This window comes from candidate division KSB1 bacterium, assembly GCA_022562085.1.
Lineage (GTDB): Bacteria > Zhuqueibacterota > Zhuqueibacteria > Oceanimicrobiales > Oceanimicrobiaceae > Oceanimicrobium.
The window spans coordinates 1-44,620 of sequence record JADFPY010000006.1 but is presented as its reverse complement, the minus strand read 5'-3'; the positions used below and the strand labels follow the sequence as shown (position 1 = coordinate 44,620).

37 protein-coding genes and 1 pseudogene are annotated in these 44,620 nt (G+C 43.8%); 7 read left to right on the top strand and 31 right to left on the bottom strand.

Translation table 11 applies throughout. The features are described from left to right. The 21 genes and pseudogenes from IH879_01290 to IH879_01190 all read right to left on the bottom strand — a co-directional run. Positions 1 to 337: hypothetical protein (locus IH879_01290; GenBank protein MCH7673569.1), on the bottom strand; the 337-nt coding region annotated here is incomplete at its 3' end. Positions 338 to 351: 14 nt separating this feature from the next. Continuing rightward, positions 352 to 594 carry a hypothetical protein gene (locus tag IH879_01285; protein ID MCH7673568.1) on the bottom strand — a complete coding sequence of 81 codons (243 nt, stop codon included), beginning with the start codon at positions 592 to 594 and terminating at the stop codon, positions 352 to 354. A 62-nt stretch (positions 595 to 656) separates the two neighbouring features. Further along, positions 657 to 1,874 carry a CDP-alcohol phosphatidyltransferase family protein gene (locus tag IH879_01280; protein MCH7673567.1) on the bottom strand — a complete coding sequence of 406 codons (1,218 nt, stop codon included), beginning with the start codon at positions 1,872 to 1,874 and terminating at the stop codon, positions 657 to 659. Between the two features lie 250 nt (positions 1,875 to 2,124). Then, positions 2,125 to 3,015, bottom strand: a complete 891-nt coding sequence (locus IH879_01275) for a radical SAM protein (protein ID MCH7673566.1) — start codon at positions 3,013 to 3,015, stop codon at positions 2,125 to 2,127. Positions 3,016 to 3,141: 126 nt separating this feature from the next. Continuing rightward, positions 3,142 to 4,740: an NTP transferase domain-containing protein gene (locus tag IH879_01270; protein MCH7673565.1), complete on the bottom strand. Its 1,599-nt coding sequence runs from the start codon at positions 4,738 to 4,740 to the stop codon at positions 3,142 to 3,144. Positions 4,741 to 5,001: 261 nt separating this feature from the next. Further along, a complete protein-coding gene (locus IH879_01265) occupies positions 5,002 to 6,606 on the bottom strand; it encodes an aldehyde dehydrogenase family protein (protein ID MCH7673564.1) in 1,605 nt (534 codons plus the stop codon). Positions 6,607 to 6,634: 28 nt separating this feature from the next. After that, complete coding sequence (locus tag IH879_01260) at positions 6,635 to 6,865, bottom strand: oxidative damage protection protein (protein MCH7673563.1); 231 nt, start codon at positions 6,863 to 6,865, stop codon at positions 6,635 to 6,637. A 641-nt stretch (positions 6,866 to 7,506) separates the two neighbouring features. Next, entirely contained in the window at positions 7,507 to 8,289 is a 783-nt protein-coding gene (locus IH879_01255) for a DUF4097 family beta strand repeat protein (protein ID MCH7673562.1), read from the bottom strand. A gap of 24 nt (positions 8,290 to 8,313) precedes the next feature. Further along, positions 8,314 to 9,294, bottom strand: coding sequence for a DUF4097 family beta strand repeat protein (locus IH879_01250; GenBank protein MCH7673561.1), 981 nt, complete (start codon positions 9,292 to 9,294; stop codon positions 8,314 to 8,316). 28 nt (positions 9,295 to 9,322) lie between these two features. Then, complete coding sequence (locus tag IH879_01245) at positions 9,323 to 10,189, bottom strand: hypothetical protein (protein MCH7673560.1); 867 nt, start codon at positions 10,187 to 10,189, stop codon at positions 9,323 to 9,325. 25 nt (positions 10,190 to 10,214) lie between these two features. Then, positions 10,215 to 11,813 carry a BamA/TamA family outer membrane protein gene (locus IH879_01240; protein ID MCH7673559.1) on the bottom strand — a complete coding sequence of 533 codons (1,599 nt, stop codon included), beginning with the start codon at positions 11,811 to 11,813 and terminating at the stop codon, positions 10,215 to 10,217. Between the two features lie 167 nt (positions 11,814 to 11,980). Beyond that, complete coding sequence (locus IH879_01235) at positions 11,981 to 12,955, bottom strand: RluA family pseudouridine synthase (GenBank protein MCH7673558.1); 975 nt, start codon at positions 12,953 to 12,955, stop codon at positions 11,981 to 11,983. A 37-nt stretch (positions 12,956 to 12,992) separates the two neighbouring features. Next, positions 12,993 to 13,487 carry a signal peptidase II gene (gene lspA, locus IH879_01230; protein MCH7673557.1) on the bottom strand — a complete coding sequence of 165 codons (495 nt, stop codon included), beginning with the start codon at positions 13,485 to 13,487 and terminating at the stop codon, positions 12,993 to 12,995. Positions 13,488 to 13,521: 34 nt separating this feature from the next. Further along, complete coding sequence (locus tag IH879_01225) at positions 13,522 to 13,890, bottom strand: TraR/DksA C4-type zinc finger protein (GenBank protein ID MCH7673556.1); 369 nt, start codon at positions 13,888 to 13,890, stop codon at positions 13,522 to 13,524. A gap of 33 nt (positions 13,891 to 13,923) precedes the next feature. Further along, positions 13,924 to 17,057 (bottom strand): annotated as a pseudogene (locus IH879_01220) (isoleucine--tRNA ligase). Positions 17,058 to 17,064: 7 nt separating this feature from the next. Continuing rightward, positions 17,065 to 17,886, bottom strand: coding sequence for a purine-nucleoside phosphorylase (locus tag IH879_01215; protein ID MCH7673555.1), 822 nt, complete (start codon positions 17,884 to 17,886; stop codon positions 17,065 to 17,067). Between the two features lie 29 nt (positions 17,887 to 17,915). Next, the gene (locus IH879_01210; protein MCH7673554.1) at positions 17,916 to 18,650 is read right to left on the bottom strand and encodes a DivIVA domain-containing protein; all 735 of its coding nucleotides are present in this window, start codon (positions 18,648 to 18,650) and stop codon (positions 17,916 to 17,918) included. A 58-nt stretch (positions 18,651 to 18,708) separates the two neighbouring features. Beyond that, complete coding sequence (locus IH879_01205) at positions 18,709 to 18,945, bottom strand: YggT family protein (protein MCH7673553.1); 237 nt, start codon at positions 18,943 to 18,945, stop codon at positions 18,709 to 18,711. Positions 18,946 to 18,953: 8 nt separating this feature from the next. Further along, entirely contained in the window at positions 18,954 to 19,640 is a 687-nt protein-coding gene (locus IH879_01200; GenBank protein ID MCH7673552.1) for a YggS family pyridoxal phosphate-dependent enzyme, read from the bottom strand. Between the two features lie 122 nt (positions 19,641 to 19,762). Next, a complete protein-coding gene (locus IH879_01195; GenBank protein ID MCH7673551.1) occupies positions 19,763 to 21,487 on the bottom strand; it encodes a lamin tail domain-containing protein in 1,725 nt (574 codons plus the stop codon). Positions 21,488 to 21,581: 94 nt separating this feature from the next. Then, on the bottom strand, positions 21,582 to 22,418 hold the full coding sequence (locus IH879_01190; GenBank protein MCH7673550.1) for a M23 family metallopeptidase: 837 nt from the start codon (positions 22,416 to 22,418) through the stop codon (positions 21,582 to 21,584). A gap of 860 nt (positions 22,419 to 23,278) precedes the next feature. Between IH879_01190 and IH879_01185 the strand changes: the two genes are divergently transcribed. Continuing rightward, positions 23,279 to 24,169 carry a hypothetical protein gene (locus IH879_01185; protein ID MCH7673549.1) on the top strand — a complete coding sequence of 297 codons (891 nt, stop codon included), beginning with the start codon at positions 23,279 to 23,281 and terminating at the stop codon, positions 24,167 to 24,169. Here IH879_01185 and rlmN read toward each other — a convergent pair. Beyond that, positions 24,166 to 25,188, bottom strand: coding sequence for a 23S rRNA (adenine(2503)-C(2))-methyltransferase RlmN (gene rlmN / locus IH879_01180; GenBank protein MCH7673548.1), 1,023 nt, complete (start codon positions 25,186 to 25,188; stop codon positions 24,166 to 24,168). The genes IH879_01185 and rlmN overlap by 4 nt on opposite strands. A gap of 370 nt (positions 25,189 to 25,558) precedes the next feature. Between rlmN and IH879_01175 the strand changes: the two genes are divergently transcribed. Together IH879_01175 and IH879_01170 are read left to right on the top strand one after the other, a co-directional pair. Next, entirely contained in the window at positions 25,559 to 26,560 is a 1,002-nt protein-coding gene (locus IH879_01175) for a MoxR family ATPase (GenBank protein ID MCH7673547.1), read from the top strand. Positions 26,561 to 26,563: 3 nt separating this feature from the next. Further along, a complete protein-coding gene (locus tag IH879_01170) occupies positions 26,564 to 27,475 on the top strand; it encodes a DUF58 domain-containing protein (protein ID MCH7673546.1) in 912 nt (303 codons plus the stop codon). Positions 27,476 to 27,529: 54 nt separating this feature from the next. On the opposite strand, the gene IH879_01165 is transcribed toward IH879_01170, so the two are convergent. After that, positions 27,530 to 28,186 (bottom strand): lytic transglycosylase domain-containing protein, encoded by a 657-nt coding sequence (locus tag IH879_01165; protein ID MCH7673545.1) that lies wholly within the window; start codon positions 28,184 to 28,186, stop codon positions 27,530 to 27,532. Positions 28,187 to 28,655: 469 nt separating this feature from the next. Here IH879_01165 and ggt point away from each other — a divergent pair, with 469 nt between their 5' ends. Together ggt and solA are read left to right on the top strand one after the other, a co-directional pair. Next, a complete protein-coding gene (ggt, locus tag IH879_01160) occupies positions 28,656 to 30,353 on the top strand; it encodes a gamma-glutamyltransferase (protein MCH7673544.1) in 1,698 nt (565 codons plus the stop codon). 90 nt (positions 30,354 to 30,443) lie between these two features. Continuing rightward, positions 30,444 to 31,607 carry an N-methyl-L-tryptophan oxidase gene (gene solA / locus IH879_01155; GenBank protein MCH7673543.1) on the top strand — a complete coding sequence of 388 codons (1,164 nt, stop codon included), beginning with the start codon at positions 30,444 to 30,446 and terminating at the stop codon, positions 31,605 to 31,607. Between the two features lie 209 nt (positions 31,608 to 31,816). Here solA and IH879_01150 read toward each other — a convergent pair whose 3' ends face one another. Together IH879_01150 and IH879_01145 are read right to left on the bottom strand one after the other, a co-directional pair. Next, complete coding sequence (locus IH879_01150; GenBank protein ID MCH7673542.1) at positions 31,817 to 32,761, bottom strand: hypothetical protein; 945 nt, start codon at positions 32,759 to 32,761, stop codon at positions 31,817 to 31,819. Between the two features lie 85 nt (positions 32,762 to 32,846). Beyond that, a complete protein-coding gene (locus tag IH879_01145) occupies positions 32,847 to 34,169 on the bottom strand; it encodes an aminotransferase class I/II-fold pyridoxal phosphate-dependent enzyme (protein ID MCH7673541.1) in 1,323 nt (440 codons plus the stop codon). Positions 34,170 to 34,436: 267 nt separating this feature from the next. Between IH879_01145 and IH879_01140 the strand changes: the two genes are divergently transcribed. Next, entirely contained in the window at positions 34,437 to 34,601 is a 165-nt protein-coding gene (locus tag IH879_01140) for a hypothetical protein (protein MCH7673540.1), read from the top strand. Positions 34,602 to 34,715: 114 nt separating this feature from the next. Here IH879_01140 and IH879_01135 read toward each other — a convergent pair whose 3' ends face one another. Both IH879_01135 and IH879_01130 read right to left on the bottom strand, forming a co-directional pair. Then, the gene (locus IH879_01135; GenBank protein MCH7673539.1) at positions 34,716 to 36,344 is read right to left on the bottom strand and encodes a D-aminoacylase; all 1,629 of its coding nucleotides are present in this window, start codon (positions 36,342 to 36,344) and stop codon (positions 34,716 to 34,718) included. Positions 36,345 to 36,379: 35 nt separating this feature from the next. Continuing rightward, positions 36,380 to 37,246, bottom strand: coding sequence for a hypothetical protein (locus IH879_01130; GenBank protein MCH7673538.1), 867 nt, complete (start codon positions 37,244 to 37,246; stop codon positions 36,380 to 36,382). Positions 37,247 to 37,450: 204 nt separating this feature from the next. Between IH879_01130 and IH879_01125 the strand changes: the two genes are divergently transcribed. Next, a complete protein-coding gene (locus IH879_01125) occupies positions 37,451 to 38,374 on the top strand; it encodes a hypothetical protein (GenBank protein ID MCH7673537.1) in 924 nt (307 codons plus the stop codon). 339 nt (positions 38,375 to 38,713) lie between these two features. On the opposite strand, the gene IH879_01120 is transcribed toward IH879_01125, so the two are convergent. The 4 genes from IH879_01120 to IH879_01105 all read right to left on the bottom strand — a co-directional run. Next, complete coding sequence (locus IH879_01120; protein MCH7673536.1) at positions 38,714 to 39,001, bottom strand: DUF3179 domain-containing protein; 288 nt, start codon at positions 38,999 to 39,001, stop codon at positions 38,714 to 38,716. A gap of 12 nt (positions 39,002 to 39,013) precedes the next feature. Next, positions 39,014 to 39,457, bottom strand: coding sequence for a hypothetical protein (locus tag IH879_01115; GenBank protein MCH7673535.1), 444 nt, complete (start codon positions 39,455 to 39,457; stop codon positions 39,014 to 39,016). Between the two features lie 123 nt (positions 39,458 to 39,580). Continuing rightward, positions 39,581 to 42,265, bottom strand: coding sequence for a peptidase M14 (locus IH879_01110; GenBank protein MCH7673534.1), 2,685 nt, complete (start codon positions 42,263 to 42,265; stop codon positions 39,581 to 39,583). Between the two features lie 74 nt (positions 42,266 to 42,339). Next, positions 42,340 to 44,620 (bottom strand): hypothetical protein (locus tag IH879_01105; GenBank protein MCH7673533.1); only part of this gene is annotated, 2,281 nt, incomplete at its 5' end.

The window sequence follows — 44,620 nt, the reverse complement described above, 5'->3', positions numbered from 1 at the left end:
TTTCGTGCTTGGCCACTGAATATAATGCAGCAAGTATGCCGTGTGAGATCTTGTCGATTTTGAAGGGTGAGAAAGGGAGATGAAAAATTCCTGAAACAGTAAAGCCGTTTTGAATATCGTAATAATCAAGGAGCTTTTGCTTAAATTGCTTTTTTGATCTACCAAGAGTGCGCCATTTGCGCGGAATGAAAAGCTTAATATTAACTCCTTCACTAGCTAAAGAGGATATTGTATTCATCACTTGCTCGGTATTCGCTTTTTGAGCTGGCAGTTGCTGATCCAAAATATAAGCTACCCTGTGTTGAAAAATGCCATTCTGCGGGGTAGTAATTACCATACTTCTAAATTTCCCTACTCTAATTCGTTAAGGCCGGCTTTCCGAGTCGTGATTTCACAAAGTGACTTGAAAACAGACGAAATGTATGCCAAGCGGCCGTAAACGCCATCCAGACACTGATTAAAGCACAATGTCTCTCTCCTCGCCCCAGCCGAACAGTGTTTCCTGCCAGCAAAAGCCAGATATTGTTGTTCATCCGGCTGCATGAATCTTTCAAGATCGTTATAATCGTAGATTTCGAATCTGTGAAATTTCAAGGACTGTTCTTTCCACACCGTATGAAATAAACAATGGCAGCGCCAAAGCTTCAGCTCAATCCTTATTTTTTGAGTTTTAGACAGAGATTAATGAATGAATTATATCGTGATAGCAATCTTAAAGTATGCCAGCTTGCCGTAACCAGCATCCAAAGGCTTATGAAATAAAATCCTTCTTTCGGCCAACCCAATATCGTAGCTATCAAAAGCAGCCAGATGTTGTTATTTATGCGGCTGCCAATGAGGCGTATGAATCGGTCTATCTTAGCATAATCGTAGATTTCGCGCCCGTGTAATTTTTTGAAGATACCGGGCACAATTCTTTCAACACAATAAGAAATAAGTAATATATAAGTAAATATAGCAGTACTAGAGGAAAAATCACCGTGGGCAAAATGCCACCCCAGTGCCAGATACCAGATGGCATCAAATATGGTATCTGTTCCATGATCAAGAAGATCGCCAATTTTACTGAATTTCAGAGTCAGGCGCGCTAGCTTCCCATCCACGCCATCTAGTATGCCTTTTATTGCCGCCACAAGACCACCAGCAAGAAGGCTTCCGGTTGCAAAGAGATAAGCTGCCAATATGGACAAAAGTAAATTTAGAAAGGAAACCATGTTGGGTGTAATAAACGTCTGGGCCAAATATCGCGCTATTCCAAATTCAAAAGGCGGATGAATGTATTTAGCCACGAAATCATTTGTGCCTTTGTGAACGGTTTGGCGGAGAAAATCATCGGCATTTTTAAGATGGGACGAACTCTCTATCAGAATCATGAAAGGTACAATATCCCTTCTCAAATTGCTGACATATGTGTTGAAGCTCGAAAGTTCGAGTTTCCGAAGTTTCGCGTTTTGTAAATTTTCTTCTATTGCAGCCGTGAGATTTTCTGTGGATTCGCCATTAAATAATTCCACTTCTCCTGATGATAAAACAGCAGCCCCCGCTTTGTTAAGCCCGTTTGGTGAAAGCAGCCCGCAACTTGATTTTGTTTCCGTTAGCTTTTTTAGAATTCGCCGGTCATTGAGCGCATTGGCTTCCAAGGCCAGTACATTTTGTCCGTTTTCTTCGACTGACTTTCTTAGTGACTCAAACGGATTTGAATTCTTGGCGTTTACAAACGAAATGGTTAGCGATTTTGGCTGCGGATGGTGGAAGTATTCCGCGGGATCGCTTTCAGGACGAGTTACAACTACCGCTTCATGAATCCCGAGGCTAACTAATTCTCTCAGATTTCTCTCTAACAATGTGAGACCCCACAATCTTTGCTTAGCCATTGGGTGTCTCGCGTCTATCCAGGCTTTTCTTACCAAAATAATCTTCTCTTCTCATTTAGAAATTCGGCAGCCTGATCTGACTTTTTGGGCATTTGAATCTACCTTAAATTGCTTTATTCTTTGTTTTCTGATCCATGAGTGTAGAGTGTATTTAATAGCGGCTAATAAATCTCTGCAAACTAAAAGACGGAATGTACGAGCAAGAATCGGGGAAAGCGAAATTGAGAAATGTTATGGGATTACGTTCTGATTAGGTACCCTGGCAATTTTCACAAATCGTGCCGGCTAAATCTCGATCCATCATTCTTTGCCGGTACTTCCTGTAGCCCTCGCCATTCCAAATTTCTTTTATAGATTTCTCGTGGATATTACCGAAAACTTGAGTGCGCTCCCAATCCACACAGCAAAGCACCATATCCCCATTCCAGAGAATCCAAGCGCGCCAAAAAGGAATGGTGCAATAATGAGCGAATTTCCAGTCAACATCTTCGGAAGCCATGTCAGAAGTATCTATAATATCAGGATTGGCGCGGTTGTCCAGTTGTCTGGCTTTGAACCGAATTCCTCGAGCCTTCCAGAACACCTTTGTTGCATCTAATTGAGCTTCTACTTCTTTGGTCAAAACTGCCCAAATTTCTATTTGGGGGTTTTTAGCCTTTAATTCATCCTTGATTTTTAAAAGAGTTTCAATGTTTTTTACAACCGTTTCAAATTTCGGGCCTTGCATTATATTGTCATAAATGGCTTTATCGACGCCATGTACACTAAAAACTATGTACTCCAAACCAGCATTAATTAAGTTATAAGCTCTTTCTTCGGTTAACAAACCGCCATTTGTAATAATTTTGGTTTTCGGGAATGGCTTTTTACCCCGAATCGCACGAATGACTTCAATTCTTTCATGCATCTTTCGATCAACAAGCGGATCATTTTGCAAGTAAGGACTCAGAACCTTGACGCCATTACTGACCGCTTCGGTGACTATTTTTTCAAAGGTTGCATCTTCCATATGACCGATGATCTGATTGTCCTCTCTCCCCATTGGACAGAAAACGCAACGGGCATTGCAGCCATATTGAGTTTGTACCTGGATAATTTGAGGAAATGTTGGTGTGAATTTTGTAAAGTAGTGGTACTTCAAATACTCCATAAAAGGTACAGATGCAGCAGAAGGCCCTGAAGGCATAAATTTTCTTTTTATTCGCCCAAGATGTTTTCTCAAAGAAAACGTCGAGGAAGTATCAACTAACATAGTCGTCAAACCTCTCTACTCTGAAATTTTGTTTTCAGGTTGCAATTCAATTTCAGGACTGCTAAACCAACGGCTAAATTGGTTATACAGTCTTTTTATAGGGCTAAAAGCATTCACACCATGACGTTGTGAAAGTAAAGTCCCGGCAGTTATGATGATACCGACACCCAACATATTCAAAACCGCCATCAACCCCCAAAAAAAGACGGTGATACTTCCCCCAAGCATGATTAAAAAGCCTGCAAATGACCAGGCATCTCTTCTTCCTAATTGGTGAATAATCCCAAAAAACTTCAAGTACCAGACTTGCTGGTTTGGATATTTAAAAGAGCCAATATCCTGATCAAAATCTTTTAAGCTGGTAGAACCTTTTTTCTTGATATAGAGCAGACTAAACCTGAGAGCTACTGCAATTAAAGCCAGGCTAAATCCGGCTACCCAGAAAACAACTGTATCGTTAGACGCATTATAAGCACCAACTGTTGCGCCTACAATGAATACAATATAAGAAAGCTGATCCGTTAAAGTATCTACCAATGCACCAGTTTTTGAATCTTTTAACTTTACTTGAGCAACTTCGCCGTCACAGCCATCCAAAATCGAAGTTAGTTGAAAAACGATTCCCCCGATAATAGTATTTAACGGTTTGCCAAATGAAATAAACCAGGCACCGAAGATCATCAAAATTAGGTTAAATAGGGAAATTTGATTGGGTGTAATCGGAGTTTTAATCAGCCACTTACTAACTCGAGTTGAAATTGCTCTATTCAATCGTTTGGCAACGATACCGTCCCTAGAAGAGCGAGTTGCTCGTAACAATAAAGATTCTGCGTACTGAATATCAGGTACTGTGTCTACATCCTGCCAAAACGAGTCCCCTATATTGAACGAGCACATTCTGCCTTCTTCCGCCAATACTCGAACACCACCGGACAATGAATAGTCTCCTTGCTCCTGGCTTCGTCTTAGTGCATCAAATATAAGTGGCGTATGGATGAATATACCAACATCAATCGCGTTAAAATCTGTCAGACTTTTCCCTAAATCTAGTAACTGATTGTCAACTGTCCTAACTTTAGTTGCGTCATCAAGATTATGAACTGTATTGAGAGCGTAATCCACGCACAACAGGCCACATTCTTTGCCCAGCTGAACACTTTTGAGTTTTTCAAGAATATTGACATTAAAGACATGATCGGACATAAACAGCAGAAATCTGCCATCTACAAATTTTTCAGCTTTCAGAACTGAAACACCATTCGGTTTACGCCAATCAAGGTTGCGGACCCAGGTAATTTTCACCCCTAATTTCTTTGAGTTTATTGTCTTCCGAATCCGTGCTGCCTGGTACCCCAAAATAATGACGAATTCAGTAATTCCAATCCTCTTTGCCGACAAAATGACTCTTTGAAGCAGGGGCATCCCGCCAACTTTTACAAGAGGCTTGGGACAACCATTTTGATAACCCTCCAGCCGACTTCCATTGCCAGCAGCTATAATGACTGCTTTGGTTATCTTCTGGTTGTCATTGAAAGAGGATCCTGAATTGAGGGATGAGGTATGTGTAGAAGGCGTACAAATAGAATAAGAATCTTCGTGCAGATTCAAGCCCATTTCTTTCTCCACTCCGGTATGTGTAAAGCGGCTAGAGACTCAGATCAATTTATTGTACAGCTTAAGAGTCTTCTAATCCTAATTATGTTAAAACTTAATTAATTTGAAGTTACAGACAAATTTAAGGTCGTGAATATACAAAATCTTTTTCTGTATGTCAAGAAATCTCTTGAATAAATTAAAACTGAATGTGGCTCAGATCGAGTGTAGCAAATTATTGTTTTTATAGTCTTTGGGTTGAACGATTTCTCGCTTTGTCATTCAAATATAATTCTTTCTAAACAAAGCTTTAATTGTTGCCGGAATTGCCTTTATTTTTCGCCAAATGGAGTCACCATGTAAAAAATCATTAAAAACTCTTAAATCATTCACTAATTTTTCGCTGTATTTGTACCACCAAATATTATTGTTCACAAAATCTTTAGAAAAAAGTTTCAAAACTGACCTTGCGATTAAACGGTCTGTATTGATATATTTTGGCCGCACAACTTCCATAACTCCCCAAGGTCCGTGACTAACACCTATACCACTGGTCTTGAAGCCTGTATATGGCGCCTCCATTTGAGCAATATGGATCTGTAAATCATTGACGATCACACTGCCAGCGTGAATTTGGTTCGCAATTTTGACTCCTCTTTTTAAGTCTTGTGTCCAAACACTGGCCGAAAGTCCAAATGAAGAATCGTTTGCCAGAAAGATTGCCTCATCTTCAGTAATAAACGGCGTCGCTGTAATTACAGGCCCGAAAATCTCGTTCTTAACAACATCCATATGCGAATTTACATTTGTTAAAACGGTAGGCTCAAAGTAAAGGTCACCTAAATCCTTGAGCGGTTTTCCGCCGAAAAGTACCGTGGCCCCTTTATCAGATGCATCTTCAATGTAAGAGCAAATTTTTTCAAATTGCCTGTCATTAATGAGGCACGATAGATCAATATCAGTTTCACAATCTGGCTTTGCCATAAGCTCACGCGTCTTCTCACCGAGTTTCTCACAGAACACTTCAAGAATCGATTCATGGACAAAGAGCCGTTCGACAGAAAGACAGGCTTGTCCGGCATTAGAAAAAGCGCCCCATACAGTTGCGTTAACTGCTCGTTCAATGTTGGCGTCTTCGAGAACAATCATTGGGTCGCTACCACCTAATTCCATATTGACCGGAACCAAATTATCAGCCGCAGCCTGATATACTTTTTTGCCAATTTCCGTACTTCCGGTGAACATGATTTTGTCAAATTTCGATTTAACTAAAGCCTGTCCAACGTCAGATAATCCAGTTACAATATTTAAAACATTTTTCGGCAGATAAGCTCGATCAAATATTTCGAGAATTTTCAGACCTGTTAGCGATGTAAGCTCTGAAGGCTTGTGGATAACAGCGTTGCCAGCTAAAATCGCCGGTATGATGTGCTGCATCGCCAAAAGAAAAGGGAAATTCCATGGCGAAATAACTGCGATAACGCCAAGTGGTTCATATTTCACCAATCCCCTTCTCAATTTAAACAATGGATTTAAAGAACCGGTTCGGTGGCTTTTCAAAAACTTCGGAATATTCTTCAAATAGTATTTGAAGCAATCTAAAATCGGTAAAATTTCGCTTGAGTACGCTTCAGCGAGAGGTTTACCGGTTTCTTGTGAGATTAGTTGAGCAACTTCATCTTGATAAAGATAAAATTGGCGATAAGCCTTTCTGAAAAGTTCAAGACGAGTCTTAAGCGTTAAATCGGACCAGGTCTTAAAAGCGGATTTTGCCCTTTCGAAAATTTCAGGAATATCTTCCGGATTGGTTGCTGAAAACTCTGAGATAGTGTCCCCGGTTCTCGGGTCAGTAGAATATAACGTATTTGATACAACTTTTAAGGCCATATTTTGCGATTCCTTAAACCGAGAGTTTTCAGCTCAGAGCGAGGAATTTAACCATTTCGTCGTCCAAGAACTTGCTGTGCTCGTCGTTAAGTGGATCCAGCCGGTACTCGTTCATCAGCATTAACTGCTGACCAACCCATGCTTTCCAGCACTCATCACACGTTTGCTCAAGAACTTTTTGGCCTAATTCGTTATTAAAGGGCGCTTCTGATAAACCTTCTTTCTCTTGTTGGCATCTCGAACATTTAACCTTTGCCATGTAAACCTCCAATCAGTCTGACTGAAAGTGTATAGCAAATTTGCCAAAAAGTCAAGCGAAATTAAGGACCCATGCCATGCAACAATTGTCAATGAACAAGTTGAACAAATCACTCGCTCAAGCCGAAACCTGAAACGTTGGCTATTCTTTTGCAAGTGATATGCCATAAATAAATTCAAACAAACAAACAAACCCAAGTCATTTAAAATCATGAAATTAAAACAGAAACAGTTGCAAGGGAAAAGAAAAAAAACGTGAAGTTCGTTTACGTTCTGGCTGTGAAACGAGAACAATATTTACAGTGATTTTCTAAAAGTGACAGAGGAAAAAAATGGCTACTCGGCTAAAAAAAAATCCATGTTTCAGCGTGAGACAGTGTAATAAGCTATAACGCCATTATTTGCGAATTTCAACAGCACTATTCAAGGTGTCAGAAATCTAATTCTGGTTTTAACTCCCAATATTTTATTACGTTTAACTAGGCCGTCAAACTATAAATACAGGTTGGCACAATAGTTGATTAATTTACGGATGCATATAAAAAAAGCAAGGTGAACACCTTGCTCAAAATTGAATCCAAAGTTCTCCATCCACCCCTCCTTTCCCTAAACGGCGGAGCACAAAGTTCCGCCGTTTGGTTTTTACTGCTCTAAAATTTTTATCCCGCCATTGGTTGTGTGCAAAACGATTCTTCCGCCACCACCATTTATTTTACCCTTGAGTCTTCTCTTGCTGAATTTGCCCCGGACCTCAATGGGAAAATCAGTTCGAATCGAACCGTTCGTCGTTCTCGCGTCAATATCAGCTCGGAGATTTTCCGGAAAATACACTCTGATACTACCGTTGGTCGTTCGGAAATTCATATCTTCGTCTTCTTCAAATTCTAATAATTCCACATCGATACCACCATTCGTGGTTTTCGCTTGAACACTTCCTTTGCCCTCGCGGACTTCGATGCCGCCATTGGTTGTCTTCACTCGAATATTTCCGGCAACGTCCGTGATCCCAACTTTGCCATTGACTGTGGAGATGTCCATGTTGGTTTCATTTGGTACTAAAATTCGATATTTTACACTTATACTGACTCCATTGCCAAATACTGAATCCCAAAAGCCACCCCTACGTTTAGGATATTTGGTTCTAATTTCAAGGTAGTTTCGACCCTGCTTAACTTCAATTCGAACCCGCTCCATGATTTCCTCAGCCTGCCGGCGGCTGCGAGCTTTAACTATCTTTTCCGCCTCGACCCGCACTTCATTTCTGTCCCAGGACTCGACATATACGCTGCCATTCGTATTATCAACAATCAACTCACTTCCTTTTTCGAATGAGTAGGTTTCTTGAAACTTTTCCCGATGAGTTCCCGCAATTAAAGAAGTGGCGAGAAAAAAACTACAGAAAATATGAAAGATTTTGATTCGCATAGGATTCACTCCAAATTTATATGATCAATTCTTCTTGAATGTTATATTTCCTTCCTCAGTGTAAACACTTAATCGAGCCAGGCCTTCACCTAAAACGTCATCTAATTTTTCGCCTTCATCTCCCCACCTTCTTACCGAAACCGGGAAGTCAGTTCGGATCCTGCCTTCGCGCGCCTGAAATCTAAGTTGAGCATTAAAATCTTCCGGCACGCGAATGAAAATATCGCCTTCATCGGTGCGTATCTTACACCTGCCATTGGCCAAAAGGGAAAAATCTGCTTCAATATCCCCTTCGTCTGATTGAAGATCGCCATCTTTGATCACCAGTCCGTTTAAAATAAAATCACCTTCGTCGCTTTCCAGATCAATGACTGCAAATTCGCAATTGCTTAATCGAACCGAGCCCTCGTCAATGTTCACAAACAGCGTTGAGGAAGCTCCCCGGGCATTTTTACAAACCAAATCACCCTCGTCAAGAGCGACATCGATTTTTGAGGATTCCAAGTTATTCAAAATAACATCGCCTTCATCAAGCCGGAGTCTCAAACTGCCGGTGATTCCTGTAATCTCCACGTTGCCTTCATCATTTTCTATCTTAAGATTAATTTCCCTGGGTACCGTCAAATCATAATCCACTTGATGCTCGGAGTGCCGGCGCCATTTGTCAGAGTGGAAGATATTCGAGAACCTAAAATGCTTGTCAACATCAATCTCCCGAATGTAGAGACGGTTGTCTGAGTGTTCAATCTCAACTTCAAGATTTTCCATTATTTCTTCAGCTCGTCGACTATTTCGATCCCAAACTCGTTTGGTTATTTTTAAATAAACTTCTTGTTTATCCCAAGATTGGATCCTAATGCTTCCCTCATCGCCAATGATTGTGATTGAGCCGCCTGACTTCATTTTAAATGTTTTTTCTTCTTCAGATTTTAGTTCACCGCCTAAAAGGCTTTGGCAGAAAAAGAGGGTACAGGTAAATAAGCAGAAGACATTTTTTGTTTTCATAAAATTAGTCCTTAATAAACCATGGCTTTTAATTAATATTAAGCGCTCCAAGTCCGGGACTCACATGTAAACTAAGCGCATATTTCGCGTCGTCATAATTTTTGCTGTAATAGTATCTTCCGGACTTTCTAAAATTGCGAGGGATTTCAACGTCGGACAAAAATAAAAATTTTGAAACGGAAAGCTTTACGCCAACATCATCATCCGGTAAATAGATAGTTGTCTCACCAATGTCCAAATCAACATCCGCCATCGCCTCATTTAACATTCGGCCGCGAAAGTCAACGCGCATCTCCCCGATTCCGCCGTTTATCTCAGCTTCTCTGAATCGGGCATTTCCAAGTCTGACGATTTTCGTTTCACCGACTTTTGTGTTGATTTTGAGGTAGTCCATCTCACTCTGGTTTGGTTCCGAAAACTCAACCTGTACTTCACCGGCCCATGTGGTCAACTCCATACCGACTAAAGAAAGACCGCCTAAATCAATTTCAATTACTCCCGCTTTTATTCTCGCTTCTAAATAGATCTCAACATCTGGGGGCAACTCCAGGACAAACTCCGCTTTTAAATCTTTGCTATCGTTGTTTGTCCAACCTTTTTTGTCAAATTCAATATCCAATCGAGAACGCTTCCGGTCATAATCTTCATATATTTTGAATTCATCCCTGCTGAAATAAATCGAAAGCCGAACTTCTTTACTTCGAGAAGATTTACTAATTCTCACTTCTGCTGCGTCAATATCAATGTTTACATACAGGACTTTGTCAGAATTGATTTCGTATTTTTGCTTAAACCTTTCGGTTCCATAGCGTTGAGCTAAAAGTGTATGAGAGGAGCCCAAAAGCAAAAAACACACAAAAGAAAAAATTAAAAGTCTGAAAGGTTTTGCTGACATGATAAAATCCTCAAACAAAATGAATTTAAAAATTTCGATGAATTCTAAATGAAACATTGAGGCCACCGCCATCCAGGCGATGGGCAAAATTAACCCTCATATCGCCGTCTCGGTTGGCAATGGCAATCCCAACGTCGGTTTTAAGATCGGAGAATTCAAAATTATCGAAATTAAGGGGCGAAGAGGTGTCTTGAGCAAACCAGGCAAGCCCGGTATTTGCGAACAAAATATAGTGAAAAAGGTTCAGAAACCAAATATCATCAAAAAGGAATTCGCCGTCTGTTCTGTATTCAGAATTAAACATCACCATCCGGTCGCCGGTGAATTCTTTGAAATGATAGCCGGGCAAAGTAGAAATACCTCCTAAATCAAAAAGGAATTGTTCAGGAACATTTCCCCGACCTGATCCAACTCGAAGCCTAAAATCGAGACTTTCGAAGTAACTCAACGTCTGATATCTACGCAAGTCGATAATATAGCGATCGAAGTTAAAATCACCATTTAATTCCTGACCGGCAACCTGGCCGGCAAATTCGGCGGTGCCGTTTAAATACCAGCCACTTTCCGGAACTCTGGCGTCGTAGCGGGTATCCAAATTAACACTGAAAATCAAACTGCGCATATTTCCTTCATTAATCAGGGGATTCAATCTGAAGTCATGCCCTCCTCTGAACAATGACCAGTTCGACGTATTGAGCATATTCGAGTAATCATCATTTCTGTATTCCACTTTGACTTTAAAATCGCGAGTGAATTCCTGAACAGCGAAAAAACTAAACCCTTTTCTTCGATAGTAATCTAAAAAGTCTTTTTTTACGAAAAGTGCGTTTGCGCTGTTTTCACTTTCCGAAACCAACCACGCATCCTGGGTATCCGTGAAGTCGTGATATTCGCCGCCTAAGAATAAATTGAGCGAACTTAAAGTAGAGAGCTGCCCACCAATTTGGTAGCGCAAATCCTTATTCTCAAACCCATAACCTATTTCCCCGAAAGGGTTTAAGTGTCCCATCCTCCAATTATGGTAATGATCCCGGGGTTCGCGGAAGCCAATAAAACCGCCCTCCACTCTATTATACCTGAGAATAAAATTGTCGAGCTCGTTCACCGACCAGTAATTTTGAAACGAAATGCCATGTCTGTAGCGGCTGTCTCGCCGAAATGATCTTCTGGAATAGCTCCTCGTTCTACGGATCTCACGGTTGGAATATCCGGTGTGGTGGCGCTTCAAACTTCTCGAAGATATCTCCAAAGCGTCACCTTTGACCCAAGCATTTCCGGATTGATCTATCCAACCGTCAACGCTAATCACATCGCCATCGACACACCCGCTCGATTTCACTCTGACATCGCCAAAAAGAGCGACTGCGCTTCCTTCTATTTCGCCCCGGATTGTCAAATCGCCCCGGACTACAACAACGTGATAAGGCAGCCTTTCCTTTTTTTTGATAACCTTGTTACCCGAAAAGTACTTAATTTCCATCCGACCGCGATCATCCAGATACTTTTCCTTGACCCGGTCGAGAGTCTCTTGATCGCTTCTGTCAAGGTCTAATTGTGAAAAAAGATTGGTGGTAAAAAGCGTGGCAAAAAGAATCACAGTCATCAAGCCCGTTATTACTTTCATCATGCACCTCAATAATTTAAGGGTTTAATAAAAAAACTGATAACTTGCAACAAACTGCTGATTATTCATTCGAGGTATATTATATCAGACAGTTTCTTTTGTGAAATGTTGCCAACAAAAATTTAGAGTTTGAATAAAAAGGGAAGAAATTTTAAATCTAAAAAAAATCACTTTCTTTGATTACGGATACTTTCCAGCAAAAGTTTCATATCTTCAGGCAGGTCCGAATCAAATCGCATGAATTCATTTTTGGAGGGGTGAATAAACCCAAGCACTTTTGCGTGCAAAGCTTGCCGGTCCATCTTTAGAAGAAGCTTGCTGGCAAACTCCCGTTCATCGTTGGGTAAATTTCCCAATTGCCTGTTGCGACCGCCATATTCTGCATCGCCGAAAACCGGGTAACCGAGATATGAAAGATGCACCCTGATTTGATGGGTTCGCCCGGTTTTCAAATTTAGCTTGACGAGGGAATGTACCCAATGCGTCTCCAGAACTTGATAATTCGTAATCGCTAACTTACCGGACAACTGCACAGTCATTCGCTTTCGATCTTTAGGGCTTCGCGCAATAAACGTTTCTATCTTGCCCTTCCTCTTTTTAAATCTCCCCCAGCAGATGGCTTGATATTCCCGTTCCGTTTCCTTCTGCTTAAATTGACTGGAAAGACTTTGGTGGGCAGCATCGTTTTTTGCAACCACCATTAATCCGGATGTGTCTTTATCAAGCCGGTGGACGATTCCGGGTCGTTGCCGACCTCCGATTGACGAGAGATCGCCGCAATGATAAAGCAGAGCATTCACAAGTGTACCCGTATAGTTGCCAAACGCCGGGTGGACGACCATTCCAGAGATTTTATTTAAAACCAACAGGTGCTCATCTTCATAAATAATATTTAACGGAATATCTTCCGAGAGGATATCAACCGGAGTGGGTTTGGGAACGCAGACCTCAACCTTTTCGCCGGGCGAAACAAGATGGCTGGCTTTGGCAGGCTGGCCATTCACCTTAACCAAATCTTCCCGAATTAATTTTTGCAAACGCGCCCGGGAAACCGAAGCGATTTGCTGAGTTAGGAATTTATCAAGGCGTTGTTTTCCCTGTTGAGACGGGATAACTACTTCAAAGTAATTTTCCTCTTGCATAAAAATTGGTGGGTGAACGTAATATAAAACGAGGGATTTATGCTCTTTTTTCGGCGGCTACTTCTGTGGTTTCGTCCGTCTGTTTGGAACTTTTATCAAACACGACAAATACGATTAGTATCATCATCCCGATTGTTACGGCACTATCCGCCACATTAAAAATCGGCCAACGGGCATTTCCAAAACCAACATCGACAAAATCGACTACTTTACCATAAAGAAACCGATCAATCAAATTACCGATAGCACCGCCTAAAATCATTGCGAGTGCAAAATTCAGAGACATTTTTTCGTTACGGGCCTTCAGAATGTAAATGAAAATTATGACCGTAGCGATTACTGCAAAAATGGTAAAAAAGGGCTGGCCACCGACTTGAATGCCGAAAGCCATTCCGGGATTTTCAATATATGTCAGGCGTACCCAGTCGCCAATTATATTATGGGGGATACCGTATTCAAATGAATATCGCACTGATAGCTTGGTAATTTGATCGAGAATAACAACAATTATAGAAATCAAAAAAACTTTCACACGCAACTCTCGTGTTAATTAAAAATACATTGAATTATCCGTCTGCCTTTCCCTTACAGGGAACGCATCTTGTCGCAGTCGGCACCGCCACTAATCTTTCCTGAGGAATAGGCCTCTCGCAATCAATACAATTGCCATAATCACCGCTTTCAACTCGTTGCAGGGCTTCCTCAATGTGGTTGAGAAATTTCCCCTCTCGAGTCGCAAAAAAGAAAGCCTTTTCACGTTCCATATTATCGGTTCCCACATCCGCCATATGAAAGGAGTAGGCAGAATTCTCCCCGGAAGCGTCTTTTAAAGTCGATGCCATTTCTCTGTCTTTTAATTGCCCTAAATCCTTGAGCATTTCGTCCCTCTTTTCGAGAAGCAGTTTCTTGAATTTTTTCAGGTCCTTCTTTGTCATTTATACCTCCGTTAATCTGAGTTTCAATTTCACTTATACAACTTTTTCGATTCCGATTGCCGCTTTAGAACCGTTGATCTCCCAATTTTCCGTGAACGAGGCTTTCTGAAAATTCGGAGATAGGGATTCTGCCAAAGTCTCATTGCAAATATACTCCGAACGCTGTGCGATTGCTTTTAAGAGTTCATCCGAGGTCTCATAGTAAATTTTAATACGATCTATTACATCAAACCCGGCATTTTTGCGCATATTTTGAACGCGATTGACAAATTCTCTCGCTAAACCTTCAATCCTGAGATCGTCCGTGATTCGAGTATCTAAGGCAGCGGTCAATACATCATCGGCCTGTACAACAAGACCTTCAGCGCTCTGTGAGACAATTTCGAGATCGGTTATTTTAATTACTTTTTTCTGCTTTTCGATATCGATCGTAAATTCACCTTTCTGTTCTAATTCAGTGATTTCTTTTTCACCAAAGTCGCGGATCATGTTTGCTGCCATCTTGGCATTTTTTCCCAAGCGCGGGCCTAATTGCTTAAAAAGAGGCTTTGCTTTTTTTATAGTCAACCCTGCTGTGTCGGAAACAAACTCAATATTCTTAATATTAAGCTCTTCCGTAATCAAACTTGCCATACTTAGGATATGATTCTGCGCGTTTTGATCTTTAGCTACTACGACAATTCTCGACAACGGTTGCCTAACTTTAATTGCTGATTCATTTCTCAGCGCTCGGCCAAGAAACACAACACGCCGGACCAAATCCATTCTCTCCTCTAATTCAGTATCTCGATACGTATGTTCGCGGGTATTCTTTTTGGGTAAAATGCCAAATGCACGCTCTCAACATTAGCATCGCCGTTTTGGGTCAGATTTTTGTGAATTTCCTCCGAAATAAATGGGGTGTAAGGCGCTAATAATTTAGTTACAGCGATCAAAACTTCGTACAAAGTTTCGTAAGCAGCAAGCTTGTCATCCCCCATTTCGGATTTCCAGAACCGACGCCGGCACCGGCGTACATACCAGTTGGAAAGATCATCGATGACAAATTCGGAAATCAAGCGTGCAGCTTTGGTCAGATCATAACGTGACAAATGATTTTCAATTTTCTCGACAAGTCTGTTTAAGGAACTTAAAAGCCAGCGGTCAATTTCCGCGCGTTTTTCGACTACGATTTTAGATTTTTCATATTTAAACTTATCGATATTCGCATAAGTTGTAAAGAATGAGTAAACGTTAACCAAAGTGCCAAAGAACTTTCGAACGACCTCATTTACCCCTTCGACATCAAATTTGGTTGGAACCCAGGGTGGACTCACTGTAAGCAGATACCATCTAACCGCATCGGCGCCGTATTCATCGATAATGTTTTTAGGATCGACCGTATTCCCTTTCGATTTGGACATCTTCTGGCCAAATTTGTCTAAAATCAAATCATTGGAAACACACACCTTGTAGCATGGCTGATCGAATAGCATTGTGGCAATCGCATGCAGCGAGTAGAACCATCCTCGAGTCTGGTCTACCCCCTCGGCGATAAAGTCCGCCGGAAAACTTCGCTCAAAAACATCTTTATTTTCAAAAGGATAGTGCCATTGCGCGATCGGCATGCTTCCGGAATCAAACCAGCAGTCGATCACTTCGGGTGTACGGGTCATCTTTTCACTGCATTGTGAGCACTTAATTTCAACTTCATCGATGTAAGGTTTATGCAAGTCATCGAATTCCGCTAAACCGGAAAGCTCTTTGAGCTCCTCGACGCCGCCGATGCAGTGTTCATGATTGCAAGCTTCACAGACCCAAATGGGCAGCGGTGTCCCCCAATAACGATCGCGGGACAGCGACCAATCGATATTGTTTTTAAGCCATTCACCAAACCGGCCTTCACCAACCTCCTTCGGATACCAGTCTACTTCATCGTTATTTTTAATCAAGCGCTCTTTCATGGCAGTCGTACGAACAAACCAGGATTTTTTCGCGAAGTAAAGAAGCGGCGATGTACAGCGCCAGCAATGCGGATAACTGTGCAAATAGGCCTCGGACTTGTAAAGCAACCCCCGGCTTTCCAGATCCTTGATAATTTCCGGATCGGCATCTTTCACAAACTTGGATTTGAATTTTGTGACTTCTTCAGTAAATTTTCCACTTTCGTCTACCGGCTGCAGGACAGGCAAATCGTATTTTAAACCAATCTGATAATCATCTTCACCAAAAGCCGGCGCCATATGAACGATCCCTGTACCGTCTTCAGTTGACACAAAATCAGCGAGTACAGTGTAATAAGCCTTTTTATCCGTTTCGTAAAAATAAGGCGGTTCGTACTCTTTGTCAGTCAACTTTTTGCCGGTATATGTTTCAACAATTTTGTAATCGCCTTCCAGAACCTCTAACCGCGTCTTTGCAAGAATCAAGTGTTCGTCAGCAAGCTTAACTTTTACATATTCAATTTCAGGATTGAGTACTAAAGCTACGTTGGAGATCAGCGTCCATGGAGTCGTCGTCCAAACGAGAAATGAAGTGTTCTCCTCTCCTTTGATGCGCATGCGTACAAACACCGAGGGGTCTTCAACGTCTTTGTAGCCCTGAGCAACTTCATGACTCGAAAGCGGTGTTTCACAGCGTGGACAGTAGGGAACGATTTTGTGCCCACGATAAATCAGCTCTTTTTTCCACAGCTCGCTTAGAATCCACCAGACTGATTCAATATAGTTATTTTCATAGGTGATATACGGATTTTCAAGATCAACCCAAAACGCGATTCGACGAGTAAGTTCGTCCCATTCACTCTTGTATTTCCAAACACTTTCCCGGCATTTCCTATTAAATTTATCGATACCGTACTTTTCGATATCTTCTTTGCTTGAGAAACCCAGCTCTTTTTCAACCTGAATTTCCACCGGCAGACCGTGTGTATCCCAGCCAGCTTTCCGTTCGACGCGATACCCTTCCATGGTTTTAAGACGACAAACAAAATCTTTTATGGTTCGCCCTAGGACGTGATGAATGCCGGGCGGGCCATTAGCAGTCGGAGGCCCTTCATAGAAAACAAACGACTTCTTTACATCCCGGTTTTCGATGCTTTTCTCGAAGATCTTGTTTTTATCCCAATATTCGAGAATTTCCTTCTCTAATTCAGGAAAATTTAATTTTGTTGAAAGTTCTTTGTACATACTTTTACTACACCCTCTCGATCACTCGCTTCATCATCAATGTTAATTTGGGTTCAGCCTCCGCTGCTACTTTTAAGATCTTTTGGATATCAACGGGTTCTAATGCATCCGGAAAACAAGCGTCGGTTACAACTGAAAGGCCGAGGACACGCATCGAACTGTGGACGGCAACAATAACTTCCGGGATTGTGGACATGCCCACCACGTCTGCGCCAATTGCGCGCAAGAACCGATATTCAGCACGAGTTTCCAGACATGGACCGCTAACGGCAACATAAACGCCCTTTTGAATTTTAATCTTCTCCTCTAAAGCGATCTGCTCGGTCAGTGCAATCAACTCGTTTGTGTAAGGCTCTGACATATCGGGAAATCTCGGACCAAACGAATCGTCATTGACGCCAATCAGCGGGTTATCGCCAAAGAGGTTGATGTGATCTTCGATGATCATAATGTCGCCCGGAGTGTATAAGGGATTCATGCCACCACAGGCATTGGAAACGAGCAATGTATTGGCTCCCATGTGTTTCATAACCCGCACCGGAAATGAAATCTGCTGCATTGAATAGCCTTCATAATAATGAAAGCGACCCTGCATCGCCATGACGGATTTCGAGCCAATCTTCCCAAAAATGAGACGCCCTGCATGGCTTTCCACCGTTGAAAGGGGGAAATGGGGTATCTGGTCGTAAGAAATAACAGTCTCTTGTTCAATTTCTTCAGCGAGTGCTCCCAAACCGGTGCCTAAAATTATTCCTATTTCAGGCGTAACATTTGTTTTCTCCTTTAGAAAACTACCCGCTTCGTCAATTTGGGTTTTTAAATCCTGCATTCAATTCCTTGTCCCGTTTTTGGACGCCTTTAAAAAATCAGTTGATCGGAAATGCGTGACTTCTTCTCTTGTTGTTCAATCCTCTGCTGTTCTTGGGTCTGATCAATAGTCCGTTCTTGCAAATCCTCGGACTGACTTTGCTCTATATCTACAGTTTTTCTCATCTCGGTTTTCGCATCCGGTTCTTCCGGTAAAATGTCATCGACACTGCCAAATTCTATTTTTTCCTGGTCAAAATTTTGCGGCGGCTCTTGTTGGTATTTAGGTTTAGAATGACCTTTAGGGCGTTTCTTTTCTAATTTATCAAACCCCATGTCATCCAACTCGAGAACGCCGATTAATTCTACTTGCGATTCTAATAAATGGCGCAGCCTGCGTGCAAACGAATCTTTTTGCGCTTTAATGAGCACCAGCTCATTCTTCATGGTTGCCAACTTCAACTTCGTGTCTTCCATGATTTTTTCCGCCTGCATCTCAGCCTCGCGAACAGTCAAATTGGCTTCCCGCTTTGAGGTTTCTCTAGATTCGTTAATCGATTCCTGGGCGTGCATCAGCGTTTCTTTTAACGTTTTTTCGACTTCCTGATAATCCTGCAATTGAGTCTTAAGTTTGAGAACTTCATCCGCCAAATTATTTTTTTCTTGATTTAGGCTCTCGAATTCATCTGCTACCATTTCCAAAAATGCATCGACTTCAATGGCATCATAGCCACGCATCGATTTTTTAAACTCTTGTTTCTTAATGTCTAATGGGGTGAGCTTCAAGTCAACCACCTCCTGGTAAGATTAGTTTGCAAAAAACAAGTTAAGGCGGAACTCCGATTCAATACAACAACAAATTCCTTAAAATGTACAACCCAAAAATCAATATCATAGGAGACAAGTCGATGCCGCTAATCGGCGGAATAACTTGTCGAATTTTACTCAGCACCGGCTCTGTTATCTGAATTAGAAACTTAACAAATGGATTATGTGGATTGAAATTAATCCACGACAAAACCACCCTCACGATAACCGCCAAAATATAAAGGTCGATAAGAGCATCTAATAAACGAATCATATAAATCCTTAACCTCTTTCCCCGAAAATCGCAGTACCGACTCGAACCATCGTGGAGCCCTCTTCTATGGCTATCTCATAATCGTTGGTCATGCCCATTGAAAGAGTGCCAATTTCAACGCTGGTAATTCCGCGTTCGTTTACTCGATCCTTTAGATCGTGCAACAGTTTGAAACAGGGTCGCACGTCTTCAGGGTTGGGCAAAAAAGCTCCTATGGTCATAAGTCCTTTTATTTTAAGATTCGGTAATGTCGAAACCTCTTCAATTGCGCCAATTGTTGCTTCCGGCTCAAGCCCAAACTTAGATTCTTCTCCGGACGTATTTACCTGAATTAAAATTTCAATAGTTCTCTCTAATTTTTTAGCTTGCGTTTGAATTTCACGCGCTAAATACACACTATCGACGGAGTGAATCATATCAGCAAACTGCAAAACTCGTTTAACTTTATTGGTCTGCAGGTGCCCGACCATATGCCAATGAACTTTCTCGCCAACTTCCTGAAACTTCCGCCAAGCCTCCTGTACTCTGTTCTCGCCGACGACTCGAATCCCCGCCTCAATTGCTTCGTTAATTTGCTCCACATCCACTGTCTTTGTAATAGCTACGAGCTCAATTTCTTCAGATTTGCGACCACTTCGCCGACAGGCTTCAGCTATCTTGTTTCGAGCAAATTGTACGTTTTCGCGAATTGGCATCCGGAATTATAAAATTAATAAATATACGTTTTTATTAGTGCAAAATCAATATAAAAGTAGCGGGTGAAATTTTTGCGATTTTAAGATGCAGGAAAGATCGGTGGGTAAAAAGTCATCAAATTTTATAAATTAGCAGCCAAAACGACTGTCTTTTTTTGGGTTCTTAATAAACCGGCTTCTGCATTTAATGCTTGAAGAAAAACAACATAAATACCAATTCTCGCAAGTCGGCCGCTATCATCGTGGCCATCCCAAACAATTGAATTTGTCGAACCGGAAGGTTGGTTGTTCGCCAAAAATCGAACGAGTCGGCCGCGAAGATCATATATTTTTATATTTACTGAAGCGGTCGTTATAGGCACTTCGTAACTAATAATTGTGAAATCTTTTTCCCCATCGCTGTCGGGAGAAAAAGGATTGGGCGCAATTGTCAGGTCGGCATCTGCCGGTAAAGTTTGAGTAAAGATACTATTTTGTTCACCGGGTGTTCCTCCCGCGATTGTCACTGAAGAACTCCAATTCGTGCTGTCGTTTGATGCAAGATTCGGATTAATCTTCTCCAAAGAGACTCCGGTATCTCCGCCCCAATCTTTGTTATAATTGACCCTATCCATTATATTATCCGAAGGATCGTAAAGCACAACACTATCAAAATCGTTATTAAACGACGGCAGCTTTTTTGAAACCGAAACTGAACCCACCGGAGGATTAAAGAAATCGAGAATTGCAGAATCCTCAGCTAAAATAAAAAAACCGTTTGGGGCAAGGTTGGAATTACTGCCAAAATTAACACGCTTACCGGTATCTGAATCCGACACAGACCATTTATCGAGATTAATTGTTAAAGAGCTTAGATTGAGAATTTCAGTCCACTCCGGTTGATTGGACAAAGGAGAATACATAATTTCGTTAATAACAGCAGTTCGTTCAGGAAATCCAACAAAAAGCTGCTTTGCAGCAATGTTGTTGGTTGTGTCCTCGTCTGAGTCAAATTCAATTTTGGCAAAAATTAGGTGCTCGCCTGGTAAAACATTTGAATACTGCAATGAAAAAGATGTCGAGTCCTTCGGTAAAAGCGTCTCCGAAAATTCAAAAGCTGGTGCTAATTCTTCTCCAATACTTGCTAAGGAGTCCCCATTGAAATCCTCAAAAAATGTCAGTTTGAATTGATCAACCAGATTTTTGCCAAGATTACGAACTGCTGAAGCAATAATCACGGTTTGCCCAGCCTGCACCGGTTCGAGAGAAAATTTGATGTCAGCTGGAAAAACGGCAAGATCAAAATTAAGCGGCGAAACACTATTCGGCGCACCCGGTGTCCCAAAAATTGACTTGCTGTTTGCCCAATTCTCCTGTGAATTTGATCCTTGTAAATCAATTTTTTCATCAGAAAACCCCTGGTCATTCCCAAGGGAGTAGGTGTATTGAGACACAATCCCGCCGTCCGAATTTATTAAGGACACGGTTTCCCCAGTTAAATTAGAAAACCCTCGACTTCCAAAGGTTGTGTTATCAATCGTTAACACTAAACACTCTTCAGGGATGAAGTCGTCATAAGTGTCGGAATTGTCGAAGTAGGAGGGATCGAGAATAAGCGCAATTTGCCCGGGTTGCAAAATTGTGCCCTCATGAGATTCAATTATCGTGTCAGTTCCTTCACCGTCCGACATCCGCCATCCGGAAAGCTCGACTGATACTGACTCCGACAAGTTTACAATTTCCACAAATTCATCATGTGAGTCACTGCCTGAAGCATCAAACATAATTTCAGACAAAACGACCTGGGCTCGAACAGGTGTAAAAGCAATAAACAAACTTAACAGAACAGGGCTAAAAAAAAATTGCATATTATCCAACTATAGCGATTTCCTTATAAATAGCAAAAAAAAACGCCTTAGAAAATTTCCACTAAGACGTTTAATTTTTGAGATTTTAAACTGTCTAGTCCATATCTAGAATGTATTGCAATGGATCCTGTTTCTTACCTTCTTTAATCACCTCATAATGCAAATGGGGGCCGGTCGCTAACCCAGTATCTCCAACTAACCCTATTGGCTGCCAGCGATCCACTTTTTCCCCTTTGTTCACCAGGATTTTTGATAGATGTCCATAACGGGTTCGCAACCCCATACCGTGATTGATGATGACTTGTTTTCCAAATCCGCGATTTAGGGTATACTTTGTAACGACTTTTTCTACGACTCCTGCTGCAGAAGCAAAAATCTCGGTGCCTCTTTCGGCCGCGATATCGACTCCGGCATGATTTATAATTCTATCAAGAATGGGATGAATACGCATTCCAAACTTATCTCTAATCCTGCCGTCTATAATTGGTCTAATTGAGGGGGTGTGCTTCATGACTTTCTCATTTTCTCCGAACTTGCTTCTGACTTGTTCGCGGCTTATCTGAGCTAATCTAATCCTTCTCTCCATTTTATCAAGGGCTTGTTGATATTCAAATATTTGCTCAGTCAAATCCCTTGAATCCATTGCCACATCGTCATTTACATAAGTAAAACCCCCAACACCAACGTCACGTGTATCCGAATCAATTTTGGGAAGATCAGCAATAATTCTCAATTCATCGTCCTCCCTTTCCAGACCTTCAACTCGAGTCTCAATTTGGATAAGTTCGTTACTTAAATCAGCCAATTGAGCATTTAAATATTTATTGAGTTTGGAGAGAGACGAAATTTCTAAATTCTGATAAAAATTAGTGAAAAGCGCCAAGCTAGCCGAGACAAGCAAAAGAAGGATTGCAAAAACAGAAAAAGACAATGAAAAGAACTTCCTCCATGACAGTTCTATCTGATTAGCTTTTGAGTCACAGAGAGAAAAATAAATTATCTTAACTTTTTTTGATTGCATACCGTTCATTCCTTCCCAATAAGGTAAGATAGGATCAGGTTCCAACTCAACAAATCATCTCCATATCCCTAGCTTAGCAAGATGCAACAAGACAATTAATCGAAGTTACCACCCCGTTTGGTCACACACAAAACAGATTGAATTATCGTCTCCTCGAGAATAAGGCAGGATTTATCTGAAGCGATTATACGTTCGCAATGTACAAAAAAAAATATCACTTGTCAAGAAAAAAATAACGATAAGTATTACTATTTATGAACAAATAACCAAATCGCATAAATTTTATATAGGTTCTCATTGCAATCGGTTAATATCATATGCATTATGTAATTTTTTTGCCATGACAATTCCTTCAACTCAAACTCAAGCTTGAATTAAAATTAGCCTTTTTAAGATAAAAGTCAACAAAATATTCTTTCCTAAAATATCGGCACTAATCAGCTATTTCTACAACCTGTTAAGAAATTCACTTTAAGTTTTACTAATAACTTGGTCGCACAGATGAGTTTTTGCCTAAAATGACGATACTTTTTTTGAATGCGGCTCAGTATGTTTAACGACTTTTTCTAATCATCCTAACCAAAAAGAGAAGCAAAGTGTCTGTGAGAGCTCGATTAATTTTATTTTCCCTCGTAATTATAGTACCTAGCGTTTGTTTCTCTCAACTCATTTCAACTCGAAGTGATTCACTGATTCGAGAAGGAATTCGGTTAAGTATTGAGCAATCTTATCCCAAAGCCATTTCTATCTTTACAAGAATGCAGGAAGAAATGCCGGCAAACCCGGCAGGCTACTTTTTTCATGCGGCTGTTTTACAAACACAAATGATGGACTTCGAAACCTACGACAAGGAAACCGAGTTTCTCGATTTGGTAAAAAAAACCATCAAGCTTTCTAAAAGTTATCTTAAAGACAGCCAAAAGGATCCCTGGGCTTATTTCTTTTTAGGTGGCGGCTATGGCTACCTGGCATTTTATCAAGGGAAGCAAAACAAACTTATGGAAGCTTTTAAAACAAGCAGGAACAGTATTAAGGCTTTGGAAAAAACTCTGAAGAATGACAGCACCTTATATGATCTCTATTTTGGCCTGGGAACTTACAAGTATTATAGAAGCAAGTTGAGCCGCTATTTTACCTGGCTGCCTTTTGTGGGAGATGAACGGAAACAAGGCATCGAAATGATAAAAACCGCCCTGAACAAAAGCAAGTACTCTCGATACAGCGCGATGAGCGGGCTCTGCTGGATTTACATTGAGGAAGAAAACTACAAGGAAGGGTTCGAGATTGTTAAAAAAGCGCTTGAAGAGTTTCCCCAAAGCCGAATCTTCCTTTGGTGCGCAGCGAAAACAGCAAAGAAGCTCGAGCTCTGGGATGAGGCGGCCGGCTATTACGAAAAAATTCTCTTATCTTTAAAAACCGAAAATGTCCTTTCGCCCTACAATGAAATCATTTGCCGTGTAAACCTATATGAAATTTATGCAAAGCTTGAAAAGTTTCAGGAAACTGAAGAACAATGTCAAAAAATTCTCGTGGTCAATCTAAACAAAGCCGACCAAAAGCGGCTTTCAAAAAATTTCAAAACGACCCCAAAATCCTGTCGCGATTTTTCTCGCGAGACAGCCTTGCGTCATCGCGTTTATAATAAAGAAGTCTCCAACTAAGCCTTGGCCGCCAATTGACCACAACCGGCATCAATATCATCCCCCTTACTCCAGCGAATCGTCACCGGCGTATTTAAATCCCGCATTTGCTCGTAGAATTGCATAATTCTTTTTTCCTCTGGCCGTTTAAATTCTCCGAGTGTTGCATTATACGGAATCAAATTAATTTTGCAATACAGCCCTTTTACTATATTTTTCAAGCGTTTCGCATCTTCTAACGAATCGGTCAGTTTATCCATTAAAACATATTCTATCGTCACAGGTTGATCGGATTTCTTCGTGTAGTATTTGGCTGCTTTAATCAGTTCGGTGATCGGCCACTTTTTGTTAAGCGGCATAATCCGCGACCGGATTTCGTCCGTCGTCGCGTTCAGGGAAATCGCCAGACGATATTTATGATTCTCATCGGCGAAACGGTAAATCTTGGGAATCAGACCGCTGGTAGAAACGACAATGTGGCGCTTTGCTAAATTGGGGCCTAGTTCATCACTGAGCAGTTCACAGGCTTTCATCAAATTGTCGTAATTATGAAACGGCTCACCCATACCCATGCAAACAACATTTGTTACTTTTTGGCCGCTTAACTTTCGTGTTGTTAAAACTTGATCAATGATTTCGCCCGGCGTCAGATGCCGGTTCAGTCCCATCATACCGGTCGCGCAAAACTTACAATCAATGGCACAGCCAACCTGGGTGGAGATGCAGAGTGTGGCTCGGTTGTCGTCAAACATCAGCACCGATTCAATCTGGCTGTCGTCCTCCAATTGAAACAAATATTTCATCGACTGGTCCTTGGTCGACTGTTGTTTTGTAATTAATTTAAGCTGACCAATTCGGGCACGTTCATGCAATTTTTCTTTTAAGTCTTTGGACAGGTTGGTCATTTCATCGAAAGAGTTGACACCTTTGTTGTATAGCCAGCTAAAGATTTGATCACCGCGGAAGGGTTTTTCGTTAATTGACTCGGCGAAGTCGCGAAGCTCGTTTAAATCAAAGCCCTTTAGATTAATTTTTTGCATTTCTTGTTCTTTTGTAAAAAATTGACAACCTGCGGCTATCCGAAAGTGTGCAAAAGGACATTTTTGCAAGCGTTCCTTCGACCTTGCTCAGGAGATGCTTTTGCGAAACAATCTCCTTCGAAAACATACGATTTCTTCATCCCCCGACCTTCATACTAATATTAAAAAGGAAAATTGGGGGATTCGCAACGACCTTTTCTGTACTTTTTGGACAGCCACAGCTTTCGATATAAATGCTAATGTTAACTTAATGAAACCAGAGGCTAACATCAAGAAAATTCATTTGACATTTGGACGTGAAATGGTTACAATTAAAACCCAAAATTTTTAATAAGAATCCCTATCAGCGAATAGTAGAGTCGGAGGTTGAATGGCAGAAAATCCAATTAACTCGAGTGATTTAGAAAGTGTCCATGAACTAAAAGAGGCTCGTGATAAAATCACAGCTGAAATTGCGAAGGTAATCATCGGGCAAAAAAAAATCATCGATGAGTTGCTCATCTCTTTATTGGCAAGGGGGCACTGTCTGCTGGTTGGCGTGCCGGGATTGGCTAAAACACTTTTGATTAGCACCCTGTCGCGAGTTCTGGAATTAAAATTTAACCGAATTCAATTCACTCCCGACTTAATGCCTTCCGATATTACCGGGACGGAAATCATTGAAGAAGACACCTCGACCGGTCACAAAGCCTTTAAATTTGTAAAAGGACCCGTCTTTGCCAATATTGTCCTCGCTGATGAAATCAATCGTACTCCTCCCAAAACCCAAGCAGCGCTACTGCAGGCTATGCAGGAACACGAAGTCACCGTCGCCGGAACTACCTATAAACTCCCTGAACCATTCTTTGTCCTGGCCACTCAAAATCCGATTGAGCAGGAAGGAACCTACCCTCTCCCGGAAGCGCAACTGGATCGATTTATGTTTACCCTCTGGGTGGATTACCCATCCAGAGAGGAAGAAGCGCAGATCGTTAAATCTACGACGAGCGCCTATGAAGCTGAGTTGAACCCCATATTAAAAGCGGATGAAATATTGAATTTACAAAATTTGGTGCGCCGGGTGCCGGTAGCGGACGAGGTCATTAACGCTGCAGTGAGTTTAGTTCGAAACACACGGCCGAATTATGAAAAATCACCAAGCTTTATACGTGAGTCGATTAGTTGGGGTGCGGGTCCGCGCGCTTCTCAGTATCTAATTCTGGGAGCAAAGACTCGCGCCATTTTGGATGGCCGGCCAACTCCTGAAATCGCCGATGTTCATGCCCTAGCGAAGCCGGTCCTCAGGCACCGTTTGGTAACAAATTTCAACGCCGAAGCCGAAGGAATCGGAACGGTCGACATCGTGGAACGGCTGTTAGAAAAAAAAGATTAAAGAATGCCAACTTCACAAGTCACGGATACTCGAAAATACCTGAATCCAGAAGTTGTCTCGAAGCTTCGCTCTATGGATTTACGCGCGCGCTTAGTGGTAGAGGGATTTATTACCGGTCTGCATAAAAGTCCGTACCACGGTTTTAGCGTGGAATTTGCCGAACACCGTCAATACATGCCCGGCGATGAAATCAAACATATCGACTGGAAAGTTTACGGCAAAACCGACCGTTTTTATGTCAAACAGTTTGAAGAAGAAACCAATTTAAAATCTTACATTCTCCTGGATGCCTCTGCTTCCATGGGGTACTCATCAACCGGTATGAGTAAATTGCAGTACGCATCGTATTTGGCGGGAGCTCTGTCTTATTTAATGATACGCCAACGAGATGCAGTCGGCTTGGTTACATTTGATGAAAAAATCCGCCGGTATCTCCCGCCCCGCTCGGTCACTTCCTACCTCAACCAAATTTTAACCGAACTGGATCACACCGAAAGCAGCTCCAAAACCAACCTTTCCACAGCCCTGCATCAAATGGCGGACCGGATTAAACGGCGCGGGTTGATTATTCTGTTTTCAGATCTATTGGATGACCCGCAGAAGGTAATTTCCGGATTGCGGCATTTCCGCCATAAAAAACACGAGGTCATCGTTTTTCAAATCCTGGACCCTTTGGAACTAACTTTTGAATTCAAGCAGGATGCGGTGTTTAAGGATTTAGAATCGGGTGAAGAAATCAACACGCAGCCCTGGCATATCCGAAGTGAATATCAACAACAGGTCAACAAATTTATCAATACGTATAAAAAATTCTGCCGGGAGCACCAAATCGACTATGTCATGCTCAACACCAAAGAAAACTACGACCGTGCCCTGTTTGAGTATTTAATAAAAAGGAAAAGGATTGGGGGGTAAAAAAACCCGGGCGCTCCACCAGGTAAACCCGGGCTTTTTGAGGGACATCTATTTCTAAAGACTTTTACTCTTAAACTCGTCATACAAATTCAACACAAAGGGGATGTAAGCCCTGGTCTCGGGCCACAAAATGCCGTCCGCTTTATCATTTGCCAACCACAATTTTACTCTTTTGTCGCCGCCGTTATAAGCTGCCAAACCGCCTTCCAAATCATAGGTTTCAATCAAAGCGGAGAGGTAGCGCGTTCCCAATCTTATATTATAAATAGGATCGAACAAAACCTCTTCAGCTCCGGTCCAGGAGATTCCCTCGTATTTTGACAACCACTCACCAGTCGCCGGCATAATCTGCATCAGCCCCATTGCTCCAGCCTTTGAAACGACTTTTGGATCCCAGGTACGGGCGCTTTCATGGGTAATTGTGGCACAAATCAAATTCACATCGAGATTTGGATATTTAACGCTCATCTTATAAATCTCGTTGGCAATTTCTTGCTTTAAATCATTCCGTAAACCCGGGTTAAATATGTCCAGAATTTTCAAAACTTTTTGATTGCTCGATCGCCGAACGAAATCAACCTGGATAACTCCCTCGACCGTCCGAAGTGATTTCTCAAAGTATGAGATTTTATTTTTCTGCTCGCTTGAATTGCCCGCCAAAAAATTGAGCGAGAACAAGCTCGTCAAAATTGCAATGATTAATAATTTCATCCGTGGCCTCCAGACCCTTTGGAATTCTTCCTTAACTGTTTCTATCTCCTTAGATAAGGTATCTTTAAAAAAACTCTCAAATAATTTGTAAATGAAAAGAGGCTTTCGAGCAAGAAAGACGCGAGGTGCAGTTCTGAGGTGTGGGTTCGTCCTTGATGCGAAGCTTACATCTTTAATTCATTGGCAAGCGCTATACAAGAAACGTACCAAGAATTAGCCCCGAATTTGACTCGACTCTAAGTATTTAATTTACAAATTATTATAACACTAACATCCGGGTAACGGTAAAAACTTGGATGGCTCAGTTGTGTCCGCATCGAAGACACTGTGTCAGGTGTGAGTCAATTTTACCGGAGATGAATCAATCAACTTGACAATTTACGTTTAGATGGTTAACTTTTAAAAATCATTTATCAGCTTCAATCAAATGTGCTGTTAGTTGAAAGTTCGACATAATTAAGGAGAGCACATGATCAAATCTATTAATTCCCTCATCTTCGTCTCGATGTTTTCATTACCTATTTATGCCCAGGACCGAATCACGGGCAGGAGCTTTGCTACCCGTTCCGAGGTTATCGCCCGCAACGGCATGGCCGCCACCAGTCAACCCTTAGCGACGCAAGTTGCACTGGACATTTTGAAACAAGGTGGGAATGCCATTGACGCTGCGATTGCTGCGAATGCCGTGCTTGGTTTGATGGAACCAACCGGCAACGGAATTGGCGGGGATCTTTTTGCAATTGTTTGGGATGCTAAAACAAAAAAACTTTACGGACTCAACGCCAGTGGCCGTTCACCCAGGTCGCTTACTCTTGACTATTTCAAAAAACAAGGCTTAGAAAAGATTCCGAGTCATGGCCCGCTGCCGGTTACAGTTCCCGGCTGTGTTGACGGCTGGTTTGAGCTGCACAAGAAATTCGGGAATCTTTCCATGAAAGAAAATCTGGCACCCGCAATTGAATATGCCAGGGAGGGATTTCCGCTCTCAGAGCTCATCGCCTACTACTGGAATCGCAGTGCGCCGTTTTTAAAAAAATATGAGGGCTTTAAAGAAACATTCATGCCAAATGGCCGGGCTCCAAAGAAAGGGGAGGTTTTTAAAAACCCTAATCTTGCCAACACCCTGGAAAAAATCGCCAAAGGCGGCCGGGACGTTTTTTACAAAGGTGAGCTTGCCAAAACTATGGCTGCTTTTATGAAGCGGGTCGGTGGTTTTCTCTCGTACGAGGATCTGGCCTCCCACAAATCCGATTGGGTCGAACCCGTCTCCACAAACTATCGCGGTTACGACGTCTGGGAGTTGCCGCCGAACGGCCAGGGTATCGCGGCGCTGCAAATTTTGAACATCCTTGAAGGTTATGATATTCAGGGGTGGGGGTTTGGCAGCAAAGAGTACATCCACCACTTCATCGAAGCCAAAAAACTGGTTTTTGAAGATCGGGCAAAATTTTATGCCGACCCCGATTTCAATCAGATTCCCCTTAAAGAACTTATTTCGAAAGAATACGCCGCACAACGGCGCGCTTTGATTAATCCGCAACGCGCAGCAAGACGCTACGATGCAGGGAATCCGGCTTTGCTGGCGGGCGACACCATCTACTTAACTACGGCCGACAAGGACGGTAACATGGTCTCGCTCATTCAAAGCAATTACCGCGGCATGGGCACCGGGCTTTCTCCGGATGGACTCGGATTTATCTTCCAGGACCGCGGCGAGTTGTTTGACCTTGAAGAAGGAAATTTCAACACCTACGCGCCCGGCAAACGTCCGTTCCATACAATTATTCCCGCCTTTATCACCAAAGACGACAAACCATTTATGAGCTTCGGCGTCATGGGCGGGGCCACGCAGCCACAGGGTCATGCACAAATAGTTATAAACATAATTGACTTTGGCATGAATATCCAGGAGGCCGGCGATGCGCCGAGAATTTTGCACCAGGGCTCCTCGCAGCCAACCGGGGAAGAAATGACAAACGGCGGAAGCGTTTACCTTGAATCGGGGTTGCCCTATGAAGTTTATCGTGACTTGAGGGAAATGGGACATCGTATTGGTACAAATGTCGGCAGCTTCGGCGGCTACCAGGGCATTATGCTTGATTGGGAAAACAAAGTTTATTATGGTGCCTCCGAGTCGCGCAAGGATGGACAGGCGGCAGGGTATTAACCCCGAAAGACCGAAAAGCGAAAAAGCCTGGAGGGACGAACTGTTTCTGTTGTCAATTGTCTTCCATCATAAAAAAAACCGGGATCCCGTTTGTCACAATCATTAAAAATAAGCAGCCAACCGGAAAAATACGATATAGTCATTCTCGGCGTTGGTGGCATGGGAAGCGCCACGCTTTACACACTTGCAAAAAGAGGGTTAAAAGTTTGCGGCATTGAACAATTTGACCTGGCACACGACCGCGGCAGTTCTCATGGTGAAACCCGGCTTATTCGTAAAGCTTACTTTGAACACCCCGACTATATCCCGCTTCTCAACCGGGCTTACGATCTTTGGTATGAAGTTGAGAAAGAAGCCGGCGTGCAACTATTTGTTAAAAACGGCCTGGTTGTTGCCGGCAAACCGAATTCTGAAGTGATCAAGGGGCTTGACCTGTGTTATGAAAAACATGACTTGCCTCACGAGAAGATAACAGTCACTGAAGCCAGGAAAAGATTCCCACAATTCCATTTACCGGAAAATTTTGTTGTCTATTATGATCCAATCGCCGGATTTTTGCATGTGGAAAAATCCGTTGAACAATTTGCTGACCTTGCCCGGGGATACGGAGCAACGTTACATACAAATGAAAAGGTTCTAAATTGGCGGCCTAAACAAAATCACATTTCAATAAAAACCGACTGTCGAGAAATTGTCGCCGACAAGCTGATCATTACAGCCGGCGCATGGGCAAACCAGGAAATGCTTTCATTGGGAATTGACTTTGATATTTGGCGAAAAGTTCTTTTCTGGTACGACTCGCCTGAAATTTCAAACTATAAACTTGGCAACTTTCCGAGCTTTTATGTGGAATTAGACTTTGGCGGTTTTTATGGCTTCCCGGCCATAAACCCATTGGGGTTGAAAATTGGCGAGCACGAAATACCAGGGCTCACCGCGCAGCCAGATAAGTTAACCAGAACTCTCCAGCCGGAAGACGAGCCCGTTGTTTTGCGATTTTTTGAAAAAGTCTTTCCAGGGTTTCAGCCGACTCGAACGAATTTTACCGTTTGCATGTACACAATCACGCCGGATTTTAATTTCATTTTAGATCGGCACCCGGAACATGAAAACGTAATTATTGGCGCCGGGTTTTCCGGTCATGGCTTTAAATTCGCACCGGTAATCGGGGAAATCCTGGCTGATTTGGCAATCGATGGTTCCACATCCCACCCAATTGATTTTCTGCGATTGACTCGATTTAAAAAAAAATAACAAAAAAAACTCAAAAAAGTGCTTGCTTCGCGGAGTTTTTGAAAATTATACTGTTGGCATGAGTGGTGCTTACAGAGTCGGGAATATTGAAAATTTACTACGATTGGTTTGGATGTTTCGTGGGAAAAACCGAAAAAACAGGACCCTGGTCGTGTGTATTAAAGCCATCCGTTGAGCTACTATACCCTCACTTCACTTTTGGTTTATTGTTAAACGAATCCCTCAATTAATTTTGAATATTCTGAAAAATTGTCTCTCACCAATCGACTTGGTTCAATGTGAATAAAAAACCGGTCGCCGTAACGCCCGGCCCTGTACAGGGTTGAACCGTTTACGAATCTTCCCTGGACATTTGTACTCCCCAGCAAAGGACAATTTGAAGAACTATCCCCCGCCACTGCGACGGTTAAGCCGCTGTCCTTAAGATTGGATTTAAGATCAAACAGGATCTGCTTAGACCCGTCGCTTAAACCGCTGCTTAGAAAAATATCTTCACATTCAGGACGATTGTGACCATGAATGCTCAAAGAATAGATTTGGTCTTCATACTCGGAAACGGCCTCATGAGTAACCTGGAACACAGATGTAACAAAATGCGCTATATCGGAAACCGGATACCGATCCTCACCGCATCCTCGAAAAGTTCCATCACATTGTGTAGGTTCGGAATTAGCGCATCTGTGGGTTCCTGCCAGCATAAAAAAAAGGGACCCGGAACGTCTGAAAATTTCCGCCGCCTCGATAGGTGTATTGATGTCATATAAGGGATGTGGACTTTGAACACAAATTGCGCGCTTTTGATTGGGGTTCAAAACATAGGTGCCCCAACCCTTTCTGACCGGGAGATTTTCTTCAAGAACATAATATATCCGGTCGTCAATTCCTGTGTCTTTATATCTGAGAAGGCGGTAAAAAGGGAACTCAGTATCAATTATAGATTGAACTTCAGGCAGATTGCCGTCTAAAAATAAAATAACAAGATCATGCCAATTGTTGAGCTGGCCTGCTGTAGGCTTTACAAATCCTTCGCTTGCGCGCCCGGGCATCTGCCGAGCAATGTTTTCAATATGCGCAGCTAAATCACCGGATAGTTCTTCTATCTGAGTGGTCTGGTTGGTCGAGCAGTTTAAAAAATAAGTAGTGAAAAGAAACAATAAGAACGGATTTGCAGCTAACTTCTTTCAATGGGGTAGATCAGGTCAATGAGTAATTTGGGCAGTTAAGATGGTGCCATCCCCCCTATTTAAAGTCATTTGCCCAGGAACATAGTCTTTCGATGCCAGTGCTTACTTTCGGACAATTTTTTTCGACAAACTCCTCAGTAAGCGGTTCATCCAATGCAATAGCGCCGGCCTGCGCCAGGACATTTGCGCCATCAAAATCGACATAAGCCAGTCGCAGTGCAAACTTAGAGTCGGGCCGTCCGAAGCTGGCCCCCGGCAAAGTTGCAACGCCGGTATCCTGCAAAATTCTTTCACAGAGCATCGTGTTGGTTTTTATCCCCTGTCTCTCTAAAGCCCCTTTAAAAGGGGAAAAACTTGGAAATAAATAAAACGCACCTTGCGGTTGATGAATCTTAATGCCGGTTTCTTTCATTTTCTTGTAACAATATGTACCGATTGCTTTCAGGACGCGACGACTTTGAACCAAATATGCTTCGATTTCCTCGCCGCCCTGGAAAGCGCGAATAGCCGCGTACTGGATTGGCGCGCTGGTGGCCGTGTAAGTTTCACTCGCAACCACTGCAATCGCGTCGAGAAGCCACTGTAAAGAATCCGGAAAGGTAAAGGCTCCCAACCGCCAGCCACCGGCACCACACCATTTGCTCAGACCTGTGCTAATGATCGTTCCTTCCGGATAGAACTCGGCAATCGACGTATGTTTACCTTCGTGGTGAATTTCACCATAAATTTCATCGGAAAGCAGGACGACCCGATGGTTCCGGGCAACTTCCCCTAATTCCTTGAGCTGCTCTCTCGTGTAGGTGTGGCCCGTCGGATTATTGGGATAGTTAAGTATCAACAGCCGGGGCCGATCGGGATCTTCCTGGCACAAATTTTCGAATTGCTCCGGCATGAGCAGCCAGTTATTAGCGGAGTTGGTAGGCAGCCAGTAAACCCGTCTGCCAATAATTTGCGCCTGCGGGGCGTAGGAAACCCACGATGGCGTTGGAATCACCAGATCTCCGTAGTAGGCTAACTGAAGTAGGAACATCAGCTCCTTTGAGCCGGGACCGATCAAGACATTTTCAGCCTTTCGTTTTATGCCATACTTCCGACAATGGTACTCGGCAATGGTTTCCCTAAGTGCGTACAACCCTTTCACAGGAAGGTAATTTTTCTGAAAAGCATTTTCTTGCAGTGCCTCAACAACGGGTGCCGCAACAGGAAAAGGAGATTGTCCAAAACCAAATTTGATAATATCGCGACCTTCGGCGATCAACTCTGCACTCCGCTCATTGATTGCGAGAGTCGCCGATGGTTTTAGCCCGCGTACGTTCAGATTTAGATTAATAGAGGGTGTATGGTTAACGTCGGTTTTTTCATCCACTAAGATATTCATCGTTGTCCCTGCAAAAAGTCGATTTCAAACAAAATTTTATTGTTTTTTCCAATCCTTATCAACAAACATTTTGTACATTTTTACAAACATCCATCCTAGCAGTTCATTATTCTAACGAAGTTTCGGACAGAAGTATCTCAAGAACTATGCCAAATTTTGAACCATTATCGATAGTAAAGCACCTTACATGAGTAAACCCCAATCCATTTTTCATTATTAATCACCAACTCTCCATTTACTTCAACATAAAACACCATCGGGATATTGATGTGGTTCGGTCCCGGTCGCTCAGTCGATAACTTTTTGTGGATCAAAGATGACCGCATCTGCCATCAATTACAGCAAAAGAACTTATTCGGGCAGGCCGCTGATTTGCAAATGCAGGTGTTAAGCATGCCGATGGTGACAATTTATCAATTCCATATTTCTTGACGCTAAAGAAGGCAGTTCCAACAACCATCCACCGGCGTTTGAGCGGACAACCCAAACGCCAGGCCTAACATAACGAAAACTAATGGTATGCCTATCTTTTTAAAAATAGTAGATCTATTTCTCGGAAATAGTTTGCTCGCTCGCTGCTCCATGTAAAACCTTTCCCGGGAATTCGCCGGTCCGGTTAGACTCATCAATCACAACTAGGCCATTGACTAAAACGAAAGGAATTCCTTCAGGATATTGATGTGGCTCAGTCCAGGTCGCACGGTCGATCACTTTCTGAGAATCGAAGATAACGATATCTGCCCACATACCTTTCTTTAAAACTCCGCGATCCTTTAGCCCAAGCCTCTTTGCCGGAAGCGAGGTCATTTTCCGGACAGCCTCTTCTAAAGACAGGACCTTTTGCTCTCTGACATACCGGCCCAGGACGCGGGGATAAGTGCCGTAACTCCTGGGGTGAGGCTTCGCCTTGCCAAATTCGATAGTGGCGCCATCGGAAGCATGCATGACAAATGGATGCTTCATTATTCTTACAACGTCTTCCTCAACCAAACAGTGATAAATTCCTCGTCCGCCGCCGGCGTGATATAAATCCATGAGAGTCTCAGCCGCATTTTCGGGAGTTGGCTCATTGCCGCGCATTTTAGTGATTTCGGCAAGGTTTTTACCTTCGAGAGCGGAATCGGAGGGATAGGAAGAGATGACGATGGTGGCCGGGTCGCCGCCGCCGCGGTCGTACAAAATGTTATGAACTATTCCTTCTTTAATCCTCGCTCGAAGGGTTGCATCTTCAAGCCGTTCTTTAATTTTTTCCTCTCCGCCTTCGAGAGACCAGGCGGGGAACAGCACAGTCAAGCCCGTACTGGTCGCTGTATAAGGATACTGATCTACGGTAACGTCCATTCCGTCTTCAACGGCTTCATCCACCATTTTCAGGGTCTTAACACTGCTACCCCACATCGATTTTCCCACAGCTTTATGATGAGAGATATGAACCGGCAATCCCGCCTGACGGCCAATATTCAAGGCCTCTTCAACGGCGTCCAGCAATCCAATTCCTTCCTCGCGCATATGTGTGGCATAAAAGCCACCATGCTTACTGACCACTTTAGACAAAGCCACTACTTCTTCAGTATTTGAGTAAGCGCCCGGAATGTATTTTAAACCGGTTGACATACCGAACGCCCCATCCTGCATGGCTTTTTGAACCAAACTTTGCATTTCTTGCAACTCTTCAGCAGTGGCATAACGATTCTCCCGGCCCATCACTTCTCGTCTAACGGTATTGTGTCCGACGAGCAAAGTGAGATTCAGAGCGATGCCGGTTTCCTCGACTTTCTCTAAAAAGTCTCCGATTGGATATGGAGACCCGCCGCAGTTTCCACCGACAATCGTTGTAACACCCTGGCGGATGTAATTTTCCACTGACGGAAATTCTAATATTTTGCGCTCGGCATGGGTATGTAAATCGATAAATCCAGGTGCAACCGTGAGACCCCCGGCATCTATGATCCTTGTGGCCGTCCTAGTTTCCAGATTACCGATCTCGCTGATTCGGCCGCCTTTGATTCCCAGGTCAGCTTGTAATGCAGGACCTCCAGTGCCGTCGATTACACTGCCATTTCTTATGATGAAATCGAACTCACTTTCCTGGCATGAAACAGACATATAAAACAGTCCGGGGAAAATGATAAGCAGCAAAAATAAAAATCGAGACTTCCTTTTTAATAAGCTCATCCGGGCATCTCCTTTGTTCAAAAGACAAATGGGTATTATCTTGCTTCGATAAAGTGCACCAAGACAAATCCCTTTTGATTTTTATCGATTAATTTTCCCGATGCAATGACTTTCGTTCCTTTGGGTTCAATCACGAAACTGTTCGGATCTACATTAGAACCGTTCGGATAATATGTCATTGCCTGCCACTTTTTTTTGTTCTTAAGGATATCAGTACTTGCAATTTGAATTTCGAAAAAAGCGGTCGGGGATGCTCGTTGGGGTGGAATGGAAACTGCACAAACATCCTTCGTAATGGCAGCAACTCTACGAAGATAATTTTGTACCAGTCCGGGAATACGTTTGTGATTTGAATCGCTGGGACCCATGTCGAAATCACCGTCGCAGACCTTCTTCCGCCACTTCTTTTTCTTCATAGCGTCGAAAAGGAGCTGGCCGTGCAGAAGTTCATGATAAAAAAGCGCTTCATCCACCAGCGGTGTGGAGCTCATTTGCTTGCCGGCCGTCTCAAGGGTGAACATGATAAAATTGTTTGCATAAATACGCTTTTCTTTCCCCTTCATGATAATAGTAGGCTGCCAAATGTAGTAACCGACAGTCCCGCCAGGTACGTGAAACTGCTCTTCACCAACTGACAAATTTCTATCCCACTTGATATGCCTTGTCGTCACATTTATGTAGACTCGTTTGAACTTGCTCCCCTTGGGACAGTCATAGGATACCCGAACTGTATCTTTGAAACTCCTGATGACATCATCAACTTTTCGAGGAAGAAGGTCATCGTGTTTGCGCAGACTCCGGAGCCTGCCGTTAAATTCGAGGCGCTCGATGATTGTTGGTTTCTGTGGTTTTTCCACAAGACCGACGTTAAACAGGAAGGTAAATATTAAACAGAGTTTCATAATTTAAAAAAATGCCTTTTGTTCAACATTAACAAAGTTAGCTCAAATTTAGCCACGTTTTATGCTCCATAATATGGAAAATATTTTTAAATTGTCAAGACATTCATTCACCTTAACTCTAACTTGTCATAGGAAGCGGGAATATCTTCGTCTCTAAAACGGTTTTTTCTATAAACCTCAAAGAAGAACATTCTTTCTTATCAAATGAAAACAAAAATCATAATTTGGATTTTGTTCGCTTGCTTGGTAGCAAACTTAATCACGCCTAATCTGGTTTTGAGTGGTGCCTGGGTACAAAAAAAGCATGGATTTTATTTTAAGGTGTCCGGTAATTATTTCCTTACGACGAAAGAGTTCAATCATGAAGGGCGGCGACTTGACATATTCCAGGAGAGAATCATATATGAAGATACTTCCTTCAGAGACTTAAATCTGACCGCTTATCTCGAATATGGTTTATTTGAAAAATTTACGTTAGTTGCAAATCTTCCGTTGAAAACCCTGACATCCAAACGTACCGAAATTATCGGCGGGGGAGTGCTTGCACGCCAAGTCACGAGTCATACTCAGGGAGTATCCGACCTGGCTCTCTCAGGGCGCTATGCTCTGCTGGATGGAGCGCTTATGTTGTCCTATCAAGCAGGCATCGAAATACCTCTTGGGTATGAAGCCGCGCCTGATAACGATGGCCCGCCGCTGGGTACCGGCAATGTAGATTTTGTTAGCCACTTGTTAATCGGTAAAAGCCTGTTTCCTTTTCCAGCCTATTTAACCGGTGGCGTTGGTTATCGCCGGCGCAGTGGCCCTTTACATGATCAGATTCTTTTCACAGCGGAAGGCGGCTATTCCTTTGGCTCCGTCCTGGTCAAAGTTACTTTTGACGGGCTGAAAAGTACCATTGCTCCTCCGGATATTGTTGGTCAGCCGGTTACGACTCCCTTACCTGGTGGTGGTGGCGCTCTTCCAAACATAATTCAAGGCGATCAAGATATTTTTAAAATCAGCCCCTCAATCATAGTTAACCTCACCAAACAAATAGCCATTCAGGGAGAATTCCTTCACGTTTATGCCGGCAAGAATACGGTGTCCGGAACGAGTTATTCCTTGGGTTTGATTTACACAAAATAGCATCAAACCACTACTTACTTTCTAACAGGTAGGGCGAAGAGCGAAGGGCGGAAGGAATGAGGTGTGGCAGCTATAGCTGCACACTCTTCGCTAACCGCTCTACAATTTGTTTGGCGGACTGGAGTCTAGGGAAGATTTTGTTGGCGCCCCTACCTTCTGCGGAGGGCGACCCCACAAGAAAGACGCGGTGAGCGGCTAACTATAATTGTGCGCGAAGCGCCACCGGTTGAGGAGGCGCACGCAGCCCGTGCAGGACGCCTGCTTTTGGCGGCCGGAGCGGCCATAAGCCAGTGAGAAATGTTAGTTAATTCTTTAGAAAATTTGAGTGGATAAGATTTTCTATTTGGAGGCGGGGTCCATAAATCTAGTCTCCGGATGGTCGGCCTTCCAAGTGCTCCAGCGAGTCTTCGTCGATCTAAATTCTTCAAGAGTCCGATCTGCGTGAGGTCCGCTGATACACGTTAACCCCTCTTCACCTTCCAGGTGGTACCAGAGGCTTTCGGTTTCATAATCATATAAGACGAAAGTGAATTCATATGTCCATCCGCTGGCACTTAAGGTGAGGACTGAGTCCTGACCTCCCGAGGCGGTCAAGCCTTTTATTTCCCGGCTGTACACGGCAGCCAAATCAACCAGCGGTCAGTAAGCCACCGCCACATGCAAATTACCAAATTTTTCATCAGCGATTTCATGCCGAGTCAGGTCGATAATAGAATAACTCCGAGTGCCGTCACTCAGGGGCCGAGTGCCGTCATTCAGGGTCGTGCCGAGAACAAGAAAGTCAGCTTCATCATCGGGATAGTCCGTGTCGCCGGGGGAAAGCATCTTGGGGGTTAAGATCGGCCTGATGGCATTGGGACCCAAGCCAAATTGGAATTTGGACGGTTCCATGTCATACCTCTTTTTTGCATGGGTGACATCCCACCTTTTCCCCGTCCTGTCAACTATGAAGATTCGTGCGTCTTCATGAATGATCCCTTCGGGCTCAAAATTTGCATCCGGACTTGAGGGATCTTGACTACAAGCAGTAAAAACAATTATTTCTGCTATGATTATTGCACTTACTAAATCAAATCGACTCATAATTCAATTTGCTGAATTTGCGGTTGAGTAAAGAGATACCTACTGAAACAAACCTACGAACGCGAAATATTCCCATCCAGGTAAATAATTTGTGTCATAAACAAGAATAAATCGACCAAGCCATCAATCCTCTGTCTCGGTCATCGATTCTTCACCAGCGGGTATTTCATCGAGAGTAAGTCCAAGCAGTGAATTGAATAACAATTTGTAGGTGCCTCTGGGCTGACCACGGAATTGTGGGCGGAAACCGATAAGTATGACATCCCCTTTACCCAAACCTACTCGCATCATCGCAGCCTTACCCCCGATGTATTTCTCATCTCCTAAAGCCCAACCGCTCATGAGAAGATCTTTTTTCTCATAGCGGGCAATGATTTCAACAGCGGGTGAGGGTGCCTCAGGAATATCTTCCTTACCGCCCTCACCTTTGCGTGATAATTTGACAACCTTAAAGGCCCGGCTGCGATTAAACGAAGCCGCTGTTTCCGGTTGCATGCCGTAGGCCAGCGGGTGTTCTGTCTCCACCGCAATTTTTACTAAAGAACCTGGAATGAAGAATTGTTTCGAAGACAACCCTGAAACGACATTCTGCACCGGCAATCCGAATTGCTCAATGGCAAAATCGTTTGCCGCATCGAGGGCAACCACTGTTCCACCCTCTTCGATATACCGTTTCAAGGCAACGGCTCCTTCGATGCCAAGCCCACCCGTATATTGTTCGGGCATCGTGCCTTTTGTATGACCATTAAGAATTCTTTTCGCAGATTGATGGGGGAGAATAATTGCGGTGTAACTTCTGAGATCCCCCTTTCGAATATCGGCATCGTGCAGGGTATCGGCGGCAAATTCATATTCGTTTAAGAGCCATCGCGTCCACCCTTCATCCATATTGCTCACCCAGGATTTGTAAATTCCTATTCTCCCTTGTTGCAACGGATACATCTTTCCAGAAGGTTCCTTATCGATACCCCAAAAATCAAGTCCGAGATCATGAGACAAATCCGCGACTTTCTCAGCAGTTTCCTCACCATTGGATTTAATAACAAAGGTGCCTGCGTCAAGGTTCTGCTTCTTGGCCGAGACCGGCACACCGCTCAAAAAGACTTGTTCTCCGTCATTAAGCAGCCTGTTTACAGCCAGGATACTGGCATTCGGTCGGTGAGAAAGTAGGTAACCAAAGCGAGCGCCACCGCTAACCTTGCCAGATTCGGGGGAAACCATCTCCGCTACGGCGACGGTCGGAGCATCAAACGGACTGTCGATGCGATCGATGTTGACGCCCATTTGTAGTGGCAAGGTCCAGCCGGCAAGATCGTAAGGCGGCTCCGGGGGACCATTAGGCGTGCGCCGCCGATCGGGATACTGTTGCTTCTCCAGCAGGTCAACAAGATAAGGTCGAAATGCCTGGGCGGTGTAGACAACATAGGACCCGGCGGGGTATTTTTGTTCGCCGGCTTTAAAGCTCTTTGTTGCTTTATGGACCTCTACACCGCCAATCAGCAGGACATTAACGAGGTTCAATTCTTCACCGGAGTTCCACTGTTCCTTGGGGATAACGTATGCATACGGCTCTTCGGTTTCACCCTGGGCAATGGCGTCGCGTCCCATCGAGTAGATATTGTAAAGCCATTGCTCCTTGAGGTCGGTGGCGATTTTTAGAACAGCCATAGAAGCAGTGAGCATGTACTTTATCGGTTCCCTGAACTGTGATTTTCCGCCCTTCCAGGGATCGGGATAGAAAATATTCGTGCCGGATGTGGTTAGCCCAGCACCGCGTCTGCTCGCGATGGTTTTCGGAAGGGAATCGGGTTCGAAAAATCTCGGCGTCGGTGTGGCGTGGCTGGTCTCGGTGAGGATGCCAATCATGTTGTGGAAATAGGGTACTGTACGCATGCCGCCGTTCCACCACATACTGTAGACCACATCAGAAACCACGCCGGGCATTTTTTTTACCGCAAAACGATTTGCCATAGCGCTGCCTACCAGGTTTACGCTTGTTGTGACGCCCGGGTGAATATTCGGATTCACCGGATCGGCAAAAGGTGGCAGGAAGATCCTGGTCCAATTGGGTCCGGTTTGATGGTGGTTGTAAACGATCTGCGGGTACCACTCCTGGTAAATCACCTGACTAACCGCTTTGGACTCCAGCATGTTGTTCATGAACCAATCGCGGTTGTTGTCATGACCGACATAAAAATGATACAGCCAGGGTGGGCGCGTCGTTTCAAAAGGGGTTCCGAGGTTCTGTTTGTACCAGGAGGCCACGATGTCTAAGCCGTCGGGATTCATGACCGGCATGAGCAGCAGAATCGTGTTGGCACGAATTGATTGCATCTCTGCCGTTTCTTCGGTGGCGACTTTGTGGGCGAGCAAGGTCGTCATCTGGGCGTGGGCGACTTCGGTAGCATGCAAACCCCCATCTATCCAAGTAATGGACTTACCTTCTTTCACCAGCTTATGAGCTGTTTCCTCATCAATACGGGCACGGGCTAACTGTTCGCTGATACTGCGCCAGCGGTCGAGTTGTTTTAGATTTTCCTCGCTGGAGATGAAAAGTAAAAGCAGTGGTTTGCCCAAAGTCGACTTGCCGATTTCCCGCATCTGTACCCGGGCACTGGCTGCGTCCAGACGCTTGTAGTAATCCAGCATTTGATCATAAGTAGCGAGTTTGTAATCATCTCCAGGGTTGAAGCCGAAGACGTCTGCAGGATGTGGTACTTGTGTCAAGAGTTCCCCTGCCATCAACAGGGACAAAAGCAAACTCAAGGTCAGCATCGGGATTAGATGTGAATTCTTGAACGTAATCATTTGTGTCTCCTTAAATCTCAAAAAAGTTGTTAATTGTCAAGATTAAATGAGCGGCTTCCGGCCCTCAATGACTGTCACTTAACTGTTGTCAAGCCCCTGGCCTGAAGTTTAACGTTTAATTTCGGTAGCTCCTCAGTCAACAGGTCTTGCAGATCTGCAAGATGTAGTGCTATAATTTTTTCAATATCCTCAAGCCGCCTGCCGGCATCGTGTCCTGGTTTCTGGTCGGCGACTGTGGTCATGCCGTAGAGATAAGTCAGCTGTCTGTTCAGCATTGGCTTGAGTTGGGCGCCAACTTTGCCTTTTTCAGTTTGGACGAGTGCTTGTTCTGTTTCCGTAAGTTTTAAACGGATAGATTTTGCTTGAGCCACTATGTCAGCACTACTTTCGGAATGGGCCGCTGCGCTATCGAGGTGACTCCGGACTTCCCGGATTCGCAGCACTGCCTGGCGTAGTTCGCTAATCCGATCGCTGATTCGTGTGTTCAAATCAAACTGTTCACGTAGATCAGTAACTGTGACACCATCTGCAGCCACCCTTGGATCAATTAGCAACTCAAAGTTTTGGGTTTGGCTCCAGTCACCGATTGTCAATCGAACCTGGTAGGGACCCGGTACGGCCAGCGGTCCTCTCTCGGCACGCAGACTTTCGAGCGGCGCCGTATCGGGATAACGCATATCCCAGATGAAGCGATGCATCCCTGCTTTTTCTGACAGCGGCTTCGGTAAAGGCCGGCGCCTGAATGATTCCTCTGCATCTGACCGGGATGCTATTTTCGTGGTGTCGCTGGAAAAACTCCTTACCGGATCGCCCGCTGCGTCAAGTATGTCGACTATGAGTTCTTCGCTGCCTTCTTTGGCCAGATAATAGTAAATCATGACGCCGTTTGACGGATACTCGGGCGTCGCACCGTCACCCCTTCTTCGCGTAGAAGGCCAGCGACTCCGATAGGTGTCTCTCGGTTTGAACAGATAGGCTGAAGAGGAGGCCACTTTCTCAGTAAGTTGGTGCAGCGGCGTTACATCGTCGAGAATCCAGAATGACCGACCCATGGTAGACAACACCAAATCGTTGTGATGCACTTTGATATCTGTAATCGGGGTTGCCGGCAAATCCAGCTGCAGAGACTGCCAGTGTTTACCGTCATCAAACGAGACGAACATACCGAATTCCGTACCCGCATACAACAGGCCCTTGCGGACAGGATCTTCGCGTATAACCCGAGTCGGGTAGTCATCCGGGATGCCGTTTGTACCGTCTGTAAGGCGTTCCCAGCTCGTTCCGTAATCCTCTGTTTTGTAGATGTAGGGCGACCAGTCATCGAGCATGTAGCGGTAAATCGCCACTAACGCACGCCCAGGGGCATGGGGTGATGGCTCCATAGTTTGAACCCGGCCTCCGGATGGCAGATCGGGCGGCGTGATATTTTTCCAGTTTTGGCCGCCGTCGCGCGAAATGTGTACCAAACCGTCGTTGGTTCCTACCCAAAGGACGCCCTCTTCATGTAATGATTCTCTGAAAGCATAGATAGTGCTATAAATCTCTTCGCCCGTAATATCGTGTGTAATCGGTTCTCCGGAATACCCTTGGGTTCCAGCAGGCTTGGCCGTAAGGTCCGGGCTTATTATCTCCCAGGTTTGTCCTTCATCAGTGGTTTTGTGGACATACTGCGACGTATGATAAATGACATCCGGGTTATGCGGTGAAATCTCGATGGGTGAGGTACGTTGAAAACGGAAGGGCATTTCACTGGCAGCATGCCCGTAGTTGAAATGCGGATAGACCCAATATTGCATCTCCTGGCCGGTCAGACCATTGTAGCGGCTAAACCGGCCTTTGCAGCCTCCATAAACAATGTGCGGTTTCAGAGGATGCACCGCTAGCGGGCCCGTTTCGCACCCAGCCACTGCGAGCCAGAACTGCTTTGGAGAAATCAGTCGGCTTGCAACTGGTGGCAGGCTCGGCACCCTAATGGTACTGTTATCCTGCTGCTCACCGTAAACCCAGTACGGAAATTGGTTGTCGACCACGACGTGGTAGAGTTCGGCCGTGGCCTGGTTGTACTGCTCCGACCAGCTCTTGCCGCCGTCGAGGCTGACATTGACGCCACCATCGTTGGCCTGAAAAAGGAAATCGGTGTTTTCAGGGTTGATCCACATGTCGTGGTTGTCACCGTGTGGCGTTCGCACCCGGGTGAACGTGCTGCCTGCGTTTACTGATCTAAAGAAGCCTTCATTGTTCACGTATACCGTGTTTTCGTCCTTAGGGTCTGCGGTAACGTGCGTATAGTAGAAGGGTCGGTGCATCAAACTCTTTTGCGAGTTGATCAGGCTGAAGTCTTGCCCAGAGTTATCC

Excerpts from the sequence above, each read along its gene's own strand:
- IH879_01205 (MCH7673553.1), bottom strand. The coding sequence starts at position 18,945 with ATGATTCGTTTATTAGATGCTCTTATCGACCTTTATATTTTGGCGGTT.
- ggt (MCH7673544.1), top strand. The coding sequence starts at position 28,656 with ATGATCAAATCTATTAATTCCCTCATCTTCGTCTCGATGTTTTCATTA.
- IH879_01125 (MCH7673537.1), top strand. The coding sequence starts at position 37,451 with ATGAAAACAAAAATCATAATTTGGATTTTGTTCGCTTGCTTGGTAGCA.
- IH879_01240 (MCH7673559.1), bottom strand. The coding sequence starts at position 11,813 with ATGAAAGTAATAACGGGCTTGATGACTGTGATTCTTTTTGCCACGCTT.
- IH879_01115 (MCH7673535.1), bottom strand. The coding sequence starts at position 39,457 with ATGAGTCGATTTGATTTAGTAAGTGCAATAATCATAGCAGAAATAATT.
- IH879_01270 (MCH7673565.1), bottom strand. The coding sequence starts at position 4,740 with ATGGGCTTGAATCTGCACGAAGATTCTTATTCTATTTGTACGCCTTCT.
- IH879_01185 (MCH7673549.1), top strand. The coding sequence starts at position 23,279 with ATGCCGGCAAACCCGGCAGGCTACTTTTTTCATGCGGCTGTTTTACAA.
- IH879_01200 (MCH7673552.1), bottom strand. The coding sequence starts at position 19,640 with ATGCCAATTCGCGAAAACGTACAATTTGCTCGAAACAAGATAGCTGAA.
- rlmN (MCH7673548.1), bottom strand. The coding sequence starts at position 25,188 with ATGCAAAAAATTAATCTAAAGGGCTTTGATTTAAACGAGCTTCGCGAC.
- IH879_01280 (MCH7673567.1), bottom strand. The coding sequence starts at position 1,874 with ATGGCTAAGCAAAGATTGTGGGGTCTCACATTGTTAGAGAGAAATCTG.
- IH879_01245 (MCH7673560.1), bottom strand. The coding sequence starts at position 10,189 with ATGTCAGCAAAACCTTTCAGACTTTTAATTTTTTCTTTTGTGTGTTTT.
- IH879_01260 (MCH7673563.1), bottom strand. The coding sequence starts at position 6,865 with ATGGCAAAGGTTAAATGTTCGAGATGCCAACAAGAGAAAGAAGGTTTA.
- IH879_01140 (MCH7673540.1), top strand. The coding sequence starts at position 34,437 with ATGTGGTTCGGTCCCGGTCGCTCAGTCGATAACTTTTTGTGGATCAAA.
- IH879_01195 (MCH7673551.1), bottom strand. The coding sequence starts at position 21,487 with ATGCAATTTTTTTTTAGCCCTGTTCTGTTAAGTTTGTTTATTGCTTTT.
- IH879_01110 (MCH7673534.1), bottom strand. The coding sequence starts at position 42,265 with ATGATTACGTTCAAGAATTCACATCTAATCCCGATGCTGACCTTGAGT.
- IH879_01255 (MCH7673562.1), bottom strand. The coding sequence starts at position 8,289 with ATGCGAATCAAAATCTTTCATATTTTCTGTAGTTTTTTTCTCGCCACT.
- IH879_01235 (MCH7673558.1), bottom strand. The coding sequence starts at position 12,955 with ATGCAAGAGGAAAATTACTTTGAAGTAGTTATCCCGTCTCAACAGGGA.
- IH879_01250 (MCH7673561.1), bottom strand. The coding sequence starts at position 9,294 with ATGAAAACAAAAAATGTCTTCTGCTTATTTACCTGTACCCTCTTTTTC.
- IH879_01165 (MCH7673545.1), bottom strand. The coding sequence starts at position 28,186 with ATGAAATTATTAATCATTGCAATTTTGACGAGCTTGTTCTCGCTCAAT.
- IH879_01135 (MCH7673539.1), bottom strand. The coding sequence starts at position 36,344 with ATGAGCTTATTAAAAAGGAAGTCTCGATTTTTATTTTTGCTGCTTATC.
- IH879_01215 (MCH7673555.1), bottom strand. The coding sequence starts at position 17,886 with ATGCAGGATTTAAAAACCCAAATTGACGAAGCGGGTAGTTTTCTAAAG.
- IH879_01130 (MCH7673538.1), bottom strand. The coding sequence starts at position 37,246 with ATGAAACTCTGTTTAATATTTACCTTCCTGTTTAACGTCGGTCTTGTG.
- IH879_01265 (MCH7673564.1), bottom strand. The coding sequence starts at position 6,606 with ATGGCCTTAAAAGTTGTATCAAATACGTTATATTCTACTGACCCGAGA.
- IH879_01225 (MCH7673556.1), bottom strand. The coding sequence starts at position 13,890 with ATGACAAAGAAGGACCTGAAAAAATTCAAGAAACTGCTTCTCGAAAAG.
- IH879_01145 (MCH7673541.1), bottom strand. The coding sequence starts at position 34,169 with ATGAATATCTTAGTGGATGAAAAAACCGACGTTAACCATACACCCTCT.
- IH879_01175 (MCH7673547.1), top strand. The coding sequence starts at position 25,559 with ATGGCAGAAAATCCAATTAACTCGAGTGATTTAGAAAGTGTCCATGAA.
- IH879_01170 (MCH7673546.1), top strand. The coding sequence starts at position 26,564 with ATGCCAACTTCACAAGTCACGGATACTCGAAAATACCTGAATCCAGAA.